Consider the following 57,552-nt stretch of genomic DNA (forward strand, 5'->3'; position numbering starts at 1 on the left):
GACGTCGGGGGCGACGCCTACGCCCGGCTGTGGGCGGCCGACCCGGGCCGGTGGGCGGCGGCCGGCGCGGCCTGGCGGGGGCTGACCGGGCTGGTCAACCGGCGGGCGGCCGAGCTGGACGGGGCGGCCCGGGCGCTGCGGGGCGGCTGGGCGGGCGCTGCGGCCGGGGCGGCGGGCGGGCGGATCGGCGCGCTCCGGTCCGAGCTGGCGGCCCTCGCGCCGGCGGTGATCGAGACCGACCAGGTGCTCGCCGAGCTGGCCGTGCGGTTGCAGCGGGCCAAGGCCCGGCTGACCGAGGCGGTCGCCCTCGCCGACGCCGGCGGGGTGCGGCTGGACCGGCGGGGCCGGGCGAGCGCCGACCCGGCGCGGGCGCAGCCCGGCGGGCCCGCCCCCGTGGCGCGGGTCGCCGCCGCCGTGGCAGCGGCCCTGGAACTGGCCCACGCGGCCGACCGGGAGGCCGCCGGCCGGCTCGACGAGCTGACCCGGGCGGCCGGCGCGGGCTGGGTGGCCCCGCCCCCACCCTGGCGTCCGCCGCCGGGTGCCAGTCCGGCGACCGTCCGGTCCTGGTGGGCCGGGCTCACGCCCGCGCAGCGCCGCTGGCTGGTGGCCCGGGAGCCCGAGCTGGTCGGCCGCCTCGACGGGGTGCCCGCGGCGGCCCGGGACCAGGCGAACCGGCTGCTGGTCGACCGGCGGCGGGCGGTGCTGCTGGCCGAGCGCCGCCGGCTGCTCGACCGGCTGCCGCGCGGGCCGGTGGAGCTGGCCGGGCTGGCCCGGGTGGAGGGGGCCCTGACGGGGCTGGACGCGTTGGCGGCCCGGCTGAACGGCGGCGGGCAGCCCCGGGCGTACCTGCTGGGGCTGGACACGGGCGGCGAGGGGCGGACGGTCGTGGCGCTGGGCGACCCGGACCGGGCCGACCGGGTGCTGACCTACGTGCCGGGGATGACCGCCGGCCTCGCCGACGCCACGGGTGAGCTGGGCCGGGCCGCCCGGGTGCAGGCCCGCTGCGCGGCGCTGGACCCGACGGCGTCCACCGCGGCGGTGCTCTGGCTGGACTACGACGCGCCGGACTTCCTGCACGAGGCCGTGCTGCCCCATCAGGCCCGGGACGCCGGCCCGGCGCTGCACCGGTTCCAGGAGGGGCTGCGGGCGACGCACGAGGGCCCGCCGGCCCGGCAGACGGTGCTGGGGCACAGCTACGGCTCGCTGGTCGTGGGCACCGCCGCCCGCGACCACGGGCTCGCCGCCGACGCGCTGGTCTTCGTCGGCTCGCCGGGCGTCGGCGTGGACCGGGCCGACGGGCTGCGGCTGCCCAGCGGCGAGGTCTGGGCGAGCACGGCGCCCGACGACGGGATCCGGCTGGCCCCCGCCCCCGACGAGCTGCCCCGCCGCGTCCTGCGCGGGCTCAGTCCGCTGGCGGCCGTGCTGACCGGCCGGGACGACCACGCGCTGTGGTTCGGCCACGATCCGGCCGACCCGGGCTTCGGCGGGCGCACCTTCCCCAGCGGCCGATACGGCCACACCGGCTACTGGGACCCGGCCAACCCGGCCCTGGACGGCATGGCCCGCGTCGTCCTGGGCCGGTGACCGGCCCCTCCCGCAGGCGGCGAGCCGCCGGCCCGTCGCCCTGGCGGGCAGGCCGGTGGCGCGCGACGCTCCGGGAGGGCCGGCCCCGGGCCGCTACTCGACGGTGACGGACTTGGCGAGGTTGCGGGGCTGGTCGACGTCGTGGCCCCGGGCCGCCGCGATCTCCGCCGCGAGCACCTGCAACGGCACGGTGGTCACCAGGGGCGCGAGCAGCGTCGGCGTACGCGGCACCCGGATCAGGTGGTCGGCGTAGCGGACGACCGCCTCGTCGCCCTCCTCGGCGATCACGATGGTGCGGGCCCCCCGGGCGCGTACCTCCTGGATGTTGGAGACGACCTTGTCGTGCAGCATGCCCCGGCCGACGGGCGACGGCACGATGCAGATCACCGGGGTGCCCTGGTCGATGAGCGCGATCGGGCCGTGCTTGAGCTCGCCGGCGGCGAAGCCCTCGGCGTGCATGTACGCCAGCTCCTTGAGCTTGAGCGCGCCCTCCAGGGCGACGGGGTAGCCGACGTGCCGGCCGATGAACAGCACGGTCGGCTCGGACCTGATCTCCCGGGCCAGCTCCCGCACGGGCTCGATCCGGCCCAGCAGCTCGCGCAGCTTGCCGGGCATCTGGTGGAGCTGGTCCACGACGGCGGCCACCTCGTCGGCGAACTTGATCCCGCGCACCTGGGCGAGGTGCAGGCCGATGAGATAGCAGGCGACGAGCTGGGTGAGGAACGCCTTGGTGGAGGCGACGGCGATCTCGGGCCCGCCGTGGGTGTAGAGGACGGCGTCGGACTCGCGCGGGATGGTCGAGCCGTTGGTGTTGCAGATGGCGAGCACCCGGGCCTTCTGCTCCTTGGCGTGCCGCAGCGCCATGAGCGTGTCCATGGTCTCGCCCGACTGGGAGATCACGATGATCAGCGTGGACCGGTCGAGGACGGGGTCGCGGTAGCGGAACTCGCTGGCCAGCTCCACCTCGCACGGGATCCGGGTCCAGTGCTCGATGGCATACTTCGCGACCAGACCCGAGTGGTAGGCGGTGCCGCACGCGACGATGAAGATCTTGTCGACGTCGCGCAGGTCCTGGTCGCTGAGGCGGACCTCGTCGAGCATGATCTCGCCGCTGTCGGTGAGCCGGCCGAGCAGGGTGTCGGCGACGGCCTGCGGCTGCTCCTCGATCTCCTTGAGCATGAACCAGTCGTAGCCGCCCTTCTCGGCGGCCGAGGAGTCCCAGTCGATGTGGAAGTCCTTGCCGGTGGCCGGCAGGCCGGCGAAGTCGGTGATCTCGATCGAGTCGGCGGTGATCAGGACGATCTGGTCCTGGCCCAGCTCGACCGCGTCGCGGGTGTGCTCGATGAACGCCGCGACGTCGCTGGCGAGGTAGTTCTCCCCGTCGCCCCGGCCGACCACCAGTGGCGAGTTGCGGCGGGCCCCGACCACCGCGCCGGGCACCGCCGCGTCGACGGCGAGCAGCGTGAACGCGCCTTCGAGGCGCTGGCAGACCACCCGCATCGCGGCGGCGAGCAGCTGCGGGCCGTCGGGCTCGCCGGCGGCGCGCAGGTCGGCCAGCGCGGCGGAGAGCAGGTGGGCGGCGCACTCGGTGTCGGTGTCGCTGCTGAACTGGACGCCGTCGTCCTCCAGCTCGGCGCGGAGCTTCGCGAAGTTCTCGATGATGCCGTTGTGGATCACGGCGACCCGCCCGTCCGGGGCGAGGTGCGGGTGGGCGTTGCGGTCGGTGGGGCCGCCGTGGGTGGCCCACCGGGTGTGCCCGATGCCGGTGGTGCCGTCCCCGATGCCGATCGGGCTGGCGGCGCAGGCCTCCGGGTCGGTGGCGGCCCGCTCGGCGAGCACCTTCTCGAGGTTGGCCAGCTTGCCCGCCTTCTTCTCCATCAGCAGCTCGTCGGCGCACACGACGGCCACCCCGGCCGAGTCGTAGCCCCGGTACTCCAGGCGGCGCAAGCCGTCGAGCACGATGCCGAGCGCCGGGCGCGCGCCGGCGTAACCCACGATTCCACACATGGTCCGCAGCCTAACCCAGTTTCGCTCACCACGCGTGCGCAGAAGCCGGGTAAACAAGCATCGAGCTTGAGCGAATTGGTGGGGCGGGCCGCTCCGGGGACGAATCTCCCGGCCCGCCCGGGCACCGTGCCGACGCGTGCCCGCTGGCGGCCACCCGGCCGTACCCCCTCGGCGGGCCCACCGGGCACCCTCCGCCGGCCGGCCGAGGGTGGGCGCGGTCCGGGCGAGCCCGTAGGCTGACGCGGGTGACGACGACGCCCGCCGATGTCGATCCGCTGGTGGCCCGGATGCGGCCGTTCGGGACGACCATTTTCGCCGAGATGTCCGCCCTGGCCGTCCGCACCGGCGCGGTCAACCTGGGGCAGGGCTTCCCCGACACCGACGGGCCGCCCGAGATGCTCGCCGCCGCCGCCGAGGCGCTGCGCGGCGGCCAGAACCAGTACCCGCCCGGTCCGGGCATTCCCGCGCTGCGGGCCGCCGTCGCCGCCCACCAGCGCCGGTTCTGGGGCCTGGAGTACGACCCGGACGGCGAGGTCGTGATCACCGCCGGGGCCACCGAGGCGATCGCCGCGAGCATCCTCGCCCTCTGCGAGCCGGGCGACGAGGTGGTCTGCTTCGAGCCGTACTACGACTCGTACGCGGCCTCGATCGCCCTCGCCGGCGCGGTGCGGCGGCCGGTGACGCTGCGGCCCGAGGCAGACGGCCGGTACGCCTTCGACCCGGCGGCGCTGCGCGCCGCGTTCGGGCCGCGTACGCGGCTGGTCCTGCTGAACTCCCCGCACAACCCGACGGGCAAGGTCTTCACCCGCGAGGAGCTGACCCTGGTCGCCGAGCTGTGCCGCGAGCACGGCGCGTACGCGGTGACCGACGAGGTGTACGAGCACCTGGTCTTCGCCGACGCCGCCACGCCGCACGTGCCGCTGGCCACCCTGCCCGGCATGCGCGAGCGCACCCTGCGGATCTCGTCGGCCGGCAAGACGTTCTCCTGCACGGGGTGGAAGGTGGGCTGGATCAGCGGGCCGGCGCCGCTGGTCTCGGCGGCGCTGCGGGTCAAGCAGTTCCTCACCTACGTCAACGGCGCGCCGCTGCAGCCGGCGGTGGCGGTGGCGCTGGCCCTGCCGGACGCCTACTTCGCGGAGCTCGCGGCCGGGATGCAGGCCCGCCGGGACCAGCTGGTCGCCGGGCTGACCGACGCGGGCTTCGGCGTTCTCACGCCCGAGGGGACGTACTTCGTCACGGCCGACATCGGCCCACTCGGCGGGCGGGACGGGGTCGAGTTCTGCCGGTCGCTGCCGGCGCGGTGCGGGGTGGTGGCCGTGCCGACGCAGGTGTTCTACGACGACGCCGAGGCGGGCCGGCGGCTGGTCCGGTTCGCGTTCTGCAAGCGACCGGAGGTGCTCGCGGAGGCCGTAACCCGGCTGCGCGACCTGACCTGACCCGGGCTCCCCGACCCGCCCGCACCCGAACCCGCCACCACAACGCCGGCGTTCCCGCCGGGCGGGTGTGAGAAGGGGCCCCTTCTATGCAGAAAGCGTTAACAAGGGGCCCTTCCTTACCCCTACTGGGCGGGGCTGGCGGCGCGGACCTGCTCGGCGATGCGCTCGGCGACCTCGCGGGCGGCCTGCTCGGTGGCCGCCTCGACCATCACCCGGACGAGGGGCTCGGTGCCCGAGGGGCGCAGCAGCACCCGGCCGGTCTCGCCCAGTTCCGCCTCGGCCCGCTCGACCTCGGCCCGGACGGCCGGCGCGGCGGCGCCCACCGAGCGGTCCCCGACCGGCACGTTGATCAGCACCTGGGGCAGCTTGGTCACCACGGCGGCCAGGTCGGCGAGGGTGCGGCCGGTGGCGGCCATCCGGGCCATCAGGTGCAGCCCGGTGAGCACCCCGTCGCCGGTGGTCGCGTAGGCCGGCATGACGATGTGCCCGCTCTGCTCGCCGCCGAGGGCGAGGCCGGAGCCGCGCAGCTCCTCCAGGACGTACCGGTCGCCGACCTTCGTCTCGATCAGCCGGATGCCCTGCGCGGACATGGCCAGCCGCAGACCGAGGTTGCTCATCACGGTGGCGACGAGCGTGTCGTCGGTGAGCGCGCCGGCCTCCCGCATGGCCACGGCGAGGATCGCCATCACCTGGTCGCCGTCGACCTCGACCCCGTCGGCGGTGACCGCCACGCACCGGTCGGCGTCGCCGTCGTGGGCGATGCCCAGGTGCGCCCCGTGCTCGACCACGGCCTCGCGCAGCGCGTCGATGTGGTTGGAGCCGCAGTCGTCGTTGATGTTGAGGCCGTCCGGCTCGGCGTGGATGGCGACGACCTCGGCCCCCGCCTCCCGGTACGCCACCGGCGCGACCTCGGCCGCCGCGCCGTTGGCGCAGTCGACCACGACCTTGATGCCGTCGAGGCGGTGCGGCACCGTGCCGACGAGGTGCTGCACGTAGTGGTCCGCGCCGTCGAGCAGGTCGTGCACGCGCCCCACCCCGGCGCCGGTCGGCCGGTCCCACGCGGTGACGGCGTTCGCCTCGACGGCCGCCTCGATCCGGGTCTCGATCTCGTCGGGCAGCTTGTGGCCGCCGGCCGCGAAGAGCTTGATCCCGTTGTCGGGCATGGGGTTGTGCGAGGCGGAGAGCATCACGCCCAGGTCGGCCTTGGCCTCGGCGGTGAGGAACGCCACGGCGGGGGTGGGCAGCACGCCGACGCGCACGACGTTGGCGCCCGCGCTGGTGAGGCCGGCGACCACGGCGGCCTCCAGCATCTCGCCGCTGGCCCGGGTGTCCCGGCCGACCACGGCCAGCGGCGGATGGCTGCGGTCCGTCTCGGCCAGTGTGTGGGCGGCGGCCACCGCCACCGCGAGCGCGAGCTCCGGGGTGAGATCCGCGTTCGCGCGTCCGCGTACGCCGTCCGTGCCGAACAACCGGCCCATACCCGCCAACCTCCGATGAAATGGTGCAAGAGAGAAAGCGAAACGGCCGGGCCACCTCCCGGCGAGGAGAGGTGGACCCGGCCGTTTCGTCAGAAGTACAACGTGCCGCTGTTGGTCAGCGCTTCGAGTACTGGGGAGCCTTACGGGCCTTCTTGAGGCCGTACTTCTTGCTCTCCTTGACCCGGGCGTCACGGGTCAGGAAGCCGGCCTTCTTCAGGGCCGGGCGGTCGTCGGGCTCGCTGACGATCAGCGCCCGCGCGATCGCGAGCCGCAGCGCACCGGCCTGGCCGGTGGTGCCGCCGCCCCGCAGGTTGGCGATGACGTCGAAGGCCTCGGGCTTCTCGGCGGTCACCAGCGGGTCCTTGATGAGCTGCTGGTGCACCTTGCTCGGGAAGTAGGCCTCGAGGTCGCGGCCGTTGCAGGTGATCTTGCCGCTGCCGGGGACGATGCGCACCCGGACGATGGCCTCCTTGCGGCGGCCAACGGTCTGGATCGGGCGGTCGCCGCGGGGCGCGCGGACGACGGGCGCCGGCGCCTCGGTGGCCTCGGGGGCAACCTCGGTCTCGGTGATGTCGGTCATGCTGTTTCCTTCGCCCGCGCTCACTGCGCGATCTGCTTGATCTCGAACGGCGTCGGCTGCTGCGCGCCGTGCGGGTGCTCGGCACCGGCGTAGACCTTCAGCTTCTTGATGAGCTGACGGCCGAGCTTGTTGTGCGGGAGCATCCCCTTCACGGCCAGCTCGATGGCCCGCTCGGGGCGCTTGCTGAGCAGCTCCTCGTAGCCGACCTGCTTGAGGCCGCCCGGGTAACCGGAGTGGCGGTAGGCGACCTTCTGCTGGCGCTTGTTGCCGGTCAGCGCGACCTTGCCCGCGTTCACGACGACGACGAAGTCGCCCGTGTCGACGTGCGGCGCGAAAGTCGGCTTGTGCTTGCCACGCAGCAGCGTGGCGGCGTGGGTCGCGAGGCGGCCCAGCACGACATCAGAGGCGTCGATGACGTGCCACTGACGCTCGATCTCACCCGGCTTCGGGCTGTACGTACGCACAGGTCTACCTTGTCTCGTCGTCGGTCTGGGGTCGCGCGCCGAGGTGACCAGGACAACCCGGCCGGACCAGCGCGCACGAACGACCAAGCGTACCTGATGCGGCACGCCTCTAGATGTCGTACAACAGCAGGCAACGATACCCGGGGCCGGGTCGGCAGGTCAAAACGGGGGGCCGCCCGGCGCGGCCCCCCGTTTCGATCATGACCAGGGTCACACTCCGGCGCGGGCCATCCGGGAGCCGGGCCGCACGTACGCGACCCAGGTGACCACCAGCAGCACCAGGAAGAAGCCGACGTAGAAGCGCAGCGCCGGCTGGATGCCGCCATAGGTGGACTTGGCCCAGGCGTAGCAGATCGGGACGAGGAAGCCGCCGAACGCGCCGACGGAGGAGATGATGCCCAGCGCCCCGGCCGCCTGCCGGCGCATGGACAGCATGGTCTCCGGGGAGCCGCCCAGGTCTTCCCCCTTGACCCGGAAGATCTTGGAGATCATCCGGTACGTCGACCCGTTGCCGATCCCGGTCGCCACGAACAGCAGCATGAACGCGGCGAAGAACACGCCCAGGCTGCGCTCCTGCACCGACCAGAGCGCGCCGTACGCCCCGACGGCCATCAGCACGAAGCTGCCGATGGTGACCCGGGCCCCGCCCATGCGGTCGGCCAGCCGCCCGCCCAGCGGACGGAAGAACGAGCCGATCCCGGCGCCGATGAACGCCCAGCTCAGCGCGATGTCGGGCCGGCCGAACACCGAGTTGAGCAGGGTGGGGAAGGCGGCCGAGTAGCCGATGAACGAGCCGAAGGTGCCGATGTACAGCAGCGACATGATCCAGGTGTCGGCGTGCCGCAGCGAGGACAGGACCGGCTTCACGTCCGCCTTCGCCTCGGCCAGGTTGTCCATGAACAGGTACGCGCAGACGGCCGCGGCGACGGCGAGCGGGACGTACATCAGGCCGGCCCGGGAGAGCGCGAGCCCGCCGCCCAGCACGACCACCTGGGGCACCAGGAACTGCACGACCGCGACGCCGATGTTGCCGCCGGCGGCGTTGAGGCCCAGCGCCCAGCCCTTCTCCCGCTCCGGGTAGAAGAAGGAGATGTTGGCCATGCTGGAGGCGAAGTTGCCGCCGCCGAGGCCGGCGGTGGCGGCGATCAGCAGCAGCGGGACGTACCCGATCTCCGGGTTCTCGACCGCCCACGCCAGGCCGAGGCAGGGCAGGATCAGCAGCAGCGCGGAGACGATGGTCCAGTTACGGCCGCCGAAGATCGGCACCGCGAAGGTGTACGGCAGCCGCAGCAGCGCGCCGACCCCGCTGGGCACGGCGGTCAGCCACAGCGCCTGGCTGGTGCTGAGCTGCCAGCCGACGTCGTCGAGCCGGACGACGACGATGCTCCAGAGCAGCCAGACCGAGAAGCCGATGTGCTCGGCGAAGATCGAGTAGACGAGGTTCCGGCGGGCGATCGACCGGCCGACGGTCCGCCAGAAGCCCTGGTCCTCGGGGTCCCAGTGCCCGATCCACCGGCCCGGCCGGCGTTGCAGGTCGATCTCACCTGTGGGTTCGGTCTCGACCACCGTGCTGGTCATCCGCTGTCTCCTCCCGGCCGGGCGCTGCGTCCACGTCACCCGACGCCGAGGGGACGGGCGACGGGCGGTTCCGCCAGCAAGTTAGGAGGCCGGGATTACCGGAAGATTCGTCGCGGGAGTCGCCGACGCAACAGCCGCCGCACAGGGCGGGTCGGGACAATGGTGAGATCCCGGTCAGGGCGGGGCCAGCGGCGCGGGGTGCGGTCAGAGCTGTTGCAGGATACGCAACGCGCGGGCGACCCGCTGCATGGTGTCCGCGTCGGCCACGTCCACGCACTCGGTGAACCACTGCTTCATGGGCGAGGAGAGCCGGTCGGGCATCACCACGTGCCCGCCCATCGGCACGGCCAGCGGCGAGTCGCGCAGCAGCGCCGCTTCGACCACCTCGGCGACCATCACGATGGGCACGTCGGTGGAGTTGTAGACGTCGGAGCTGATCACCAGCCCGAGCCGCTCCCGGGCGCCGGAGATGCGCCAGACCTCTCCCCTACGCAGCACGCGGCCGCCCGCCGAAGAGCACGTCGTCGACCATCGCCACCTCGCGTGCGTCGGCGACGGCGGCGGTCTCCAGGTCGAGCCCGGCCCGGTTGACGGCGTCGGCGTGCGCCGTGAAGACCTCGCGCAGCGCCTTCTCCCGGGCGGCCTGGTCCATCCAGGCGGAGAGCGACAGCCCCTCGCGCTTGGCGAACCGGCGCGCCTCCTCGATCGTGTCGTCGGAGAACGAGAGTGTCACCTTCGCAGTCATGCCACCCACCCTACTCCCGGTATGACCACAGGTCATCCCCTTGCCCCGGGCCATCAGCACCGGCGAAAAGCTCGCGCCGTCGAGAGGTGGGTCTGGCCGGAAGGGCTTCCTGTCGCCACTAGGCAGCTGAGTCGAATACGACATCAGGGCCCACCCCGATCCACACTGCCGACGAGCCGCGACCCTCGACCCTCGACCCGATGCCCACCACCGACCGACGACCGACCGATGGACCGATGGACCGACGGCCGACGAGGATCATCCGTCGGCCGTGATGGCGTAGGTGACTCAGCTCCCTATGTGGCACGAGAAGGGGCGCCCGCTCCCCTTGATCCGGCAGCCCTGGATGATCGAACAGGAGGTCCGGCGGGTTTCTCCTGTGCGGTGTGAGGTGCTCTTGACAGGACCGAAACAAACGGGACGCTGACCCGAAACCGCCCGGCGGCACGCTTTGCCGACATGACAGACGGTGCGCGACCGGCGACTGCCCCGGGGGGCTCCCCCCGGGAGGCGGCGACGCACTGCCCGTACTGCGCCCTCCAGTGCGGCATGACGCTGCGCGAGACCGGCGGGCGGGTCGAGGTCCTTCCCCGGGACTTCCCCACCAACCGTGGCGGCCTCTGCCAGAAGGGCTGGACGGCCGCCGAGCTGCTCGACCACCCCGACCGCCTGACCACCCCGCTGGTGCGCGACGCCGGCACCGGGCAGCTGCGCCCGGCGTCCTGGGCCGAGGCGATGGAGCGGGTCGCCGGGGGCGTGCGCGCCGTCCAGGACCGGCACGGCCGCGACGCGGTCGCCGTCTTCGGCGGCGGCGGGCTGACCAACGAGAAGGCGTACGCGCTGGGCAAGTTCGCGCGGGTGGCGCTGCGGACCCGGCACGTCGACTACAACGGGCGCTGGTGCATGTCGTCGGCGGCGGCGGCCGGCAACCGCGCGTTCGGCGTCGACCGGGGGCTGCCGTTCCCGCTGGCCGACCTGGGCCGGGCGCGGACCCTGCTGATGGTGGGCGCGAACCCGGCCGAGACGATGCCGCCGCTGATGCGCCACGTCGCCGACCAGCAGGCCGCCGGCGGGACGCTGATCGTGGTGGACCCCCGGGCCACCGCCACCGCCCGGCAGGCCGACCTGCACCTGCAACCGGTGCCCGGCACCGACCTCGCGCTGGCCAACGCGCTGCTGCACATCGCGCTCACCGAGGGCTACGTCGACCGGGCGTACGTCGCCGAACGCACCACCGGCTTCGACGAGGTGCGGCGGACGGTGGCCGGCTACTGGCCGGCCGAGGTGGAGCGGCTGACCGGCGTGCCGGTGGCCGACCTGGAGGCCACCGCGCGGGCCCTGGCGACGGCGGGCGGCGCGATCATCCTCACCGCCCGGGGGGCCGAGCAGCACGCCAAGGGCGTCGACACGGTCACGGCGTTCATCAACCTGGCCCTGGCGCTGGGCCTGCCCGGCCGGCCCGGCTCCGGCTACGGCTGCCTCACCGGCCAGGGCAACGGCCAGGGCGGGCGGGAGCACGGCCAGAAGGCCGACCAGCTTCCCGGCTACCGCAGCATCACCGACCCGGCGGCCCGCGCGCACGTCGCCGGGGTGTGGGGGGTGAACGCCGACGAGCTGCCCGGGCCGGGCGTACCCGCGTACCAGCTCCTGGATTCCCTCGGCACCCCGGCGGGCCCGAAGGCGCTGCTGGTGTTCGGCTCCAACCCGGTGGTGTCCGCGCCCCGCGCGGCCCGGGTCGAGGGCCGGCTGCGCGACCTGGACCTGCTGGTCGTCGCCGACCTGGTGCGCTCCGAGACCGCCGAACTGGCCGACGTGGTGCTGCCCACCGCCCAGTGGGCCGAGGAGGACGGCACGATGACCAACCTGGAGGGCCGGGTGCTGCGCCGCCGCGCGGTGCGTACGCCCCCGCCGGGGGTGCGGACCGACCTGGCGATCATCGCCGACCTGGCCGACCGGCTCGGCGCGAAGGCGGGCTTCGGCGACGACCCGGCGGAGGTCTTCGGCGAGCTGCGCCGGGCCTCGGCCGGCGGGGTCGCCGACTACGCCGGGGTCAGCTACGACCGGATCGACGCCACCGGCGGGGTGTTCTGGCCCTGCCCGGATGCGGACGCGCCGGACACCCCGCGGCTGTTCGCCGACGCGTTCCCCACCCCCGACGGGCGGGCCCGGTTCCGCGCCGTCGACCACCGGCCGGCCGCCGAGGAGGTGTGCGCCGAGTATCCGCTGCGGCTGACCACCGGCCGGGTGCTCGCCCAGTACCAGTCCGGCGCGCAGACCCGCCGGGTTGCGGCGCTGCGCCGGGCCGCGCCGGGTGCGTTCGTCGAGCTGCACCCGGACCTGGCCGCCCGGCTCGGCGTCGGCGACGGCGAGGACGTACGCGTCACCTCGCGGCGCGGCGAGCTGCGCGCCCCGGCCCGGCTCACCCCGACGATCCGCCCCGACACGGTCTTCGCGCCGTTCCACTGGGGCGGGGCCGCGCGGGCCAATTCGGTCACCAACGACGCCGTCGACCCGGTCTCCGGGATGCCGGAGTTCAAGATCTGCGCCGTCCGGGTGGAGAGGGCTCAGCCATGACCGCCGTCGTGATCGTGGGCTACGGGATGGCCGGCGCGCGGCTCGCCGCCGAGCTGCACGCCCACCCCGGGGACCGCAAGGTCACCGTGCTCGGCGCGGAGCCGCACCGGGCGTACAACCGGATCATGCTCTCCACCCTGCTGGCCGGGAAGGTCGACGAGCCGGACGTGGAGCTGACCGAGGCCGCCGGGCACGGCGTTGACGTGCGCACCGGGGTCGCGGTGACCGCGATCGACCGGGCCGCCCGCGAGGTGCGCACCGGCGACGGCGAGCGCATCGGGTACGACCACCTCGTGCTCGCCACCGGCAGCCGGGCCGTGGTGCCGCCGCTGCCGGGGCTGGACCCCGCGCGCCTGCCGGACCGGGTGGCCGTGTTCCGCACCCTGGACGACTGCCGGCGCATCCTGGCCCTGTCCCGGGGCGCGCGCCGCGCGCTGGTGCTCGGCGGCGGCCTGCTCGGGCTGGAGGCGGCCCGGGGGCTCGCCGCCCGGGGGCTGGACGTGACGGTGGTCCACCCGAACGGGCACCTGATGGAGCGGCAGCTCGACCCGACGGCCGGCGCGGTGCTCGCCGGCACGCTCGCCGACCTCGGCGTACGCGCCCACCTCGGCGCGTCCGCGACGGGGCTCGCCGCCGACGCCGACGGCGTCCGGCTCGACCTGTCCGACGGCTCGTCGCTCGCCGCCGACCTGCTGGTGCTCTCCTGCGGGGTGCGCCCCGACACCGCCCTCGCCGCCGCGGCGGGGCTGGCGGTGCAGCGGGGCGTCGTGGTCGACGACCGGCTGCGCACCAGCGACCCGCACGTCTCGGCGATCGGCGACTGCGCCCAGCACGACGGCACGCCCAGCGGGCTGGTCGCGCCGGCCTGGGCGCAGGCCCGGGTGGTGGCGCAGCTGCTCAGCGGCGCGGACGCGCACGCGGCGTACCGGCCCCGGCCGGCGGTGACCCGGCTCAAGGCGGCCGGGATCGACCTCGCCGCGATGGGCGACACCGCCGCCGGGGGCGACCGGGCCGGTGACGGACCGGTGGAGGAGCTGACCTTCGCCGACCCGGCCCGGGGCACGTACGCCCGGCTGCGCATCCGCGACGAGCGGCTGACCGGGGCGATCCTGCTCGGCGACAACCCGGCCGTCGGCACGGTGGTGCAGCTGTTCGACCGGGGCGCGCCGGTGCCGTCCGACCGGCGGGCGCTGCTGCTGGGCCGGGCGCTCGGCGGCGCGCCGACCGCCCCGGCCGCGTCACCGGCGCTGATGCCGGACGCGGCCACCGTGTGCCAGTGCAACGACGTCAGCAAGGGCGCGCTGGTGGCCTGCTGGCGGGCCGGGGCCCGGACGGTCGCGGCGATGTCGGCGGCGACCCGGGCCGGCACCGGCTGCGGCGGGTGCCGCGACGCCCTCGCCGGCATCGTCGGCTGGCTCGCCGAGGTCGACCCGGCGGCCGACGAACCGGCGGACCCGACCGACGACGACAGCCCGAGGGCGCGACACGACCGCGTGGAGGTGGCGTGATGAACGGCGACACGACAGGGCCGGGCACCGCCGGAGGCGACGCCGCCACCGGCGGCAGGGTGGTCGTCATCGGCAACGGCATGGTGGGGCAGCGGTTCACCGAGGCGCTGCGCGCCCGGGACACCGACCGCCGCTGGCAGGTCACGGTGCTCGCCGAGGAGCGCCGGCCCGCGTACGACCGGGTGCGGCTGTCGGCGTTCTTCGACGGGGTGTCCGCCGAGGAGCTGAACCTGCACACCCCCGACGACGGGGTGGAGCTGCGCCTCGGCGAGCCGGCCACCGCCATCGACCGCGAGCGGCGGGTGGTGGTCACGGCGACCGGCGAGCATCCGTACGACGCGGTGGTGCTGGCCACCGGCTCGTACCCGTTCGTGCCGCCGGTGGCGGGCCGGGACCTGCCCGGGGTGTTCGTCTACCGCACGCTCGACGACCTGGAGGCGATCCGGGAGCACGCCCGGGGCCGGCGCGTCGGCGCGGTGATCGGCGGCGGCCTGCTCGGCCTGGAGGCGGCGAACGCGCTGCGCCTGCTCGGCCTGGCCACCCACGTGATCGAGTTCGCGCCCCGGCTGATGCCGGTGCAGGTCGACGAGGCCGGCGGGGCGATGCTGCGCCGCTACGTCGAGGAGCTGGGGGTCACCACCCACCTCGGGGTGGCGACCACCGCGCTGCGGCCCGGCGCGGACGGCGCGGTGACCGCGCTGGAGCTGTCCGACGGCCGCACGGTCGACGCCGAACTGGTGGTGGTGGCGGCCGGCATCCGGCCCCGCGACGACCTGGCCCGCGCGGCCGGCCTGGAGCTGGGCCCGCGCGGCGGGGTGCTGGTCGACGCGACGTGCCGCACCGGCGACGAGCGGATCTGGGCGGTCGGCGAGTGCGCCGCCGTCGACGGGGTCTGCCACGGCCTGGTCGCCCCCGGGTACGCCACGGCGGAGGTGGTGGCCGACCGGCTGCTGGGCGGCGCGGCGACGTTCCCCGGCGCGGACACCGCGACGAAGCTGAAGCTGCTCGGGGTGGACGTGGCGTCGTTCGGCGACGCCCACGGCACCACCGAGGGCAGCCTGGACGTGACGTTCACCGACCCGGCGACCCGGTCGTACGCGAAGCTGGTCCTCTCCGACGACGCGAAGACGCTGCTCGGCGGCGTGCTGGTCGGGGACGCGAGCGCCTACCCGACGCTGCGGGCCAGCGTCGGCGGGCCGCTGCCGGCCGCGCCGCTGGCGCTGCTGGCCCCGGCCGGCGGGGCGGCGGCCGGGGCCGGGGCGCTGCCCGGCAGCGCGCAGGTCTGCTCGTGCAACGCGGTGACCCGCGACGACATCGACGCGGCGATCGCCGGCGGCTGCGCGGACGTGCCGGCGCTGAAGGCGTGCACCCGGGCCGGCACGAGCTGCGGGTCGTGCGTGCCGATGCTCAAGCAGCTGCTCGACGCGGCGGGGGTGAAGCAGTCCACCGCGCTGTGCGAGCACTTCGACCTGAGCCGGCAGGAGCTGTTCGACGTGGTGCGGGTGCGCGGCATCCGCACCTTCTCACGACTCATCGCCGAGCACGGGCGGGGCCGGGGCTGCGACATCTGCAAGCCGGTGGTCGCCTCGATCCTCGCGTCGCTGGGCACCGGGCACGTGCTCGACGGCGAGCGGGCGTCGTTGCAGGACACCAACGACGCGTACCTGGCGAACCTGCAACGCGACGGCAGCTACTCGGTGGTGCCCCGGATCCCCGGCGGCGAGATCACCCCGGAGAAGCTGATCGTGATCGGTCAGGTGGCGCAGGAGTTCAAGCTCTACACGAAGATCACCGGAGGGCAGCGCATCGACCTGTTCGGGGCGCGGGTCGACCAGCTCCCGCAGATCTGGCGGCGGCTGGTGGACGCGGGCTTCGAGTCGGGCCACGCGTACGGCAAGGCGCTGCGCACGGTGAAGTCGTGCGTCGGCGAGACCTGGTGCCGGTACGGGGTGCAGGACTCCGTCGGCCTGGCCGTGGCCCTGGAGCTGCGCTACCGGGGGCTGCGCGCCCCGCACAAGCTCAAGTCGGCGGTGTCGGGCTGCGCCCGGGAGTGCGCCGAGGCCCGCAGCAAGGACTTCGGCATCATCGCCACCGACACCGGCTGGAACCTCTACGTCGGCGGCAACGGCGGCTTCCGGCCCCGGCACGCCGACCTGTTCGCCACCGACCTGTCCACGGCGGAGCTGATCCCGCTGATCGACCGGTTCCTCATGTACTACATCCGCACGGCGGACCGGTTGCAGCGCACCGCCGCCTGGATCGAGGCGATGGAGGGCGGGCTCGACCACCTGCGCGCCGTCATCGTGGACGACTCGCTGGGCCTCTGCGCCGAGCTGGAGGCGGAGATGGCCCGGCACGTGGCGGGGTACTCGGACGAGTGGCGCGACGTGCTCGACGACCCGGAGCGGCTGCGCCGCTTCTCGTCGTTCGTCAACGCGCCCGACGTGCCGGACCCGTCGATCACCTTCGCCGTCGAACGCGGCCAGCCCGTGCCCGCCGGCCGGGCCCGGCCGGTCGCGGCGGCAGCGGCACCCGACGGCGAGGCGCCCGCCCGCCGCCGGCAACCGGTCACCCTCGGCCTCCCGGAGGTACGGCGATGAGCATCGCGACGGACACGTACACGCGCCGCCCGGCGGCGGACACGCAGGGCTGGAGCCCGGTCTGCCCGCTGGAGAAGCTGGAGCCGGAGCGGGGTGTGGCGGCCCTGGTCGACGGGGCGCAGGTCGCCCTGTTCCGCGCCGGCGACGAGCTGTTCGCCCTGGACAACCTCGACCCGGTCGGCGGCGCGTACGTGCTGTCGCGGGGCATCGTGGGCAGCCGGGGCGGCACGCCGACGGTCGCCTCCCCGCTGCACAAGCAGGTGTACGACCTGCGCACCGGCGCCTGCCTGGACCTGCCCGGCGTGGCGGTGCCCCGGCACGACGTGCGCTGCCGGGACGGCCTGGTCGAGGTGCGGTTGAGACGGGAGGGGTGAATGGCCGACGAGCTGGCCGGCTTCACCATCGGGGTCACCGCTGACCGCCGGCGCGACGAGCTGGCCGCCCTGCTGCAACGGCGCGGCGCGCGGGTGGTCATCGCGCCGGCCCTGCGGATCGTGCCGCTGACCGACGACACGGACCTGCGCGAGGCGACCCGGGAGTGCCTGGCCCGCCCGCCGGACGTGCTCATGGCCAACACCGGCATCGGGATGCGCGGCTGGCTGGAGGCGGCCGAGGGCTGGGGGCTGGCGGAGCCGCTGCGCGGCGTGCTGTCGCAGGCGTACGTGGTGGCCCGGGGTCCCAAGGCGCGGGGGGCGATCCGCGCCGCCGGCCTGCACGACCAGTGGTCGCCGGACTCGGAGAGCTGCGAGGAGGTCGTCGAGCACCTGGTGCGGCGCGGGGTGGCCGGGCAGGTGATCGCCATGCAGTTGCACGGCGACCGGCAGCCCGAGTGCACGAGCGCGCTGGAGGACGCCGGGGCGACCGTGATCGAGGTCCCGGTGTACCGGTGGGCCCCGCCGACCGATCCCGCGCCGCTGCACCGGCTCATCGACCTGGTCGCGGGCCGGCTGGTGGACGCGGTCACGTTCACCTCCGCCCCGGCGGCCGAGGCGCTGCTGCGCGCCGCCGGGGACCGCACCGAAACGGTGCTGGAGGCGCTGCGCGGCGACGTGCTGGCCAGTTGCGTGGGCGCGGTCACCGCCGAGCCGCTGGTGCGGCGGGGGGTGCCGGTGAGCGCGCCGAGCCGGGCCCGGCTGGGCGCGCTGGTCCGGACCATCGTGGACGAGCTGCCCCGGCGTACGGTCAGCATCAAGGCCGCCGGGCACCTGCTGACCCTGCGCGGGCACGCGGCCGTGGTCGACGGGGAGCTGCGCCCCCTGGCCCCGGCGCCGATGGCGGTGCTGCGGGCGCTGGCCACCTCACCGGGTCGGGTGCTGTCCCGCACCGCCCTGCTGCGGACGCTGCCGCGCGGCGCGGACGAGCACGCGGTGGAGATGGCGGTGGCCCGGCTGCGGGCCGGGCTGAAGGCCCCCCGGGTGGTGCAGACGGTGGTGAAGCGCGGCTACCGCCTCCGGGTCGACTGACCGGCCTGCGCTGGGGCCGGCTGGCCGGTGGGGCTGCCGGCGGCGAGGTGCGCCGACCGGGCCGGGAACGGTGGCTGCCTCCGGGACACGACACGCCGACGCGAGTGCACCGCAGCCGGCCATCGATCGTGTCTCCCGCAGCACCCCCGGCGGCCCGCACCGCCTTCGGGGGCGCCGCGCCCGGCCCGGTCAAACCTTGGGGCTCGTCGGCTGCCGGCCGCCCTTCTTCGCCTCTTCGCCGCCCGACCCGCCGAGCGAGAGGTCGACCAGCGCCCGCAGGAACGCCGACGCGTGGTCGGCCTCGTCGTGGGCGATCTCGGCGAACAGCGCCGCCGCCCGGTCGTCGCCGGCCGCCGCCGCCTGCCGGGAGAAGGTCGGGTACATGGTGGTCGCCTCGTGCTCCTCCCCCGCGATCGAGGTGCGCAGGTTGTCGGCGTCGCCGCCGACCAGCCCGGCCAGGATGGCGGTCTGGGCGAAGTGCTCGCCGAGCTCCTGCCCGGCGGTGTTGTCCCAGAGTCGGGCCAGCCGCCGCTGCCCGGTGGCGCGCGCGTTCTCGGCGTAGAGGGTGTACTTCGCGTTGGCGAACGCCTCGCCGCGCAGCGTGGTCTTCAGGTTGTCCTCGGTCCGCCCCGAGCAGGCCGGCGTGCTGCGGACGATGGGCACCGGCGGCACCACCTCGCCGACGGGGACGACGACGCCCGCGCCGGGGTTCAGCAGGGCCTCCAGCGCGACCCGGAACCGCGCGGCGTGCGTGGCCTCGTCGCCGGCCAGCTCGGTGAACAGGTCGGCCGCCTCGGGGCAGTCGTCCAGGCGGGCCTGCTCGGCGTACGACGGGTAGACGACGGTCGCCTCGTGCTCCTCACCGGAGATCGAGTCGCGCAGGTTGGCCTGGTTGCCGTGCACGAAGTTGATCAGCTCGGCCTCGGCCGCGAAGTGGTCGTAGCGTTCGGTCTCCGCCGTGGCGCGGAACAGGCTGGCGATGCCCTCCTGGTCGGTCCGCTCCGCCTCCTGCGCGTACGCGAGGTAACTGGCGTGGGCGTACGCCTCGCCCTCCATCGCGGTCAGGGCGTTGCGGCGGGTCTGCGGGTCCAGGCCGGCGGCCTGGGCCGGGCCGGCGAGGCCGATCACCGCGCCCGCCACGACGGCGGACACCACTGTGGCTCTGCGCATGTGCTCCTCCTGTGTCGAGCGTGCCGTGGCGCACTGGTCACGCTGCGTCAATATCTTGGAGAAGCGTATGTTGCCGCAGGTCAAAGGCGGTGTGGGGCGCGGGCCCACGCGTGGGCCCGCGAACGTGAACGCGGAGGGTCGCGCCCGTAACGACAAACCGGACCCGCGCGGCAGCGCCACGCCCGGCCGGCCCTGCGAGGCAGGGGGCCGCCAGACGGCGCTGGCGGCGGTCCGGACGACCCGGACCGCCGCCAGCCTTTCCGACGTCAGCCGACCGGGGTCGGGAAGCCCCGGCCGTGCTCGGCCTGCAGGCGCATCATCGCGTGCTCGACGACCGTCACCAGCACCTGCTTGACGGGCTCGCGGTGCCGGGCGTCGGTCATGATCAGGGGCACCTGGGGCGAGATGGCGAGGGCCTCGCGGACCTCCTCCAGCTCGTACTGCGGGGCCCCGTCGAACCGGTTGAGCGCCACCACGTACGGCAGGCGGCGGTTCTCGAAGTAGTCCAGCGGAGCGAACGCGTCGGTGATCCGGCGGGTGTCGACCAGCACCGCCGCGCCCACCGCCCCCTTGATGATCTCGTCCCACATGAACCAGAACCGGGTCTGGCCGGGCGTGCCGAAGAGGTACAGGATCAGATCCTCGGCCATGGTGATCCGGCCGAAGTCCATGGCGACCGTCGTCGTCTGCTTCCCCGGCACCTTCGACGGGTCGTCGATGCCGACGCCGGCCGAGGTCATCACCGCCTCGGTGGTCAGCGGAGTGATCTCCGAGACCGCGCCGACCAGGGTCGTCTTGCCCACGCCGAAGCCGCCCGCAACCACGATCTTCGCGGAGGTGATCCCGCGGTTGCGGCGCGCCCCGGCGGGGTCATAGCCTGCGAAGTCCACTTAGCACCCTTCCAAGAATTTCCATCCGCTCCTCGTATCCCTCGGCGGGAGCGGCAGTATGCAGGGTCAGCAGGCCCTCGGCCACCATGTCGGCGACGATGACCCGGGCGACACCCAGGGGCATCCGGGTGTACGCGGCAACCTCGGCCAGCGACTGGGGCCGACCCTCGCAGATCGTGGCGATCCGGTGCTTGTCGTGACCGGCGAACCTGGACTCGGCGACGGCTGTCGGGCTGGCCGTCAGCACCGCCTCCAGCGCGATGTCCTGGCGTGGCTCGGTACGGCCCCGGGTGACCGCGTACGGACGCACCAGCGCGCCGCGCGGGTCCTCCCGTCGTTGGTCCATCCGCGATCACCTCCTCCCGGTCGACGTCGTCGCTCGACGTCTGGTCATCTGTCCGTGCAGCCCGGCCGCGCTACGCGCGCACCGCGTCGCGGGGCAGCGGCACCAGCGCAGCGCCCACCCGCTCGACCAGCAGCGCCATCTCGTAGCCGACCTGCCCCACGTCGCAGCTGCGGGCGGCGAGCACCGCCATCGACGAGCCGTCGCTGATCGACATGAGGAACAGGTATCCGCTGTCCATCTCGATGACCGTCTGGAGCACCCCGCCGGCGCTGAACATGCGGGCCGCGCCCTCGGTCAGGCTCACCACGCCGGAGGTGATGGCGGCGAGCTGGTCGGCCCGGTCCGCGGGGAGGTCCCGGGACGAGGCGAGCAGCAGCCCGTCCGCGGACACCGCCACCACGTGGGCGATGCCCGCCACGCTGTCGGCGAAGTTGGTGAGCAGCCAACCCATGTCCTGCATGGCCGCTGGCCTGTTCATCGGCTCGTCTCCTTGGTCGAATTGCTGGTCTGGTCCGCCCCGCCGGCCGTCCGCCCCCGCTGCACACCGCGGTGATAGGCCGACAGCAGGCCGCGTACCTCGTCGGGGGTGCGCCGGCTGCGGTCCCGGCCGCTCTTCTGTTCGATCCCCCCGGGGACGAGCTGGGCCTGGGGCACCCGCTTGGGCAGACCGGAGCGGGTGGTGCCGGCGGCCGGCGGTTCGGCTGCCCGGCTGGCCCGGGACCAGCCCTCGTCGGCGGCGGTCCGCCACGCCTCCGGGTCCACCGCCGGCGGCGGGGTGGGTGCCGCCGGCCCGCCGGTCGCGGAGGCGACCGGCTGCGGGGGCGGTGCCACCGGCATGGTGCTGGCCGGCGGCGCGGTCGTCGCGCTCGGGCCGTCCGTGGCGGTGGCCCCCGGGGTACGGGTGGGCAGCGGAGCCCGCGGCGGGGCGGTGGCCTGCGCCGGCGCGGTGGCCTGCGGCAGGGCGGTGGCCTGTGCCGGGGCGGGCGCGTCGTCGAAGTTGGGGCGCTGGAAGATCGCGGTCACGTCATCACCGTGCGAGCGGAACCATACCGCCTCCATCTCGCGGAAGATCGGCGCCTCCGCCTGCTGGGCCGGGCGAGCGACCACCGGGGTGGCCGGGGCTGCCGACACGGGCGGGGCGGAAGGGGCGGAGGGTGCCATCCCGGCGACCGGCCCACCCGGCAGCGCCGGGGCCGCCGGCGCGAACGACGCCGGGGTCGCCGGCGCGAGCGGAGCGGCCGGCGCGAACGACGCCGTCGGGGTGGCCGGGGCGAGCGGGGTGGCCGGCTGGGCGGACTCCCCGTTCGGCGACCGTCGGGGCAGCGGGTCGATCGCCGGGAACGCCACGGTCGGGCTACCGATCGCGCCACCGCCGGGCGCGTACGCCGGCTGGGCCGGCCCGGCCGGCTGCGAGGCGGGCGGCTGCGACACGGGTGTCACGGTCGGGATCGTCGGCTGGGACACGGTCGGGTTGCCGAACGGCGCGGCCGGCGCCGCGTCCCGGGCGTCGCCGGGCACCTGCCACCGGGCCGGCGTCGGCGCCGCGGTGCGCCACTGGTCGGTCAGGGTGGCGGTGCGGCCGGCGGTCGCCGGCTCACCGAAGCTGGCCGGGCTCGGCGGGGCCTGCTCCACCGCGGCCGGCTGGCGTGCCGGGGTGAGCGGGGCCGGAGCCGGCTCGCGTCCCCGCAGCGACGGCAGCACGACGGTCGAGGCGGGCAGGGTCACCTGGGCGACGGTGCCGCCCTCCACGTTGCGCCGCAGCTCCACCCGGATGCTGTACCGGGAGGCGAGGCGGCTCACCACGGCCAGACCCATCAGCCGGAACGCGGCCACGTCCACCGTCGACGGCGCGGAGAGCCGGCGGTTGAGCGAGTCGAGCTGCTCGTCGGTGAGGCCGAGGCCCCGGTCCTCGACCTGGATGAGCACGTAGTCGCGGATCCGCCGGCCGTCGGCGACCACCACCGTGTTCGGCGGCGAGAAGCGGGTGGCGTTGTCGAGCAGCTCGGCGACCAGGCGGACGACGTCGTTCACCGCGTGCGCGGCGACCGAGATGTCGGTGTCGACGGTGCCGAACTCGATGCGGTTGTACTGCTCGACCTCGGACTGGGACGCCCGCAGCACGTCGATCAGGAGGGCGTCGTCGCGGCGCGGCACGGCGGAGTCGGCACCGGCGAGGACCAGCAGGTTCTCGTCGTTGCGGCGCATCCGGGTGGCCAGGTGGTCCAGCTCGAAGAGCTGGGCGAGCCGCTTCGGGTCCTCCTCGCCGCGCTCGATCGCGTCCAGCTCGCCGATCATCCGGTCGACCAGCGTCTGACTGCGCCGGGCCAGGTTGAGGAACATCGCGGAGACGCTGGTGCGCAGCGCGGCCTGCTCGGCGGCGACCCGGACCGCCTCCCGGTGGACGACGTTGAACGCCAGGGCCACCTGGCCGACCTCGTCGCGGTTGGTGAGCTTGATCGGGTCCCGGACCTGCCGGACGATCTCCTCCACGCCGCCGTCACCGACGTTGCCGATGGACTGCAGCCGCTGCACCGCGTCGGGCAGGTCGTGGTTGGCCACCGACAGCGCGCCCTCGCGCAGCCGGCGCAGCGAGTGGTTGAGCGAGCGGGCCAGCACCACGGCCAGCGTGACGGCGATGATCAGGGTCAGCAGCACCAGCACCGACTCGATGACGGCCTGCTGGATGACGTCCGCGCGGGCCTGCTCGGTCTGGTCGAGCAGCCGCCGCTGGAGCTGGATCTCCGCCCACCGCATCAGGTCGTTGACCGAGCCGACGGAGGCGGACACGTCGGCGGCGGTGACCAGCGGGGTCTGCCCGACCGACCGGGTCAGGTCGGCGGCCACCCGGTCGGCGAGCACGACGGCGTCGCCGGAGACGGTGCCGTCGACCAGGGCCCGCTGGGCCGGGTCGGCCGACAGCGAGAAGGAGACCAGGGCCTCCTGCTGGCTGGTGAGGGTGGCCACGAAGGAGGAGAACTGCTCCTCGTCGAGCCGGCCGGAGGACAGCGCCGTGTAGGCGACGGCCTGCTCCTCGGCGACCGCGGCCTTGGCGTGGGCGAACGCGGCCACCGCCCGGCGGTTGTCGGCCAGGGCCTCCTGGCCGGGCAGCTGGGCGAGCGTGTCGTTGTAGGAGACCAGGTCGGTGACGATGACGCCGTAGCGCAGCGACGCCTCGGCCACCGGCATCTGCTTGCGGTCCAGCACCTCCTGGCGGGTGCTGTTCAGCGTCTTCAGGTGGTCGTCGATGACCTTGAGCCGGTCCCGCACGTCGGCCGGGACCTCGCCGATGCCGGCCCGCTCGGCGTTGTACGCCTCGATGCGCGCGTCGGTGCTGCGGACCCGCAGGTTGAACTCGTCGACCCGGCCCTTCTCCCCGGGACGGGCCAGCAGGGTGGCCGCGGCCATCCGCTCCTTGTGCAGGTCCTGGGTCAGCGCCGAGACGTCGATCGACAGGGCGGTCAGCGACCGCAGCTGGGTCGCCTCCAGCGCGCCCTCACCGGTGGAGATGAGTCGGATGGTGGCGAGCAGGATCACCGCCGCGACGGGCACCACCAGAATCAGCGCCAGCTTCGAGCGGATCCGGGCATCCCGGAGGCGGGGCAGCCGTCGCCGGCCCCGCTCGTTCGACTCGCCGCTCTCGGGCAGGGTCGTAGGTCCGGTGCTCACGACATCGCCTCCGTCGTTTCTTCCACGCCTGAACCGCCGACCCGTGCCCGGTGCAGCGGACAGCGCCGCGCGCGGCACGGCCGCGATTTCATCAGAGAAGATCGTGTTTGGGAAGCCGCGGTGAGGTAGGAAACGGTCGCACGGCACTCATCGCGTGATCCGGTCAACTAATACCTTCATTTCCCCAAGCCCCTGATCAGGGGATGTGACTCCAGAGTGGTCGCGCGCTTATGCAAAGTAAGCGTTTGCAAACATCGGGTTACCCCAACATGTGGGACGCCCGTCCCGAAAAGCTTCGGAGCATCCGCGCTTGACCACAGGGCCCGGCATTGGCAAGGTTTTGCAGGCTTCGCGCACACCGTACGGCAGACCAATCCCGTTTCTCCACTGAGGACGGAACAAGCGGCGGTGACCGGGCATCTGCCCGCGCCGCACCTGGAGGACAGAGTTGACTCCCATCCGCTCCGCGACCATCGCGGCGCTCGCCTCGGCCGTCCTGGCCACCACGCTCACCGGCTGCCAGTTCGGCGCGGCGGAGCAGGATACGAGCCCGATCGTGATCGCCGTGGACCTGGAGCTGTCCGGCTCCGCGGCCCCGGTGGGCAAGGCTTACCAGCGCGCGCTGGAACTGAAGGTCGACCAGATGAACGCCTCGGGCGCGCTCGGCGCCCGCAGGATCGAGCTCAAGGTGAAGGACAACCGGTCGGACGCGAGCGAATCGCTGCGCAACATCGGTGACTTCAGCAACGACTCCCAGGTGAGCGCGATCATCATGGGCGGCTGCAACGAGTGCGCCGTCGGCGCGGCACGTACGATCAACGAGAAGAAGATCCCGACGATCGCGCTCGCCTCGTCCAGCGCCGTGGCCACCCCGGTCGCCGACCGGCGATACCTGTTCAAGCTGGCCCCGAACGCGGCCGACAGCGCCGCCGCCCTCACCACCGAGCTGCGCCGCCGTGGGATCCGCAAGGTGACCGTGCTCAACAGCGACGACAGCTACGGCCGGGAAGGGCTGGACGTGCTGCGCCGCGAGTTCGACAAGACCAACATCAAGCTGCTCAGCGACCAGTCGGTGAAGACCACCGACACCGACGTCAGCCAGCAGGTCGCCACGCTGGCCGCGCGGGACCCGGAGGCGATGGTGGTCTGGACCCCGCCGGAGCAGGCGATGCTCGCCGCGGGCGCGGCCCAGACGGCCGGGTTCACCGGCTCGCTGTTCTTCGACGCCTCGGCCGCCGGGGAGCTGTTCCTGGGCGCGGCGTCCCGGTCGGCGGAGCGGGCCACCCTGATCTTCACCCAGACGATGGTCATCGACGACGTCATCGCCACCACCCCGGCCAAGGCGGCCCGCCGCCAGTGGTTCCAGGACTACACGGCGCGCTTCGGCGGCTACAACGGCTTCTCCTCGTTCGCCGCGGACGCCGTGCAGCTCATCGCCGACGCCGAACTGCGGGCCGGCGGCGCGCCCGGCAAGGCCGGCCGCGACGGGCTGCGCAACGTGTTGGAGACGTCCCAGATGGACGGCCTCTCCGGCCCGATCCGGATGACGCCGGACAACCACTCGGGGCTGATGCCGCAGGCCCTCACGACGCTGGTCGCCCGTGGCGGCCGCTGGCGGCTCGCCGGCTGACGGCACGCACGACGACGATGGGCCCGCCGGTCGACCGGCGGGCCCATCGTCGTCTCACCTCGACGAGGTGGTCGCCCGCACCCAGGGCAGGGCCAGGCGCTCCACGAACACCAGCGCCGAGTAGAGCAGGATGCTGACCAGCGCCACCAGCATGATCGCCGCCCAGGCGGTCGCGGTGTCGCCGATGCCGGCGTACTGGGTGATGACGTACCCGAGACCGCTCTCGCCGGCCTGGAACTCCCCGATCACCGCGCCGATGGCGGCCAGCGGCATCGCCACCTTCAGGCCGACGAAGATCTGCGGCAGCGCGGCCGGGAAGCGCACCTTGCGGAACGCCTGCCACCAGGAGGCGTTCAGGGAGCGGACCAGCTCGGCCAGGTCGGACGGCGTGGTGGTCAGCCCGGTCGCGGTGGAGAGCACGATCGGGAAGAAGCAGAGCAGGAAGACCATGGTCAGAATCGGCTTCTGACCCCAGCCGAGCGCCACCACCAGCAGCGGCCCCAGGGTGATCTTCGGGACCGCGTTGACCGCGACGAGCAGCGGGGTGAACATCCGCTCGACGGTGCGCGAGGCGGCCAGCGACAGCCCGAGCAGGACGCCGGCCACGGCGGAGAGCGCGAAGCCGATCAGGATCTCCAGCATGGTGTCGAGCGTGTGCTCCAGCATCCGGTCGGGCTTGTCGGTGAACGCCGACAGCACCGAGCCGGGGGTGGGCAGCGCGGCGGGGTGCACCAGTTCCAGCCGGGCGGTGAGCCACCACACCGCGAACGCGACCAGCAGGCCCGCGCCGGGCAGCAGCAGGCCGTTCGCGCCGGCCCGCGCGCCGGTGCCGAGGGCGCCGCGCCCCACGGCGGTGCGGCGCTGGACGGCGGGCGGGCCCGCGAGCGCCGGTTCCGGTGACCGGAGGTCGGTCATCTTCTTCTCCTCATCCATCCGGCGCGGCGGCCGGGAACGGAACGGGGGTACGTCCCGCCGGAGGCCGGCGGGACGTACCCCTGCTGACTTGTCGGGCCGGTCAGGACTGCGGCACGAGGTTGAAGTCGATGATCTGGTCGGGGGTGATGTTCTGCTTGAGCGAGCCCGCGCCCTGGAGGATCGCGATGCTCTTGGCGACCCGGCCGCTGTCCAGCGTGCCGATCTTGGTGCCGGAGTTGTTGGAGCGGACGTACCCGGCCATCAGCTGGAGCTCGGCGGCGGCCGCCGCCGGGTTGGTGGCGTCGACGTTCTTCTTCAGCAGCTCGGCGGCCTCCTGGGGGTTTGCCAGGGAGTACTCCAGGCCCTTGATCAGCGCGGCGCTGAACCGCTTGACCATCTCCGGCTTCTCCTTGGCGATCTTGCTGGAGGTGATCAGCACGTTGCCGTAGAGGTCCTGCATCACGTTGCTGTAGGGCAGCAGGACGGCCTTCTTCTTGGTGACCGCCTCGACCGTCGGCTGGCCCACGACGAACTGGCCGATGCCGTCGACGGAGCCGGAGGCGAGGGTGCCCATCAGGGTCTGCGGCTCGCCGTTGACCCAGGTCACCTTGTTGACGTCCACGCCGGCGAGCCGGGCGTACGTCGGGAAGAGGTTGCGGACCACGGACGCCGGGGCGTCGGCGAGCTTCTTGCCCTCCAGGTCCTTCGGCGAGGCGATGTTCTTGCCCTCGACCGTCACGATGGCCGCCATGGTGCGCTGCTGGATCGCCGCGACGGCGACGAAGTCCTTGGCCTGGCCGTTGCCGAGCTGGAGCAGACCACCGGTGAGGTCGATGGGGCCGAAGTCGGCCTGACCACCGACGATGGTCTGGATCACCGCGCCCGTACCCTGACCGGGCTTGATCTCGACGTCGAAGCCGGCTTCCTTGAAGAAGCCCTTCTCCTTCGCCACCCAGGCGTAGGAGTCCCGGCCGAAGTTGCCAAAGGAAGTGAGGTACGTCACTTTCTCCAGTGACTTGCCGTCGCCGCCCTTGGCGTCGGACGCGTCCGAGTCGCTGCTGCACGCGGACACCAGGGTGAGGGCGGAGGCCAGGAGGGCCGCGGCGACCGTGCGGGTCAGCCTGTTCATCTGTGCACCATGTCCTTTCCGACCAGGGGCGATGCGCCTCCGGGCGGGTCGTCGAGAGCAACGGCGTCGACAGAGGGGGGAGCCGACGCCATCGTCGTGAGGGGACTCTTCGCCGGCACAGACTACGCAAGAGACCTGCCGGTGTAGCGAGGAGTGTGTGTTTCGGAACGGAAACGAACTGATCTCCACCCCGGACCGTCGCCTCCGGACGGCGGCGGGCTACTCTAGCTGCGATCCTGATGGTCCACTCAGGGAGGACACCGGCGATGATCCGACTGTCCGGCGTGTCCCGCACCTTCGACGGCCGGGCCGGCCGGGTCGAGGCGCTGCGGGGCATCGACCTCGACGTCGCCGAGGGCGAGTTCGTCGCCGTGCTCGGGCGCTCGGGCTGCGGCAAGTCCACCCTGCTGCGGATGATCGCCGGCCTGCTGCCGGCCACCGCCGGGGAGATCACCGTCGCCGGCACGCCCATCACCCGCCCCCGCCGCGACATCGCCATGCTGTTCCAGCGCCCCGCCCTGTTGCCCTGGCGGTCGGTGCTGGACAACGTGCTGCTGCCCGTGGAGATCTTCGGGTGGAAGCGGGCCGGGCACCGCGAGCGCGCCCGGGAGCTGCTCGACCTGGCCGGGCTCGCCGGGTTCGAGAAGCGGCTGCCGCACGAGCTGTCCGGCGGCATGCAGCAGCGCGTCTCGCTGTGCCGGTCGCTGATCGGCGACCCCCGGGTGATGCTCATGGACGAGCCGTTCTCCGCCCTGGACGCGCTCACCCGCGAGGAGCTCTCCGGTGAGCTCCAGCGGGTGCACATGACCAGCGGGGCCACCGTCGTCTTCGTCACCCACTCCATCGACGAGGCGGTGCTGCTCGCCGACCGGGTGGTCGTGCTCAGCCCCCGGCCGGGCCGGATCCGCGCGATCGTCGAGGTCGACATCCCCCGGCCCCGGACCCTCGGCCGCAACGCCCACCTCGCCGACGTCGCCCGGGTCAGCGCCGAGCTGCACGAGCTGCTGATGGAGCGCGACGCCCCCGCCGCGCCCGCCGCCTCCGCGCCCGCCGCCACCGGGGCCGGCGCGGAGGGGCGGTGACCATGCGGGTCAGCGTCTTCACCGAGCCGCACCGGGGCGCCACCTACGACGACCAGTTGCGCTTCGCCCGGGCCGTCGAGGCGGGCGGCTTCGAGGGGTTCCTGCGGGCCGACCACTACCAGTTCCTGGGCGACGATCCCGGCCTGCCCGGCCCCACCGACGCCTGGCTCACCCTCGCCGCGCTGGCCCGGGAGACCACCCGGATCCGCCTCGGCACCCTCGTCACCTCGGCCACCTTCCGGCTCCCCGGGCCGCTCGCCGTCATGGTCGCCCAGGTCGACCAGATGAGCGGTGGCCGGGTCGAGCTGGGCATCGGCGCCGGCTGGTACGAGCGGGAGCACACCTCGTACGGCATCCCGTTCCCCGCCGTCGGCGAGCGCTTCGACCGGCTCGCCGAGCAGCTCGAAGTGGTCACCGGCCTGTGGCGCACCCCCGTCGGCGAGACGTACAGCTTCACCGGCGAGCACTACCGCCTGGTCGACGCGCCCGCCCTGCCCAAGCCGGTCCAGCGGCCCGGCCCACCGGTGATCGTCGGCGGGAGCGGCCCCAGGCGCACCCCCGAGCTGGCCGCCCGGTACGCCGACGAGTTCAACGTGCCGTTCAAGAGCGTCGCCGAGACCGCCGCCGCGTACGAGCGGGTGGTCGAGGCGTGCGACCGGCACGGCCGCCCGACGTCGGGGCGGGGGCCGCTCGTCCTCTCCGCCGCCATCGCGGTGGCGATCGGGCGCACCGACGCCGAGGCGCGGCTGCGGGCCGCGCCGCTGCACGCCAGGAGCGCCCTGCCGCCGGAGGATGCGGTGGTCGGCTCGCCCGCCCGGCTCGTCGACCGGATCGGCGAGTTCGCCGCCGTCGGGGCGACCCGGGTGCACCTGCGGCTGACCGACCTCGCCGACCTCGACCACCTGGAGCTCGTCGCCGCCGAGGTGCTCCCGTACCTGGGGCACGCCGACGCTCCCGCCACTGGAGGCTGACCGCATGACCGACGTGATCGACGGGACCGAGCTGGGCCCGGTGGGCCAGGAGATCGTCTACGAGAACGACCGGGTGCGGGTGTGGCACATCCGGCTGGAGCCGGGCGAGCGGCAGCCGCTGCACCGGCACGACCACCCGTACCTGGTGATCGCCGTCCAGGGCGCGAAGAACGTGGTGCAGACGATCGACGGCACCACCATCGACGCGGACGAGCCGACCGGCGGGGTCGTCTACCGCGACCCGGGTGCCGTCCACATGCTCACCAATGTCGGGGATACGACGTACCTGGCGCGGCTGGTCGAGCTCAAGTAGTCCCAGGCCGGGCGCGTCGGGCGCGCCGCGCGGTGCCAAGGTGGCGATCGGACGCACCGGGCCGTAACGTGCCCGACATGGCCTTTCGGACGTGGGGCAAGCCGCTGTCCACCGCGCTCGGGGTGAGCATGCTGGCCGGGGCCGGCCAGCTCGGCGTCGCGTACGGCTTCGGCATCGTGCGGATCGCCGGCGACTTCACCGACGCCACCGTCAACCGGTGGCCCGCCCAGCTCGTCTGGGTGGGCTGGTGCGCGGCGCTCGCCGCCGTGGTCGGCGCGGTGGTCACCGAGCGGCTCGTCAGCGCCGACCCGGTCACCGGCACCACGACCGGGCGGCTCGCCCTGGCCGGCGCGGCGGCCCTGGGCGCGACCGTCGTCGCGCCGCTGTGCATGCAGCCGGCCCGGGCCACCCAGCTCAACAGCGTGGACCCGGTCTGGGCGATGGGCATCTGCGCGACCCTCGGCGCGGTGGTCGGTGCCGGCGCGGCGCTCGCCGTGCTGCTGCGCCCACCGCTGGGCTGGAACGTCGCGGCGGTCGCCGGCACGGTCTGGTTCGTCGCCCTGGTCTCGGCCCTGCCGGCCCTCGCCGGCACCGGCCCGCTGCCGACCGTACGCCTGGGGGTGTTCGAGCCGGGCTGGCTCGCCGCCGACGCGGCGCAGGGGCTGGCCACCATCGTCCTGCCGTTGGTGGCCCTGCTCGCGGGCGCGGCCTCCGGCGCGTTGGCCCGCCGACGTGGGCACCCGCCGCTGATCGCCGGCGCGACCGGGGCGGCGGGCCCCGTGCTGGTCGCCTTCGCCTACCTGACCGCCGGCCCCGGCGACTCGGCCGACCGGTACCAGCTCGCGCCCTACTACGGTGCCCTGCTCGCGGTCGCCACCGGCCTGCTCGGCGCCACGGCCGCCGCCCTGGCCCGCTGGCCCCTCTTCGCCCGCCCCGCCAGCGCCGACCCGCTGGCCGACGGGCCGGCCGGCGTCGATCCCGCGGCCGGTGTGCCGGCGGCCGACCTGGCCCGGGCCGGGGGTGCGCCCCTGCCCGGAGCGCTCGGCGCCCGCCCGCCCGGGACGCTCCGCGCGGCCCTGTCCGGGATGCGCGCCGCCGGCCTGACCAGGGGACGCGGCGTCGGCCTGCCCGGCTCGCCCCGCGCGGGCGGGCAGCAGGGCGCAATCGAGCCGACGGACATCCTCCGGCCGCTGCCGACCGGGCCCACCCCGCCGGTGGCCGGCGACGCTGACGGGCCCGACGGCCCGGCCGACCTGGCCGCCCCGCCGGGCGTGACCACGGCCCGCCGGGTCCCGGCGACCATCGGCGACCCGCTGCCGGACGACCGCACCGGCGACGCCGCCCGCAGCGGAGGCCCCCGCAGTCGGGGCGACGAGGGCCGGGTCGGGGTCGACGGTCCGGCGGGCGCTCCCCCCGCCCACTGGGAGTGGCCGATGGCCTCCGGCACGACCGCCGCCCGACCCACCGACGCGGCCAGGCCCACCGACGCCGCCAGGACCGGCGAGGCGACCGGGACCGGCGGGGCGACCGATCCGGCCCCGAGCGGCGGGGTCGTCGACACCACCCCGGCTGGCGAGCCCGCCGCCGCCCAAGCCGGCGAGCCCGTCACCTTCGCCGAAGCCGGCGAGGCCGCCGGCCCCGCCCAGGCCGGTGAGGTCGCCGCCGCAGGTCAGGTCCCCGCCGCGTCGGCGGGCGAGGCCACCAGCGTGAACAGGACCGGCGAGGCCGCCGACCCGGCCCTGACCGGCGGACTGAGCGACCCGGTCCCGACCGGCGGACTGAGCGACCCCGTCCCGACCGGCGGACTGATCGACCCGGCCCTGACCGGCGGACTGAGCGACCCCGTCCCGACCGGCGAGCTGATCGACCCGGCCCTGACCGGCCAGGCCACCGAGCCGGCCCTGCGGCCCCGCCCCCGGCTGCCCCTGCCCGACCTCGACCAGGCGGCGAGCTGGGACGCGTTCGGCAACGCCGCCCGGCGGTTCGCCAGGCCGGCGTCCGAGCGCCACGTGGTCGGCGAGACGCAGCTTCCACGCGGTGAACCGGTCGAACCGGGCGAACCGGGCGGCCTCTGGCAGGCCGCAGCGAGGACGACCGGCGCGGCCCCCGCCGACGGGGCGGGACCGGCCCCGGCCGGCGAGCCCGATGCCGCCCTCCCCGCAGATGCCGGTACGTCTCCGGAGGACGCGCCCGCCGGCCGGTCCCGGCTCCTGCGGCCCCTCTTCCGGCGCGGCCGGACGCGGGCGGGAGACGACGTGGGCCCGGCGGCCGAGCGGGACGACCGCCACGACCCGGAACCGCTGCCGGCGCAGGACGAGGAGTACGTCGACTGGGTCACCGGCCTCGCCCGCCCCGTGTCGGGCGAGGACGGTGGGTCGACGGACGCCGACCGGCGCTCGCTGCGCCCCTCCGGCCGGCACCACCGGGACTGACCCCGCCGCCATGTCGGCGACGTGGCGGGGTCAGCCCCGACGGGACACCCCCACGTCGCCGACATGGCGCCGGGCTCCGGGCGCCACGGGCGCCGGGCGCCGGGCGCCGGGCGCCGGCAAAGCCAGCCCGGCGGGGCGCGGGCGGGCCGGGGTCAGGCCAGCGGCAGGTACACCCGGCCGCCGGAGGAGACGAACTCCGCCGACTTGTCCTGCATGCCGCGCGCCGCGTACTCCTTCAGCTCCTGGGTGATCTTCATGGAGCAGAACTTCGGGCCGCACATCGAGCAGAAGTGCGCGGTCTTTGCCGGCTCGGCCGGCAGGGTCGCGTCGTGGTACGACCGCGCCGTCTCCGGGTCCAGCGAGAGGTTGAACTGGTCGGACCAGCGGAACTCGAACCGCGCCTTCGACAGCGCGTCGTCCCACGCTTGCGCGCCGGGGTGGCCCTTGGCCAGGTCCGCCGCGTGCGCCGCGATCTTGTACGCGATCACGCCGGCCTTCACGTCGTCCCGGTCGGGCAGGCCGAGGTGCTCCTTGGGCGTGACGTAGCAGAGCATCGCGGTGCCGAACATGCCGATCATCGCCGCGCCGATCGCCGACGTGATGTGGTCGTACGCGGGGGCGATGTCGGTGGTCAGCGGGCCGAGGGTGTAGAACGGGGCCTCGTGGCACCACTCCTGCTGGAGGTCCACGTTCTCCTTGATCTTGTGCATCGGCACGTGGCCGGGGCCCTCGATCATCACCTGCACGTCGTACTCCCAGGCGATCCTCGTCAGCTCGCCGAGGGTGCGCAGCTCGGCGAACTGGGCCTCGTCGTTGGCGTCGGCGATGGAGCCGGGGCGCAGCCCGTCGCCGAGGGAGAACGTCACGTCGTAGCGGGCGAGGATCGCGCACAGCTCGCGGAAGTTGGTGTAGAGGAAGTTCTCCTCGTGGTGCGCCAGGCACCAGGCCGCCATGATCGACCCGCCCCGGGAGACGATCCCGGTCACCCGGTCCACGGCCAGCGGCACGTACGGCAGCAGCACCCCGGCGTGCACCGTCATGTAGTCGACGCCCTGCTCGGCCTGCTCGATCACCGTCTCGCGGAACACCTCCCAGCTCAGCTTCACCGGGTCGCCGCCGACCTTCTCCAGGGCCTGGTAGATCGGCACCGTCCCGATCGGCACCGGCGAGTTGCGCACGATCGCCTCGCGGGTCTCGTGGATCCGCTTGCCCGTGGACAGGTCCATCACGGTGTCCGCGCCCCACCGGGTGGCCCAGGTCAGCTTCTCCACCTCCTCGGCCACCGAGGAGGTGACCGCCGAGGTGCCGATGTTGGCGTTGACCTTCACCAGGAACGCCTTGCCGATGATCGCCGGCTCGCACTCCGGGTGGTTGACGTTGAGCGGCAGGACCGCCCGGCCGGCGGCGATCTCGTCGCGGACGAACTCCGGGGCCATCCCCTCCCGGATCGCCACGAACTCCATCTCCGGGGTGACGACCCCGGCCCGCGCGTACGCGAGCTGCGTCGGGCGCTTCCCGTCCGCCCCCGCGAGCGGGGTGCCCGCCCCCCGCACCGGCGCGACGTCGCCGCGCCCGGCGATCCACGGCCCGCGCAGCGGCGGCAGCCCCACCTCGGGGTCGGAGCCGGGGCCGGAGGTGTCGTAGAGCCGGACCGGCGGGTTGTCGCCGGTCAGGTCGACCTCGGCGAACGGCACCCGGACGTCCGGCCGGGCCCCCTCGACGTAGACCTTGCGTCGTGCCTGCATGACTGCCTCCCAGGTGGTGGTCAGGACCAGCCGAAGTGGTCCAGCGGGCCGCGTCCCGCGCCCAGTTCCCAGTCCCGTGCGCCGGTCAGCGCGCGGGTGACGTACTCCTTGGCGGCCGCGACCGCCGCCGGCACCGGGTCCCCGGCCGCCAGCCGCACGGCGATCGCCGCCGAGAACGAGCAGCCGGTGCCGTGGCTGTGCCGGGTGCGCACCCGCCGGGCGCGCAGCAGCGTGGTCGCCCCGCCGCCGACCAGCACGTCCACCGACTCGCCGGCCGCGTCCACATCGCCGCCGGTGACCACCACGTGCGCCGGGCCGCCGGCGGCGAGGGCCTCGGCGGCGGCCACCATCTCCTCGACCGTGGTCACCGGGCGTCCGGTGAGGGCGGCGGCCTCCGCGCAGTTCGGCGTCGCCACCTCGGCGTACGGCAGCAGCCGCTCGACCGCCTCGGCCACGCCGAGCCGGTGCCCGCTGGTGGCGACGAGCACCGGGTCGACGACGAGGTGCGGCAGGCGTCCCGCCCGCGCGGCGTCGGCGACCGCGTCGGCGACGGCCGGGTTGCCGAGCATCCCGGTCTTCACCGCCCGCACCCGGAAGTCGCCGAGCACGCTGTCGAGCTGCTCGGTGACCGTGCGCGGCGGCAGCGGCAGGACGGCGTCCACGCCCCGGGTGTTCTGTGCGGTGACGGCCGTGAGGACGCTGGTGCCGTACGCGCCGAGCGCCGCGAAGACCTTGAGGTCGGCCTGGATGCCGGCGCCCCCGCCGGAGTCTGAGCCGGCGATGGTGAGCACGGTCGTCGGGGTCACCTGGTCGCCTCGCTCGCTCGGCGGTCGGTGGTCGCGTCGGTGGTCGGGGTCGCGGTCGGGACTGTGGCGGTGGTTGCGATGGAGGGCTCCGCGCACGATTGGCCGGCTCGCGCCTCGGCCCAGGCGGTCGTCAGCGTGGCGGCTGCCTCGGCCGGCTCCGGGGCGCGCATGATCGCGCCCTGCACCGCCACCCCCGCCGCGCCTGCCGCCAGGCAGGCGCGCACCTGCTCCGGGGTCTCGATGCCACCGAGGGCGAGGACCGGCACGGGGCTGAACCGGATCAGCTCGCCGAGCCGCCGCGGCCCGAGGGGTGGGCCGTAGCCGGGCTTCGACCTGCTCGGATACACCGGGGAGAGGGTCGCGTAGTCCTCGGTGGTCAGTCGCGCCAGCTCGGCCGCGTCGTGGCAGGAGCGGCCGACGAGCCACGGGCGGGGACGACCGGCGGGGCCGGGGCGATCAGCGGGGCCGGGGTAGCCGGGGCGACCGGCGGGGCCGGGGCGGTCGGCACGGTCGGCGCGATGGACCGGTTCGGCGAGGGCGTGGTCGGGGCGCGGCGGCGGGTACGGGCCGGCGGCCGGGAGGTGCACGGCGTCGCCGCCGAGCGGGTCGGGGCCCGCCACGAGCAGGGTGCCGCCGGCCTCGGTGAGGATCGGCCGCAGGTCGGCGGCGAGCGCGGCCCGCTCGGCGCGGGGCAGGTCCTTCTCCCGCAGCACCACCCAGCGCACTCCCCCGGCCACGGCACCCGCCACCACCCGCACGAGCGCCCCCGGCGCGCTCCCTCCCATGACGTCCCCTCCCCGATCGGCGAGCAGGACGACGCCGCAGGGCGTCGGTGGCAAGATCTTGGAAGATTCCGGCCCCTGGAGGGGCCATTTCCTTCCAAGATCCGCAAGGGGCGGGGTGGGGGGTGAGGCGGGAGGCGGGGCAGAGGGCGGGGTGGGGGGTGGGGTCACAGGGCGGGCCTTCCCTCGTCGGGGGTGGAGGCCAGCGCGTGGAAGCGGCGCGGGATGCGGCCCGCCCCGGCCGCCAGGCGGCCCGCCTCGACCGCGTACCGCATGGCGCTCGCCATGGCGACCGGGTCGGCGGCGCGGGTGACGGCGCTGGCCAGCAGCACGGCGTCGCAGCCCAGCTCCATGGCCAGCGCCGCGTCGGACGCCGTGCCGATCCCCGCGTCGAGGATCACCGGCACGTCGACGCTCTGCCGGATCAGGCGGATGTGGTGCGGGTTGTTCACGCCCAGGCCGGAGCCGATCGGCGCGCCCGCCGGCATCACCGCCGCGCAGCCGACGTCGGCGAGCCGCCGCGCCAGGATCGGGTCGTCCGACGTGTACGGCAGCACGGTGAACCCGTCCGCGACCAGGGTCTCGGCGGCGCGCAGCAGCTCCACCCCGTCGGGCAGCAGCGTGCGCTCGTCGCCGATCACCTCCAGCTTCACCCAGTCCGTGCCGAACGCCTCGCGGGCCAGGTGGGCCACCTTCACCGCCTCGCCGGCCGTGTAGCAGCCGGCCGTGTTCGGCAGCAGCCGCACCCCGCACCGGTCCAGCAGGTCGAGCAGCCCGCCGCCCATGCCGGGGGCGGTGTCGACGCGGCGCAGCGCGAGCGTCACCAGCTCGGTGCCGGACGCCCGGATCGCCTGCTCCAGCGCGTGCAGGCTGGCCGCGCCGCCGGTGCCGAGGATGAGCCGGGACCCGAACGTCACGCCGCCCAGCTCGAACGAGGAGCCCTCGTGGGACATGTCGTCACCCGCCCTGGGCGGCGCTGAGCACCTCGACGTGGTCGCCGTCGCGCAGCGGGGTCGCCGGCCAGCCGCCGCGCGGCACGACCTCGCCGTTGACCGCGACGGCGAGGCCGCGCCGCTGGTCGGTGACCAGGCCGACCGCGTCGGCCACGGTCGCGCCGGCGGGCAGCGTACGCCCGGTGCCGTTCACCGTCAGTTCCATGTGGGTGTTCCTCCTCGGATGCGTCCTCGGCCCGCCACCGGGACGGGATGCGCCGGCCCGGGCCGGACGCGATCGGCCGGGTCGGCGGCGGCGCGGTCGGACCGGTGACGCGGATCGGTGACGCGGATCGATCGGGTCGGTCGGGGCGGCGACGGTCAGCCGGGCAGTCGCTGGCCGGCGAACCGTTCGGGGGTGCAGGGGGCGAGCAGCGGGTCCGCCGTCGTGGGGGCCGTCGGCCCGGTGACGATCAGGTCGGTGACGAGGTCCGCGGTGACCGGGGTGAGCACGATGCCGTGCCGGTGGTGGCCGGTGGCGACGAGCACGCCGGGCCGGCCGGGCAGCGGCCCGATGATCGGGGCGTTGTCGGGGGTGCCGGGGCGCAGCCCGGCGGTCGCCTCGACCAGCTCGTACTCGGCCAGCTCGGGGACGAGATCCACGGCGGCGCGGAGCAGCCGCAGCACCGCCCCGGCGGTGACGTCGGTGTCGGCGCGTTCCTCGACGGTCGCGCCGACCACCACCTCCCCGTCCTCGCGGGGCACCAGGTAGACGGGTTCGCCGTCGGCGTACCCCCGGACGACGTGCCGGAAGCCCGGCGGGCCGCCATCGGGCGCGCGCAGCCGCAGGATCTGGCCCTTGACGGGCCGGACCGGCAGCCCGGTGAGGGCGGCGGCCCCGCAGCCGGCGGCAACGACGGTGACCCTGGCGTCCAGGTCGGACAGCGCCCGCACCGCGCCCGTGACGAGGGTCGCGCCGGCCCGCTCAGCGGCGGTGCGCAGCGCCGTGACCAGCCGCCGGGGGTCGACCTGGTGGTCGCCGGGGGCGACCGCGCCGCCGCGCACCCGGGTGGCGAGCGCCGGTTCGCGGTCGCGCAGCTCCGACGGGCGCAGTGGGCTGATGGGCAGCCCGAGGTCCCGCTGGTACGACCAGAGCCGCTGTGCCTCGGCCAGGTCGTCGCCGGTGAGCCCGACGACGAGGGTGCCCTCGGTGCGGTATCCGAGGTCGACGCCGCTGGCGGCGGTCAGCTCGGCGGCGAACGCGGGCCAGCGGGCGGCCGAGGCGACCAGCAGCCCGGTCAGCTCCCGCTCGCCGAAGTAGGCCTCGGCGACCGGCGACAGCATCCCGGCGGCGACGTGGGACGCGCCCGACCCGGGGGCCGGGTCGTGCACGGTGACGCGCAGCCCGCGCGCCGCGCACCGCCACGCGACCGCCAGCCCGACGGCCCCGCCCCCCACCACCGCCACGTCGGCAAGGAAGGGCCCCCTGTTAACGCTTTCTGCATAGGAAGGGTCCCTTCCTAACCCGTCGGCGCGGGCTGGCACCTCGGCGCGGGCTAGCACGTCAACGCCCCGAGCAGCTCGGCGGTGGCCCGCGCGGGATCGGCGGCGGCGGAGAGCGCCCCGACCACCGCCACCCCGTACGCCCCGGCGGCGCGCAGCGCCGGCACCGCCGCGGCGGTCACCCCGCCGATGGCGATCACCGGCACCGCCACGGCCCCGGTCACGGCGCGTACCCCCTCGGGGCCGATCGGGTCCGGCAGGCCCGCCTTGGTGTCGGTGGCGTGGCAGGGGCCGACGCCGAGGTAGCTGGCACCGCCGGCCACCGCCTCGGCGGCCGGCCCCGGTGCGCGGGCGGTCGCGCCGAGCACGGCGGTGGGGCCGAGGACCCGGCGGGCCGCCGCGACCGGCAGGTCGTCCGCGCCGACGTGGCCGCCGGCCGCGCCGACCGCGAGCGCCACGTGCAGCCGGTCGTTGACCAGGCACATCGCCTCGTACGGGGCGCACAGGGCGACCGCCCGCCGGGCCAGGTCGTACGCCTCGCGGTCGGTGGCGTCGTCGGTGACGCGGACCTGGACGACCAGCTCGGCGCGGGCCACCGGCAGGGCGGCGCGCAGCACGGCGAGCGGGTCCCGCCCCGGCCGGGTGTCGGTGATCAGATGCAGTCGCCCAAGGGACGGCACGGCAACTCTCCTCCCTGCGCCGGCATTACCCGGATCAGGTTCGACGGTCGGGGGCTCCAGCCCCCCTCTCAGCCCGGTACACCGGGCTCCCGTGGGTTACGTCCGTGTCACCGTACGACGAATCGGCTGATCCGCCAAGGGATCCGACCGGTGGTCCAGACCACGGTCAGCCGGCCGGCGAGCCGCTTCTCCCCATTCCTCCGCATGCGCCGGATAGGTCGATCGCCGATACCGAATCGTTACACGCCGACGCCTTGCCGGAAACGAGTCCAGCGGCGCTAATTTGTTCAACCGATCGACATATTTCGGCGCGTGGCCTCGGCGTGGCCCGCACCGACCTACCGGTACGCGGCTCCTGGCGTGGTCGCGCACCCGATCCGACCGGTGAGCGGCCCTGGCGTGGCCGCGCACCGACCAGCGGTACGCGACCCCCTCGCGTACCGGTCCGACAGGTGCGGGCCCGGCCCGCACCGACGTTACAGGTGCCTGGGCCCTGGTCTGACCCAGGCACCGCACCGACCGGGGACGGTCTGCGGCGAAGTCCTCCCCGAGCCCACCACTGTCCAGCTCGGACAAAAGGAGCATGGAGTGTCTCCATCCCGCCGCCGCCGCATACCTCGCGGCATCCTGAGTTCCTCACTTCTCAGCCTGTCCCTCGTCGCCACCGGCCTGGTCGCCGGCACCCCCGCGCAGGCCGCACCGGCCGCCGCGCAGGCGGCGCCCCTGGCGGCCCCCGTAGCGGCCGCCGCCACCGACCCGTTCTCGGTGCTCGTCTTCTCCAAGACCGCCGCCTTCCGGCACGACGCGATCCCGGCCGGCATCGCCGCGATCCAGAAGCTCGGCGTCGACAACGGCTTCACCGTCGACACGACCGAGGACGGCGCCGCGTTCAACGACGCCAACCTCGCGAAGTACCAGGCCGTGATCTGGCTGTCGACCACCGGTGACGTCCTCAACGCCGACCAGCAGGCCGCGTTCGAGCGCTACATCAAGGCCGGCGGCGGCTACGCCGGCGTCCACGCGGCCTCGGACACCGAGTACGACTGGCCCTGGTACGGCAAGCTGGTCGGGGCGTACTTCAACAACCACCCCGCCAACCAGCAGGCCACCGTCAAGGTCGAGGACCACGCCCACCCGTCCACGGCCACGCTGCCGGACAAGTGGTCCCGGTTCGACGAGTGGTACAACTTCCGGACCAACCCGCGCGCCAACGTGCACGTCCTGGCGAGCCTGGACGAGAAGTCCTACACGCCGGGCAGCGGCGCGATGGGCGCCGACCACCCCACCGCCTGGTGCCAGGACTACGACGGCGGCCGGGCCTGGTACACCGGTGGCGGCCACACCCAGCAGTCGTACGTCGAGCCCGAGTTCCTCACCCACCTGCTCGGCGGCATCCGCACCGCCGCGGGCGTGGAGAAGGCCGACTGCGGCGCCTCGAAGACCTCGAACTTCGACAAGGTGACGCTGGACAGCAACACCAACAACCCGATGGAGCTGGACATCGCTCCGGACGGTCGGGTGTTCTACGCCGAGCGTGACGGCCGGGTGCAGATCATCAAGCCGGACACCAGCAACACGGTCACCGCGACCAAGCTGGACGTCTTCACCGGCAACGAGGACGGCCTGCTCGGCCTCCGCCTCGACCCGGACTTCGCCACCAACAAGTGGATCTACCTCTACTACGCGCCGGCCGGTGGCGGCCCCCGCAACTACCTGTCCCGGTTCACCGTCAACGGTGACGCCATCGACAAGGCCACCGAGAAGGTCGTCCTCCAGGTCGACACGCAGCGCAACACCTGCTGCCACGCGGGCGGCAGCATGACCTTCGACTCGAAGGGCAACCTGTACCTGGCCACCGGCGACAACACCAACCCGTTCGAGTCGAACGCGTTCACGCCGATCGACGAGCGGGCCGGCCGGCAGGACTACGACGCGCAGCGCAGCGCCGGCAACACCAACGACCTGCGCGGCAAGGTGATCCGGATCCACCCGGAGGACGACGGCACGTACACGATCCCCACGGGGAACCTGTTCGCGCCGGGCACCGCGAAGACCCGTCCCGAGATCTTCGGCATGGGCTTCCGTAACCCGTTCCGGATCGGCGTCGACCAGAAGACCGACACCCTCTACGTCGCCGACTACGGACCGGACGCCAACTCGGCCAACCCGGACCGCGGCCCCGAGGGCCTGGTGGAGTGGAACATCGTCGCCACCGCCGGCAACTACGGCTGGCCGTACTGCACCGGCAACAACAAGGCGTACAACGACTACACCTTCCCGAACGGGCCGAGCGGGGCGAAGTTCAACTGCGCCGCGCCGGTGAACGACTCGCCGAACAACACCGGCCTGACCAACCTGCCGCCGGCCATCCCGGCGACCGTGGACTACGGCTACGCGGGTGACCCGCGCTTCCCCGAGATCGGCGGCGGCGGCGCCCCGATGGGCGGCCCGGTCTACCGGTACGACGCCGACAGCACGTCGGACCGCAAGTGGCCGGCGTACTACGACGGCAAGGCGCTCCTCGGTGAGTGGAACCAGTCGAAGATGTACACGATGCAGGTCAGCCAGGACGGCAAGTCGCTGATCGACATCAACCAGCTGCTCACCGGCATGACCATGGTCCGCCCGATGGACTTCGAGTTCGGGCCGGACGGCGCGCTCTACCTGATCGAGTGGGGCAGCGGCTTCGGCGGCAACAACGACAACTCCGGGGTCTACCGGATCGACTACACCGCCGGTTCCCGGGCCCCGATCGCCCAGGCCAGCGCCGACCCCACCTCCGGGCCCGCGCCGCTGACCGTGAACTTCTCCAGCGCCGGTTCCCGCGACCCCGACGGCGGCACGCTGACCTACGCCTGGAAGTTCGGCGACGGGCAGACCTCCACCGAGGCGAACCCGACGCACACCTACGCCACCGCCGGCGACTACACCGCCCAGCTCACCGTCACCAACCCGTCGGGTCGTACCGCCGTGGCGAACGTGCCGGTGACGGTCGGCAACACCGCCCCGACGGTGACCATCGAGTTCCCGCCGAACGGCGGGTTCTTCGAGTGGGGCGACCAGGTCAAGTACACGATCAAGGTGACCGACCCGGAGGACGGCACCATCGACTGTGACCGGGTCCAGCTCCAGGTGCTGCTCGGCCACGACGAGCACGCCCACCCGCTGGAGCAGCACACCGGCTGCACCGGCACCGTGCAGACCTCGCTGGCCTCCGGCCACGGCGCGGAGGCGAACGTCTTCGGCGTCTTCGAGGCGACGTACACCGACAAGGGCGGCGCCGGCGGCGCCGGCGAGCTGACCGGCCGGGCGATCGAGCAGCTCCAGCCCAAGCGCAAGCAGGCCGAGTACTTCACCGCCACCGGCCGGGCCCCCGGCAGCACCGGCGGCGGCGACCCGGGCGTGCAGAAGGAGACCACCACCGACACCGCCGGCGGCAACCAGAACATCGGCTTCATCGAGGACGGTGACTGGTGGTCGCTCGCCCCGGCGAGCCTGACCGGGATCGACTCGATCCGCTTCCGGGCGGCCTCGTCGGTCCAGGGCGGGCGGATCGAGGTCCGCTCGGGCACGGTCGACGGCCCGCTGGTCGCGTCCGCGGACGTGCCCGGCACCGGCGGCTGGCAGCAGTTCGTCGACGTGACCGCGCCGGTCACCGGTCCGGCTGAGGGCACGCTGTACTTCCTCGCCAAGGACCCGGCCGGCGGCACCGGTTCGCTGTTCAACGTCAACTGGATGGACTTCATCGGCCGCGGCGTCACCGAGAACGCGCCGCCGCAGGTCAGCGCCACGGCGACGCCGACCACCGGCATCGCGCCGGTCACCGTCGCCTTCGACGGCACGGCCACCGACGCCGAGGGCGACACCCCGCTGACGTACGCCTGGGACTTCGGCGACGGCAAGACGGCGTCGACCCTCGACGCCACCCACACGTACACCGTGCCGGGCACCTTCACCGCCACCCTGACGGTGACCGACGCCCGGGGCGCGAAGGCGTACGTGACCGTCCCGGTGAAGGTGGAGGCGGCCAACACGTCCTGCTTCGGGGCGCGTTCGGACGACTTCGTCGGCACCAGCCTGGACAAGGACCGCTGGACCGTGGTCCGGGAGAACCAGCTCTACTCGGTCTCCGGCGGGTCGCTGCGGCTGCCCACCGCCTCCGGTGACCTGTACGGCACGACCAACGGCGCCACCAACCTGGTCCTCCAGCCCGCGCCCAGCGGGTCCTGGCAGGCCACCACGAAGGTCACGCTGCCCGTCACCGCCAACTACCAGCAGGCCGGCCTGCTGATCTACGGCGACGACGACAACTACGCCAAGCTGGACCTGCTCTACTCCGGCTCCCGCCGGGTGGAGTTCATCCGGGAGACGGCCGGGTCGCCCCGCAACGAGGGGGCGGACGCCACCGCCGCGCCGGCCGGTGACACCATCTGGCTGCGGATGACCAGCGACGGCACCAACCTGACGGCGGAGATGTCCGGCGACGGGACCACGTTCACCCCGGTCGGCCGGTCCGCCGCGCTCGCCGGGATCAGCAACCCCCGGATCGGCCTGTTCGCCCTCAACGGCGGCACCACCGCCCCGGTGGTGGACGCACAGTTCGACTTCTTCCAGGTCACGCCCGACGAGCCGGCCGGCCCGGTCGACCCGTCGGACGAGTTCGGCGGCACCGCGCTCGACAAGTGCCGCTGGAACGCGATCCTGCGGGAGGACGCGGCCACCTACCGGGTGACCGGTGGCACGCTGCAGATCGACGTGCCGAAGGGTGACATCTACGGCACCGGCAACACCGGCCCGACGAACTTCATCCTCCAGACCGCGCCCTCGGGCGACTGGACCCTGGAGACGAAGGTCGACGGCAGCCTGCTGGCCGAGCAGTACCAGCAGGCGGGTCTGATCGTCCACGCCGACGACGACAACTACGTCAAGTTCGACTTCATCGTGGACAACCAGGCCGGTCAGACGGTCTCCCGGCGGCTCGAGTTCCGCAGCGAGGTCGGCGGTACCGTGCAGAACCCGCAGCCGCAGGTCTCCAACCTGACCTCGGGCGTGTGGTACCTGCGGGTGGCGCGCACCGGGAACGACTTCACCGGGTCGTACTCGGCTGACGGGCAGGAGTGGACGACGCTCGGCACGGTGAGCAACACCGCCGTCGGGGCCACCCCGAAGATCGGTCTGTTCACCCTCGGGGCCAACGCGGCCACGTCGAAGACCGCGTCGTTCGACTACTTCCGGCTCTCCACCAAGGTGGCCGACACGGCCGCGCCGGTGACCACCGCCACGGTCTCCGGCACCCCGACCGAGGGCTGGCACACCGCGCCGGTCACGGTCACCCTCGCGGCGGCCGACGAGGCCGGCGGCAGCGGGGTGGCCGCCACCGAGTACCAGCTCGACGGTGCCACCACGTGGACCGCGTACACCGAGCCGGTGCAGGTCACCGGTGACGGCGCGCACGAGGTGCGGTTCCGGTCGACCGACAAGGCCGGCAACGTGGAGGAGGCCAAGAAGGTCGCCGTGAAGATCGACGCCACGGCGCCGGTCAGCTCGGCGGCGTTCGCCCCGGCGAACGACGACGGCTGGCACGCCGGCACGGTTCCGGTGGTGCTCACCTCCACCGACGCCGGTTCCGGGGTCAAGAAGCTGGAGTGGTCGCTCGACGGCGGGGCCTGGACGGCGTACACCGCGCCGGTCGAGGTGACCGGGAACGGCTCGCACGAGCTGCTCTACCGGGCCACCGACACCGCCGGCAACGCCGAGTCGCTGAAGTCGGCCGTCGTGAAGATCGACGGTGACAAGCCGACGCTGCTGGTCTCCGGCATCGCCGACGGCCAGCTCTACGGCGACAGCCAGGACGTGCGGATCTCGTGGCAGGCGGTCGACCCGACCTCCGGCGTCAAGACGATGTCCGGCAAGTTGGACGGCAAGACGTACGCCAGCGGCACCCTGCAGCCCATGTACGAGCTGCCGCTCGGCCTGCACGAGCTGGTCGTGACCGCGACCGACAAGGCGGGTAACTCCACCTCCTCGACGGTCCGGTTCTACGTCACCACCTCGTTCCGGGACATGCAGAACCTGCTGGACCGGTTCAAGGCGACCGGACGACTCTCCAACGTGGCGCACCGCAAGCTGTCCAACAAGCTGGACGCGGTGCGGGCCTCCGAGGCGGAGGGCAACGACAAGCGGGCGGTGCAGCAGTTGACCGCCTTCAAGGCGTTGGCCACCGATGCCGCCCTGGTGACCGACACGGACGTCCGGGACGTGCTGGTCCGGGACGCCGACGCCATGATCGTCCGGCTCGGTGGCGCGGCCACCAAGGCCGGCGTCAAGGCGAACGACAACAAGTCGGTCGACGGGGCGGGCCGGCTCGGCGCCGACCCCACCCGGATCGCCGAGGGCGGTTCGCTGTAACGGAAGACGGGGCCGCTCCCGCCGTGCACCACGACGGCGGGGGCGGCCCCACCCGAACCGAGCGAGTGGAGCACGTGTGATGCGTACCCTCAGGATCCTCGCCGCCGCGCTCGTCGCGGCGTGCCTGGTGGCGCTGCCGGCGGGCCCGGCGGCGGCGCACGGCGGAAAGCTCAAGCTGTCGGTGGGCGGCGACGGGGCCGGCGGGGTCACCGTGCTGGCCGTCTACTCCGACGGCCACCGACTGGATCAGCCGGTGCGGTTGACCCTCACCGCCAAGGGCGAGGGCGACCGGACGGCCGGTCCGGTGCAGCTCGAAATGTCCGGGGAGGGGCAGGGCTTCTACTCCAGCGGCCCGCTGCTCTCCCCCGGTCGCTGGCGGGTGACGGTCACCGCGCCGGCCCCGTACAAGACGTCGGCGACCGCGACGGTGCAGGCCCGCCCCGCCCAGACGGCGCCCGCGCCACGGCCCGTCGCCGTGCAGGCCGGGCCCGACGAGCGGGACCGGTCGGGGGGCGGCTGGTGGACGTACGCGGCCGGCGGGCTCGTCGCCGTCGCGCTGCTGGGGGCGGTGCCGCTGCTGCTCGTGCGGCGGCGTCGGCCGGCCGGGCCCGGGGGGCCGGCTGCCTGACCGGGCCGGAAGCCGGACGAGGGACGCCGGGGGCGAGTCGCCCCGGCGTCCCTCTTTCGTTTCGGCCCTGCCGGTCGGCCCGGTCCCTCGTCGACCGGCCCCGTCCCGTCGACCGGCTCAGAGGATGGCGTCGAGCGCGGCCAGGTCGTCGTCGTCGGGCTGCCACGCGCCGGCACCGGCGTTGGCGCGCACCTGCTCCGGGGTGGTGGCCCCGGCGATGACCGAGGTCACCGCGGGCCGGGCGGCCAGCCCGCCGATGGCCACCTGCAGCATGGTGAGCCCCCGCTCGGCGGCGTACGCCCCGATCGCCTCGATGGTGTCCCAGCGGGCCGCGGCGAGGCGCTCGGCGTACCGGCCGCCGCCGGAGAGCCGGCTGCCGGCCGGGGCGGCCTCCCCGCGCTGGTACTTGCCGGTGAGCAGGCCGTTCGCCAGCGGGAAGAACGGCAGCATGCCGAGGCCGAAGCGCTCGCAGGCGGGGATGACCTCGGCCTCGACGCCCCGCTCCAGCAGCGAGTAGTGGTTCTGCGCGCTGACGAACCGGGTGTGCCCGTTGGACGAGGCGACCCAGTCGGCGTCGGCGATCTGCCAGCCGGCGAAGTTGGAGTTGCCCAGGTAGCGCACCTTGCCGGCGCGCACCAGGTCGTCGAGGGCGGCGAGCGTCTCGTCGATCGGGGTGCCCGGGTCAAGCTCGTGCATCTGGTACAGGTCGATGTGGTCGGTGCCGAGCCGCCGCAGCGACGCCTCGACCGCGCGGGCGATGTAGCGCCGGGAGCCCCGGGCGCCGAAGTCCGCCCCGTTGGCCCCGTGCATGTCCATGCCGAACTTGGTGGCCAGCACCACCTCGTCGCGGCGGCCCTTGAGCGCCTGACCGAGCAGCTCCTCGGAGGCGCCCTGCGGCTCGCCGTAGATGTCGGCGGTGTCGAACAGGGTGATGCCGGCGTCGAGCGCCGCGTCGACCACCGCCCGGGTGCCGTCGAGGTCGAGTTTGCGGCCGAAGTTGTTGCAGCCGATGCCGACCACGGACACCACGAGCCCGGAGTCGCCCAGCCGGCGGTACGTCATCTCAGTCACGCGCCAACCCTATGCCAGGTGCAAGGAAGGGCCCCTTCTACACCGTTATGCGTTAACAGGGGGCCCTTCCTTACCCCTCACACGTCCCAGACCGGGTCGGGGGTCTCAGTCACCTCGCCGTCCTTGCCGAACAGCACGAAGCGGTCGAAGGAGCGGGTGAACCAGCGGTCGTGGGTCACCGCGATCACCGTGCCCGCGAACGCCGCCAGGCCGGCCTCCAGCGCCTCCGCGCTGGCCAGGTCCAGGTTGTCGGTCGGCTCGTCGAGCAGCAGCAGCGTCGCCCCGGACAGCTCCAGCAGCAACACCAGGAACCGGGCCTGCTGGCCGCCGGAGAGGGTGCCGAAGCGCTGGTCGCCCTGCCCGGCCAGCTCGTACCGGCTCAGCGCGGCCATCGCCGCGTGCCGGTCCATCCCGGCCCGGTGGTCGTCGCCGCGCCACAGCACCTCGACCAGGGTCTTCTGCATCAGCTCGGGCCGGTCGTGGGTCTGCGAGAAGTGGCCGGGCCGGACCCGCGCGCCGAGCCGGACCACCCCGTCGTGCGCCACCGGGGCCAGCGCGGCGGCCCCGTCGACCGGGCCGTTGGCCGGGTCCGGGTCGGTGCCGCCCCGGGCCAGCAGCCGCAGGAAGTGCGACTTGCCGGTGCCGTTGGCCCCGAGCACCGCGACCCGGTCGCCGAACCAGATCTCCAGGTCGAACGGGTAGGTCAGGCCGTCCAGCTCCAGCTGCTCGGCGATCACCGCGCGTTTGCCGGTCCGCCCGCCGGTCAGGCGCATCCGGATGTCCTGGTCCTTCGGCGGTACGGGCGGCGGCCCGGCCTCCTCGAACTTGCGCAGCCGGGTCTGCGCGGCCTGGTACCGCGACGCCAACCCGTCGTTGTACGCGGCCTTCTGCTTGTACATCAGCATCAGCTCGCGCAGCTTCTGATGCTCCTCGTCCCAGCGGCGGCGCAGCTCGTCGAGGCGGGCGTGCCGGGCCACCCGCGCCTCGTGCCAGCTCGCGAAGCCGCCCGGGTGGACCCAGGCGCTGCCGCCCTCGACGGCGACGACCCGGTCTGCGGTGCGGGCCAGCAGCTCCCGGTCGTGCGAGACGTAGAGCACCGACTTGGCCGACTCGCGCAGCCGGTCTTCCAGCCACCGCTTGCCGGGCACGTCGAGGAAGTTGTCCGGCTCGTCGAGCAGCAGCACCTCGTCGGGGCCGCGCAGCAGCAGTTCGAGGGCGAACCGCTTCTGCTGGCCGCCGGAGAGGGTACGCACCGGACGCTCCCGGGCCACCTCCCAGGGCGTGTCGAGGACGATCGTCGCGACGGTGTCGAAGACGACCTCGGCGTCGTACCCGCCGGCCTCGCCCCAGGCGGCGAGCGCGTCCGCGTACGCGAGCTGGGCCTTGGCGGCGGCGTTGCCGAACTTGCCGCGCAGCTCGGCCGCCCGCATGGCCGCCTCGGTCTCGGTGAGCCGGCGGCCGGCGTCGCGCAGCGCCGGCGGGGCGAGCGACAGGGCCAGGTCGGCGAGGGTGGAGTCGTCGCCGATCATGCCGATGAACTGGCGCATCACGCCGAGCCCGCCGGAGCGGGCGATCCCGCCGCTGCGCACCGGCAGGTCGCCGGCGACCATCCGCAGCAGCGTCGTCTTGCCCGCGCCGTTCGGCCCGACCAGGGCCACCTTGGCGCCCTCGCCGACCCGGAACGACACGTCGGTGAAGAGCTCCCGGCCGTCGGGGAGGATGTGCCCCACGGCTGCCACGTCCACGTATCCCACCCGGGCATCCTGCCTGAGCGGGCCGGCCCGGCGACAGCCGATTACCGGTGCGCAGGTCAGCGGGTGACCCGCAGCACCCGGTAGCCCTTCTGGCTGGCGTGCCGGCCCACCTGCCAGCCCTGCTCGGTCAGCCAGCGGTGCAGCGAGTCGCCGCCGAGGTGGCGGGCGACCACCAGCCAGGCCACGCCGTCGGGGGTGAGCCGGGGCAGCCAGCGCAGCAGCAGCTCGTGCAGGCCCTCCTTGCCGATCCGGATGGGCGGGTTGGACCAGAGCTGGGCGAACGTCACGTCGTCCGGCACGTCGTCGGGGGCGGCGACCCGGACCCGGTCGGCCGCGCCGACCCGCTCGGCGTTGGCGGCGGTGAGCGCCCGGGCCCGCTCGTTGACGTCGACGGCCCAGACGGTGGCGGCCGGGGCGCTGCCGGCCAGCACGCAGGCGATCGGGCCGAAGCCGCAGCCCAGGTCCAGCAGGTTCCCGGCGGCGTCGGGGGCCGGCAGGTCGGCCTTGCGCAGCAGCACGGCGGTGCCGGAGTCGAGGCGGTCGGCGGAGAAGACGCCGCCGGCCGAGGTCAGCGTGTAGTCGCGCCCGGCGACGGTGAACTCGACCTCCCGGGGGCGGGCGGCGGTTCCGGGTTCAGCGGAGAAGTAGTGGTCGCCGGTCACGCCCGGCATTCTCGCACTGGCGTCGCCGCCCGCCGGGCGGGGTCCGGGGTGGCGGCCCGGCCGCGTGCCCGCCGGGGCGGCCCGACGGACCCGCCGCAGTTTCCGGGTATTACCCCCTAAAGGGACAATAGCCCCTACTCTGGGTCGCATGGTGTATCGGTACGAGTCCGATGAGGACGCTTTCGAGGGGCACCCCGGGCCGGGGTCGGACCTGTCGGTGGCCTGGAACCGCCCGCCCGCCCGTACCGGGCCCGCGCCGTCCCGCTTCCCGACGCCGTCACTGCCCCGGACCAGCCGGATCGCGCTGCCCGCGGCCGCCCCGCCCCCGCCCCCGGCGTCGGCCTTCGCACCGCCGCCGGCCGCGCCCCGCCCCGCCCCGCCGGCCGGCGGGTACGCCACCACGCAACCGCTGCACCTGCCCCGGTCCCGGCGCGCCCGGGACACCGGCCGCCACGGCGCCCGGCTCTGGCAGGTGGTGTTCGGCGGGGCGGCGGTTCTGGCGCTGTTCGCCCTCTGCGGCCTCGGCGGTGCCGCGCTGCTGGCCAACCGGGCCACCGACCCCCAGGTCGCGCCGAGCCCGCCGGCCGCCGCCGCCCCGTCGCCGTCCCAGACCGAACGGCAGGACATCGACTCGCGGGACACCGACTCCGCTCCCCTGACGGTCAAGGAGGTCTTCCCCGGCCGGCAGGTCACGGTCGGCGACGGCGCGGACCCGTACGAGGTGCTCAAGACCCAGTCCAGCGGCAGCTGCGCGGTCGCCGCCAGCGGCGAGGTGGCGGACCTGCTCGCCACGCTCGGCTGCAACCAGGTGGTCCGGGCGAGCCTGCGCTCCCCCGACGGGGACCACCTGCTCACCGCCGGGCTGTTCAACCTGACCGACAAGGCCACCGCCCAGCGCGTCCGGGACCGGCTGCGGCAACTGCTCGACGAGCGGGAGGGCCGGTTCCGCGGCCTGCCGGCCGGGGACGACACCGAGGCGCTGACCGAGGCCCCCGCCCGGGTCGGCTGGCAGGTACGCGGCCACTACCTCGCGTACTGCCTCGTGGTCCGCGCCGACGGTGAACCGGTCAAGTCCGCCGACCCGAAGGTACGCGAGATCCTCTTCGATCTGATCGAGACGCACCTCACCAAGGGGGTGCTGGAGCGCCGGGCCACCGGCGGCAGCGCCGGCCAGCCGACGACCACCCCGAGCGGCAGCGACGAGGACGACAGCGACAGCGAGGACGACTGAGGCGACGGCGGGAACGGCCGGGGCGGCTCTCAGCCCTCGACGGCGAGCCCGCCCGTGGGCACGCGGAGCCGGCGGGTCGCCTCGGCGCGGCGGGCGTACTCGGCGGGGTCGTCGGGATAGCCGACGGCGACCAGCGTGAGCCCGTGCGCCGGGGCCACCGTCACCTCGCTGGACCGCTCCCGCCGGGTCAACAGGCTGCCCGGCCACTGCACCGGACGCCGCCCGTCCCCCGCCACCAGCATCGCCCCGACCAGGCTGCGCACCATCGCCTGGCAGAACGCGTCGGCCTGGACGGTGGCGACCAGCAGGCCGTCGGGGTCGCGCCGCCAGTCCAGCCGGGTCACCTCGCGCAGGGTGGTGGCGTGCTCCTTACGCCGGCAGTACGCGGCGAAGTCGTGCTCCCCCACCAGCCCCGCCGCCGCGGCGTTGAGCAGGTCGAGGTCGAGCGGCCTCGGCCAGGCCAGCACCTCGTGCCGGCGCAGCGGCTCGGCGCCGAAGGGCGCGTCGGTCACCCGGTACTCGTAGCGCCGGAAGGTCGCCGAGAACCGGGCGTCGAAGTCCGCTGGCACCTCGGTCATCGCCCGCACCCGCACGTCGGTGGGGAGCAGCCGGGCCAGCCGGCGCAGCAGCCGCCCCTCGTGCTCGGCCCACACGGCGGCCGGCAGGTCGAGGTGGCAGACCTGGCCGGTCGCGTGCACCCCGGCGTCGGTCCGCCCGGCCACGGTCAGCCCCGTCGCCACGCCCGCGCCGAGGACCAGGTCCAGGGTCTCGGCGAGCACGCCGGCCACCGTCCGCCGGGTCGGCTGGGCCGCCCAACCGGAGAAACCGGTCCCGTCGTACGCGACCGCCAGCCGCAGCCGGACCCGATCGTCCACCTCGTACCTCCTCACGGGTCGGGCCCGGCACCCCAGGAAGGGATGCCGGGCCCGACGGTGCTGCCGTTGCTCAGGCCTTGTTCTCGGTGCCCTCGGCGGCCTCGTCGCTGTCCTCGCGGGCGGCGGCGGTGTCACCGGACGCCGACACCGGCGCCTCGGAGTCCTGGTCGGCCTCGGCCGACGCGGGGGTCTCCTCGGCCGGGGCGAGCGCCTCGACCTTGTCCTGCTGCGCGGCCTTGCGGGTCGCGGTCTTCTTGTTCGCCTTCGGCTCGGCGACCTGAAGCTCCTCGACCAGCTCGATGATCGCCATCGGAGCGTTGTCGCCCTTGCGCGGACCGGTCTTCACGATCCGGGTGTAGCCACCCGGACGGTTCGCGTACCGGGGCGCGATCTGGTCGAACAGGGAGTAGACCACGTCCTTGTCCTTGACGACGCCCAGCACCCGCCGACGGGAGGCGAGGTCGCCCCGCTTGGCCTTGGTGATGAGCTGCTCGGCCAGCGGACGCAGCCGCCGGGCCTTCGTCTCGGTGGTCTTGATCTTGCCGTGCTGGAACAGCGCGGTGGCCAGGTTGGCCAGCATCAGCCGCTCGTGCGCGGGGCTGCCGCCGAGGCGGGGGCCCTTGGTGGGCGTGGGCATGCTTGGTGCTCCTCAGGTGTGGCGGCAGCGGGGACTAGAGCTGCTCGGTCTCGCGGTAGTCGTCGGTGTCGTAGTCGGCCTCACCGAAGGCGTCCACGACGTGCGCCGGGTCGAAGTTCGGGGCCGAGTCCTTCAGCCCCAGACCCATCCCGGCCAGCTTCATCTTGACCTCGTCGATCGACTTCTGGCCGAAGTTGCGGATGTCGAGGAGGTCGGCCTCGGTGCGCCCGATCAGCTCACCGACGGAGTTGATGCCCTCGCGCTTGAGGCAGTTGTAGGAGCGGACGGTCAGGTCCAGCTCCTCGATCGGCAGGGCCAGGTCCGCCGCCAGCTGGGCGTCCTGCGGGGACGGCCCGATGTCGATGCCCTCGGCGGTCTCGTCCAGCTCCCGGGCCAGCCCGAAGAGCTCCACCAGCGTCGAACCGGCGGAGGCCAGCGCGGTGCGCGGGCCCATCGACGGCTTGGTCTCGACGTCGATGATCAGCCGGTCGAAGTCGGTCCGCTGCTCGACCCGGGTCGCCTCGACGCGGTACGTCACCTTCAGCACCGGCGAGTAGATCGAGTCGACCGGGATCCGGCCGATCTCGGCGCCAGCCTGCTTGTTCTGCGCCGCCGTCACGTAGCCACGACCCCGCTCGACGGTCAGCTCCATGTCGAGCCGGCCCTTGCCGTTGAGGGTGGCGAGCTTCAGGTCCGGGTTGTGCACCGAGACGCCGGCCGGGGGCTGGATGTCGCCCGCCGTCACGTCGCCCGGGCCCTGCTTGCGCAGGTACATGCTGACCGGCTCGTCGTGCTCGGAGCTGACGCACAGCTCCTTGATGTTCATGACGAGCTCGACCACGTCCTCCTTGACACCGGGGATCGTGGTGAACTCGTGCAGCACGCCGTCGATCTTGATGGAGGTGACCGCCGCACCCGGGATCGACGACAGCAGCGTGCGCCGCAGCGAGTTGCCCAGGGTGTACCCGAAGCCCGGCTCCAGCGGCTCGATGGTGAACCGGGAGCGGGTCTCGTTGATCGACTCTTCGGACAGAGACGGTCGCTGGCTGATGAGCATGTCTTCTCTTCTCTTCCGGGACGCCCGCTATTTGACGTCCGCGACACAAACCGTTCCGGTGGCCCGCCCCGCAGGGCGGACCACCGCAACGAGCCCGACTACTTGGAGTAGAGCTCGACGATCAGCTGCTCCTGGACCTGGGTGTCGATCACCTGGCGGGCCGGGAGCGAGTGCACGAGCACCTTCATCTGGCTCGGGATGGCCTCCAGCCACGCCGGAACCGTCTTGGAGCCGGCCTCGGCCTGCGCCACGATGAACGGGGTGAGCTCCTTGCTCTTGCCCCGGACCTCGATGATGTCGTGCTCCTTGACGCGGTACGACGGGATGTCGACCTTCTTGCCGTTCACCGTGAAGTGACCGTGCTTGACCAGCTGGCGGGCCATGTCCCGGGACTTGGCGTAGCCGGCCCGGTAGACCACGTTGTCCAGCCGCGACTCGAGGATCTGCAGGAGGACCTCACCGGTCTTGGCCTGCTTGGCCACGGCCTCCTCGTAGTAACCGCGGAACTGCTTCTCCAGCACGCCGTACACGCGGCGGGCCTTCTGCTTCTCACGGAGCTGGAGCAGGTACTCCGTCTCCTTCGTGCGGCCGCGGCCGTGCTGCCCGGGCGGGAACGGCCGGGACTCGAACGGGCACTTCGGGCCATCGCACTTGCTGCCCTTGAGGAACAGCTTCATCTTCTCCCGCCGGCAACGGCGGCAGTCAGCACCGGTGTAACGAGCCATCTCTCTCTAACCTCTCAGACCCGGCGACGCTTCGGCGGACGGCACCCGTTGTGCGGCTGCGGGGTCACGTCGGAGATCTGACCGACCTCCAGCCCGACGGCCTGCAGCGAACGGATGGCGGTCTCCCGGCCGGAGCCGGGGCCCTTGACGAACACGTCGACCTTGCGCATGCCGTGCTCCATCGCCCGACGCGCGGCGGCCTCGGCGGCCAGCTGCGCGGCGAACGGGGTCGACTTGCGGGAGCCCTTGAAGCCCACCTGGCCGGCCGAGGCCCAGGAGATGACCGCACCGGTCGGGTCCGTGATGGACACGATGGTGTTGTTGAAGGTGCTCTTGATGTGCGCCTGCCCGTGGGCGACGTTCTTGCGTTCCTTGCGCCGGACCTTCTTGACGGCGGCTCCGGCACGAGCCTTCGGTGGCATAAGTCTGTGCGCTCCTAATTACTTCTTGCCGGGCTTCTTCTTGCCGGCGACGGTCCGCTTCGGGCCCTTGCGGGTGCGGGCGTTGGTCCGCGTCCGCTGGCCACGCACCGGCAGACCACGGCGGTGGCGGATACCGGCGTAGCAGCCGATCTCGACCTTGCGGCGGATGTCAGCGGCGACCTCGCGGCGCAGGTCGCCTTCAACCTTGTAGTTGCCCTCGATGTGGTCGCGGAGCTGGACCAGCTCCTCGTCCGTGAGGTCCCGAGCGCGCTTGTCCGGAGAGATACCGGTCGCGGCGAGCGTCTCCAGGGCACGGGTGCGGCCGACCCCGAAGATGTAGGTGAGCGCGATCTCCATCCGCTTCTCGCGGGGGAGGTCCACGCCGACTAGACGAGCCATGTGCGGGCGTACTCCTTGTGGTTTCCTGGCGGAGGTCTGCACCCGCCCCACCCCGCTCCGGTCGTCCGACCGGCGCCGTGGCGCCGGGAGGAACGACCGCTGCCCGAGCGGGCCCCGGCCTCCGACCGGGGGTCAACCACGCAGGGGTACGCGATGCGCACCGCTCGCGGCTGGGACGAGCTGATGATGTGTTGGCTGGATCTGCGACGCCGGGACCGGACCGACCGGCCGTGGATTCACGGTCGGTCGGGCTGGATCAGCCCTGGCGCTGCTTGTGGCGCGGGTCGCTGCAGATGACCATGACCCGGCCGTGCCGGCGGATGACCCGGCACTTGTTGCAGATCCTCTTGACGCTCGGCTTGACCTTCACGGTTGCCTTACTTCCCATCTGGCCCGGAGGCGCGACGACGCGCGACGCCGGACGTCGAGGACGGACACGGGGACTACCCGGCCGTCGTCAGGTCGCTTACTTGTAGCGGTAGACGATGCGCCCGCGGGTCAGGTCGTACGGCGAGAGTTCGACGACGACGCGGTCCTCCGGCAGGATGCGGATGTAGTGCTGCCGCATCTTGCCACTGATGTGAGCCAGCACCTTGTGACCGTTCGCGAGCTCCACCCGGAACATGGCGTTCGGCAGGGGCTCGATGACCCGACCCTCGATCTCGATGGCTCCGTCTTTTTTCGGCATGTCCTCCGCTGTCCTGACGTCGGTTACTCCGGACGGCCCACAACGTCTTACACGGGCCCCGACGCTTGTCGGGTGCCCGCGCCAGCCGCGGCTCCGGCCCCACCGAAGCGCAGGGTGGGCATGCCGGAGTGGACGCTGTGCGCCGATCAGAAAGTGTACGCCCGCCTGCACGCCGCCGCCAAACCGGCCACCCGTCAGGTCACCCGGCCGGATTACTTCCCGCCCCGACCGAGGCCGGGAGTGACCGGGGTCACCCCGACCAGCTGGTCTCCGGGGCCCGGCGGTCAGATCGCCGGCGAGTCGGCGGGCTGGCGGGCGGTGACCAGATCGCCCAGGCGCCCCCGGCCGCCGTCGAACGCGGTCAGCACCCAGACCCCGTCCGGGAGCAGCGCCATCGAGTGCTCGACGTGTACCGCCATCGACCCGTCCCGGGTGACGACGGTCCAGCCGTCGGCCAGCTCGACCGTGCGGGGCGAGCCCATCGTGATCATCGGCTCGATGGCCAGCGCCATGCCGTGCACCAGCCGGGGGCCCTTGCCGGGCCGGCCGTGGTTGAGCACGTGCGGGTCCTGGTGCATCTCGGTGCCGATGCCGTGCCCGCCGTATCCGTCGACGATGCCGTACCGGCCGCCCCGGCGGACCGCGTTCTCCACCGCGTGCGAGATGTCGGTGAGCCGGCCGCGACCGTTGGCCGCCCCGCGCGCCGCCGCCGCGATCCCGGCCCACATCGCGTCCTCGGCCACCGCGGCCATCTTCAGCAGCGCCGGGTCGACCTCCCCCACGCCGACCGTGATCGCCGCGTCGCCGTGCCAGCCGTCGAGCACCGCGCCGCAGTCGATCGAGATCAGGTCGCCCTCGCGGAGCACCTGGGCGGGCGACGGGATCGCGTGCACCACCTGCTCGTTGACCGACGAGCAGATCGAGGCCGGGAAGCCGTGGTAGCCCTTGAACGACGGGACCGCCCCCGCCGCCCGGATGGTCGACTCGGCGATCGCGTCCAGGTCGGCGGTGCTGACCCCGGGGGCCACCGCCTCCCGCATCCGACGCAGCGCCTCGGCCACCACGAGGCCGGCGGCGCGCATCTTCTCGATCTGGTCGGGGGTCTTCAGCTGGATGACCAGCTGGGGACGACGCATGGGGCCGTTACCTTTCGTCGCGCGGAGCAGCGGGGCACGTCGCACGTACCCCGCTGTTCGCACTCTATCCGCCGGGACCCCGGCGTCCGCCAGTCGCCGGACGACCTTCCGTCAGCCGCGGTGCGACCGTCCGTCAGCCGCCGTACGAGCGCAGGGCGTCGATGGCGCGGACGGTGACGTCCTCCACCGGGCCGGTGGCGTCGATGCCCACCAGCTTGCCCTGGGCGCCGTAGTAGTCGACCAGCGGCGCGGTCTTGTCCGCGTACTCGCGCAGCCGGGCGGCGATGGTCTCGGGCTTGTCGTCGTCGCGCTGGAACAGCTCGGCGCCGCAGCGGTCGCAGATGCCGTCCCGGGTGGTCGCGTCGAACTCGACGTGCCAGATCTTGCCGCAGCCCCGGCAGGTGCGCCGGCCCGACAGCCGCCGGATCACCTCGTCGTCGTCGACGACCAGCTCCAGCACCAGGTCCAGCGCGGTGCCCAGGTCGGCGAGGAGCTTGTCCAGCGCGGCGGCCTGCGGCGTGGTGCGCGGGAAGCCGTCGAGCAGGAAGCCCTCCGAGGCGTCCGGCTCGGCGAGCCGGTCCCGGACCATGTTGATGGTCACCTCGTCCGGGACCAGCTTGCCCGCGTCCATGTAGCGCTTCGCCTCGACACCCAACGGCGTGCCCTGCGAGACGTTCGCCCGGAAGATGTCACCGGTCGAGATCTTCGGCACCGAGAGGTGAGCGGCGATGAACTCCGCCTGTGTGCCCTTGCCCGCACCCGGCGGGCCAACCAGAACGAGTCGCATCTACCGCAGGAACCCTTCGTAGTTCCGCTGCATGAGTTGGCTCTCGATCTGCTTCACGGTCTC

General features: G+C 73.9%; 50 protein-coding genes and 1 riboswitch (1 of these 51 only partly in view). Of the genes, 15 read left to right on the forward strand and 35 right to left on the reverse strand.

The window, feature by feature from the left end; all coding sequences use genetic code 11:
- Positions 1-27: 27 nt before the first annotated feature.
- A complete protein-coding gene (locus LPA42_RS24210) occupies positions 28-1,584 on the forward strand; it encodes an alpha/beta hydrolase (RefSeq protein ID WP_228986895.1) in 1,557 nt (518 codons plus the stop codon).
- Positions 1,585-1,677: 93 nt separating this feature from the next.
- Here the strand turns inward: LPA42_RS24210 and glmS are convergent, their stop codons facing one another.
- Positions 1,678-3,591: a glutamine--fructose-6-phosphate transaminase (isomerizing) gene (gene glmS / locus LPA42_RS24215; RefSeq protein WP_077938331.1), complete on the reverse strand. Its 1,914-nt coding sequence runs from the start codon at positions 3,589-3,591 to the stop codon at positions 1,678-1,680.
- A gap of 245 nt (positions 3,592-3,836) precedes the next feature.
- Between glmS and LPA42_RS24220 the strand changes: the two genes are divergently transcribed.
- Positions 3,837-5,027, forward strand: coding sequence for a pyridoxal phosphate-dependent aminotransferase (locus LPA42_RS24220; RefSeq protein WP_077938330.1), 1,191 nt, complete (start codon positions 3,837-3,839; stop codon positions 5,025-5,027).
- Positions 5,028-5,149: 122 nt separating this feature from the next.
- Here LPA42_RS24220 and glmM read toward each other — a convergent pair whose 3' ends face one another.
- From glmM to LPA42_RS24250, 6 genes are all read right to left on the reverse strand, one after another.
- Positions 5,150-6,505, reverse strand: a complete 1,356-nt coding sequence (gene glmM / locus LPA42_RS24225; RefSeq protein ID WP_077938329.1) for a phosphoglucosamine mutase — start codon at positions 6,503-6,505, stop codon at positions 5,150-5,152.
- Positions 6,506-6,620: 115 nt separating this feature from the next.
- A complete protein-coding gene (rpsI, locus tag LPA42_RS24230; protein WP_043965609.1) occupies positions 6,621-7,085 on the reverse strand; it encodes a 30S ribosomal protein S9 in 465 nt (154 codons plus the stop codon).
- A 20-nt stretch (positions 7,086-7,105) separates the two neighbouring features.
- Positions 7,106-7,549 carry a 50S ribosomal protein L13 gene (gene rplM / locus LPA42_RS24235; RefSeq protein ID WP_043965607.1) on the reverse strand — a complete coding sequence of 148 codons (444 nt, stop codon included), beginning with the start codon at positions 7,547-7,549 and terminating at the stop codon, positions 7,106-7,108.
- Between the two features lie 210 nt (positions 7,550-7,759).
- A complete protein-coding gene (locus LPA42_RS24240) occupies positions 7,760-9,127 on the reverse strand; it encodes a NarK family nitrate/nitrite MFS transporter (RefSeq protein ID WP_077938328.1) in 1,368 nt (455 codons plus the stop codon).
- A gap of 204 nt (positions 9,128-9,331) precedes the next feature.
- The gene (locus tag LPA42_RS24245; protein WP_043966519.1) at positions 9,332-9,625 is read right to left on the reverse strand and encodes a type II toxin-antitoxin system PemK/MazF family toxin; all 294 of its coding nucleotides are present in this window, start codon (positions 9,623-9,625) and stop codon (positions 9,332-9,334) included.
- Entirely contained in the window at positions 9,615-9,872 is a 258-nt protein-coding gene (locus LPA42_RS24250; protein ID WP_043965603.1) for a DUF6364 family protein, read from the reverse strand. Before LPA42_RS24250 ends, LPA42_RS24245 begins: the two co-directional genes overlap by 11 nt.
- Positions 9,873-10,331: 459 nt before the next feature.
- Between LPA42_RS24250 and LPA42_RS24255 the strand changes: the two genes are divergently transcribed.
- The 5 genes from LPA42_RS24255 to LPA42_RS24275 are packed head-to-tail and all read left to right on the forward strand — an operon-like array spanning position 10,332 to position 18,017.
- Complete coding sequence (locus LPA42_RS24255; protein ID WP_077938327.1) at positions 10,332-12,446, forward strand: molybdopterin oxidoreductase family protein; 2,115 nt, start codon at positions 10,332-10,334, stop codon at positions 12,444-12,446.
- Positions 12,443-13,954 carry an FAD-dependent oxidoreductase gene (locus LPA42_RS24260; RefSeq protein WP_077938326.1) on the forward strand — a complete coding sequence of 504 codons (1,512 nt, stop codon included), beginning with the start codon at positions 12,443-12,445 and terminating at the stop codon, positions 13,952-13,954. Before LPA42_RS24255 ends, LPA42_RS24260 begins: the two co-directional genes overlap by 4 nt.
- Positions 13,954-16,554, forward strand: coding sequence for a nitrite reductase large subunit NirB (gene nirB, locus LPA42_RS24265; protein WP_077938325.1), 2,601 nt, complete (start codon positions 13,954-13,956; stop codon positions 16,552-16,554). Before LPA42_RS24260 ends, nirB begins: the two co-directional genes overlap by 1 nt.
- The gene (gene nirD, locus LPA42_RS24270; protein WP_077938324.1) at positions 16,551-16,928 is read left to right on the forward strand and encodes a nitrite reductase small subunit NirD; all 378 of its coding nucleotides are present in this window, start codon (positions 16,551-16,553) and stop codon (positions 16,926-16,928) included. The genes nirB and nirD overlap by 4 nt, the downstream gene beginning before the upstream one ends.
- Positions 16,929-18,017, forward strand: a complete 1,089-nt coding sequence (locus LPA42_RS24275) for a uroporphyrinogen-III synthase (RefSeq protein ID WP_077938323.1) — start codon at positions 16,929-16,931, stop codon at positions 18,015-18,017. It abuts the gene before it with no gap.
- A 189-nt stretch (positions 18,018-18,206) separates the two neighbouring features.
- Here the strand turns inward: LPA42_RS24275 and LPA42_RS24280 are convergent, their stop codons facing one another.
- The 5 genes from LPA42_RS24280 to LPA42_RS24300 form a co-directional block, all read right to left on the reverse strand.
- Positions 18,207-19,187 carry a ferritin family protein gene (locus LPA42_RS24280; protein WP_077938322.1) on the reverse strand — a complete coding sequence of 327 codons (981 nt, stop codon included), beginning with the start codon at positions 19,185-19,187 and terminating at the stop codon, positions 18,207-18,209.
- Positions 19,188-19,453: 266 nt separating this feature from the next.
- On the reverse strand, positions 19,454-20,077 hold the full coding sequence (locus tag LPA42_RS24285) for an ATP/GTP-binding protein (protein WP_043965589.1): 624 nt from the start codon (positions 20,075-20,077) through the stop codon (positions 19,454-19,456).
- On the reverse strand, positions 20,058-20,423 hold the full coding sequence (locus LPA42_RS24290) for a DUF742 domain-containing protein (protein WP_007072983.1): 366 nt from the start codon (positions 20,421-20,423) through the stop codon (positions 20,058-20,060). The genes LPA42_RS24285 and LPA42_RS24290 overlap by 20 nt, the downstream gene beginning before the upstream one ends.
- Before the next feature lie 70 nt (positions 20,424-20,493).
- The gene (locus tag LPA42_RS24295) at positions 20,494-20,901 is read right to left on the reverse strand and encodes a roadblock/LC7 domain-containing protein (protein WP_007072984.1); all 408 of its coding nucleotides are present in this window, start codon (positions 20,899-20,901) and stop codon (positions 20,494-20,496) included.
- The gene (locus LPA42_RS24300; protein ID WP_228986888.1) at positions 20,898-24,089 is read right to left on the reverse strand and encodes a nitrate- and nitrite sensing domain-containing protein; all 3,192 of its coding nucleotides are present in this window, start codon (positions 24,087-24,089) and stop codon (positions 20,898-20,900) included. Before LPA42_RS24300 ends, LPA42_RS24295 begins: the two co-directional genes overlap by 4 nt.
- Before the next feature lie 448 nt (positions 24,090-24,537).
- On the opposite strand from LPA42_RS24300, the gene LPA42_RS24305 reads away from it, so the two are divergent.
- Positions 24,538-25,719, forward strand: a complete 1,182-nt coding sequence (locus LPA42_RS24305) for an ABC transporter substrate-binding protein (protein WP_077938318.1) — start codon at positions 24,538-24,540, stop codon at positions 25,717-25,719.
- Between the two features lie 54 nt (positions 25,720-25,773).
- Here LPA42_RS24305 and LPA42_RS24310 read toward each other — a convergent pair whose 3' ends face one another.
- Positions 25,774-26,634, reverse strand: a complete 861-nt coding sequence (locus tag LPA42_RS24310; RefSeq protein WP_077938321.1) for an ABC transporter permease — start codon at positions 26,632-26,634, stop codon at positions 25,774-25,776.
- A 100-nt stretch (positions 26,635-26,734) separates the two neighbouring features.
- Positions 26,735-27,763, reverse strand: a complete 1,029-nt coding sequence (locus LPA42_RS24315) for an ABC transporter substrate-binding protein (RefSeq protein WP_077938317.1) — start codon at positions 27,761-27,763, stop codon at positions 26,735-26,737.
- Positions 27,764-28,029: 266 nt separating this feature from the next.
- On the opposite strand from LPA42_RS24315, the gene LPA42_RS24320 reads away from it, so the two are divergent.
- From LPA42_RS24320 to LPA42_RS34235, 4 genes are all read left to right on the forward strand, one after another.
- Positions 28,030-28,845 carry an ABC transporter ATP-binding protein gene (locus tag LPA42_RS24320; protein WP_077938316.1) on the forward strand — a complete coding sequence of 272 codons (816 nt, stop codon included), beginning with the start codon at positions 28,030-28,032 and terminating at the stop codon, positions 28,843-28,845.
- Positions 28,846-28,847: 2 nt separating this feature from the next.
- Complete coding sequence (locus LPA42_RS24325) at positions 28,848-29,816, forward strand: LLM class F420-dependent oxidoreductase (protein ID WP_077938320.1); 969 nt, start codon at positions 28,848-28,850, stop codon at positions 29,814-29,816.
- A 4-nt stretch (positions 29,817-29,820) separates the two neighbouring features.
- Positions 29,821-30,129: a cupin gene (locus tag LPA42_RS24330; protein ID WP_043965575.1), complete on the forward strand. Its 309-nt coding sequence runs from the start codon at positions 29,821-29,823 to the stop codon at positions 30,127-30,129.
- 77 nt (positions 30,130-30,206) lie between these two features.
- Positions 30,207-32,561: a hypothetical protein gene (locus LPA42_RS34235; RefSeq protein WP_077938315.1), complete on the forward strand. Its 2,355-nt coding sequence runs from the start codon at positions 30,207-30,209 to the stop codon at positions 32,559-32,561.
- Positions 32,562-32,713: 152 nt separating this feature from the next.
- On the opposite strand, the gene thiC is transcribed toward LPA42_RS34235, so the two are convergent.
- The 7 genes from thiC to LPA42_RS24370 form a co-directional block, all read right to left on the reverse strand.
- Positions 32,714-34,306 (reverse strand): phosphomethylpyrimidine synthase ThiC, encoded by a 1,593-nt coding sequence (thiC, locus tag LPA42_RS24340; protein WP_228986889.1) that lies wholly within the window; start codon positions 34,304-34,306, stop codon positions 32,714-32,716.
- A 20-nt stretch (positions 34,307-34,326) separates the two neighbouring features.
- Positions 34,327-35,112, reverse strand: a complete 786-nt coding sequence (thiD, locus tag LPA42_RS24345) for a bifunctional hydroxymethylpyrimidine kinase/phosphomethylpyrimidine kinase (RefSeq protein WP_077938314.1) — start codon at positions 35,110-35,112, stop codon at positions 34,327-34,329.
- Positions 35,109-35,897 carry a thiamine phosphate synthase gene (locus LPA42_RS24350; protein WP_228986890.1) on the reverse strand — a complete coding sequence of 263 codons (789 nt, stop codon included), beginning with the start codon at positions 35,895-35,897 and terminating at the stop codon, positions 35,109-35,111. Before LPA42_RS24350 ends, thiD begins: the two co-directional genes overlap by 4 nt.
- 164 nt (positions 35,898-36,061) lie before the next feature.
- Positions 36,062-36,847, reverse strand: a complete 786-nt coding sequence (locus LPA42_RS24355; protein WP_077938311.1) for a thiazole synthase — start codon at positions 36,845-36,847, stop codon at positions 36,062-36,064.
- Between the two features lie 4 nt (positions 36,848-36,851).
- Positions 36,852-37,052: a sulfur carrier protein ThiS gene (gene thiS / locus LPA42_RS24360; RefSeq protein ID WP_077938310.1), complete on the reverse strand. Its 201-nt coding sequence runs from the start codon at positions 37,050-37,052 to the stop codon at positions 36,852-36,854.
- Between the two features lie 155 nt (positions 37,053-37,207).
- Positions 37,208-38,293: a glycine oxidase ThiO gene (gene thiO, locus LPA42_RS24365; protein ID WP_077938309.1), complete on the reverse strand. Its 1,086-nt coding sequence runs from the start codon at positions 38,291-38,293 to the stop codon at positions 37,208-37,210.
- Between the two features lie 89 nt (positions 38,294-38,382).
- Positions 38,383-39,009 (reverse strand): thiamine phosphate synthase, encoded by a 627-nt coding sequence (locus tag LPA42_RS24370; RefSeq protein WP_077938308.1) that lies wholly within the window; start codon positions 39,007-39,009, stop codon positions 38,383-38,385.
- Positions 39,004-39,111: riboswitch (TPP riboswitch) on the reverse strand. Its footprint overlaps the gene before it by 6 nt.
- A gap of 486 nt (positions 39,112-39,597) precedes the next feature.
- Between LPA42_RS24370 and LPA42_RS24375 the strand changes: the two genes are divergently transcribed.
- Both LPA42_RS24375 and LPA42_RS24380 read left to right on the forward strand, forming a co-directional pair.
- Positions 39,598-45,417, forward strand: coding sequence for a ThuA domain-containing protein (locus LPA42_RS24375; RefSeq protein ID WP_077938307.1), 5,820 nt, complete (start codon positions 39,598-39,600; stop codon positions 45,415-45,417).
- A gap of 79 nt (positions 45,418-45,496) precedes the next feature.
- Positions 45,497-46,045, forward strand: a complete 549-nt coding sequence (locus tag LPA42_RS24380) for a hypothetical protein (RefSeq protein WP_077938313.1) — start codon at positions 45,497-45,499, stop codon at positions 46,043-46,045.
- 117 nt (positions 46,046-46,162) lie between these two features.
- Here LPA42_RS24380 and LPA42_RS24385 read toward each other — a convergent pair whose 3' ends face one another.
- From LPA42_RS24385 to LPA42_RS24395, 3 genes are all read right to left on the reverse strand, one after another.
- Positions 46,163-47,107: an aldo/keto reductase gene (locus tag LPA42_RS24385; RefSeq protein ID WP_077938306.1), complete on the reverse strand. Its 945-nt coding sequence runs from the start codon at positions 47,105-47,107 to the stop codon at positions 46,163-46,165.
- Positions 47,108-47,193: 86 nt separating this feature from the next.
- Entirely contained in the window at positions 47,194-48,870 is a 1,677-nt protein-coding gene (locus tag LPA42_RS24390) for an ABC-F family ATP-binding cassette domain-containing protein (RefSeq protein WP_077938305.1), read from the reverse strand.
- Between the two features lie 56 nt (positions 48,871-48,926).
- Positions 48,927-49,532, reverse strand: coding sequence for a class I SAM-dependent methyltransferase (locus LPA42_RS24395; protein ID WP_077938312.1), 606 nt, complete (start codon positions 49,530-49,532; stop codon positions 48,927-48,929).
- 148 nt (positions 49,533-49,680) lie between these two features.
- Between LPA42_RS24395 and LPA42_RS24400 the strand changes: the two genes are divergently transcribed.
- The gene (locus LPA42_RS24400; RefSeq protein ID WP_228986891.1) at positions 49,681-50,763 is read left to right on the forward strand and encodes a hypothetical protein; all 1,083 of its coding nucleotides are present in this window, start codon (positions 49,681-49,683) and stop codon (positions 50,761-50,763) included.
- 29 nt (positions 50,764-50,792) lie between these two features.
- Here the strand turns inward: LPA42_RS24400 and truA are convergent, their stop codons facing one another.
- The 11 genes from truA to secY all read right to left on the reverse strand — a co-directional run.
- Complete coding sequence (truA, locus tag LPA42_RS24405; RefSeq protein ID WP_077938303.1) at positions 50,793-51,638, reverse strand: tRNA pseudouridine(38-40) synthase TruA; 846 nt, start codon at positions 51,636-51,638, stop codon at positions 50,793-50,795.
- Positions 51,639-51,708: 70 nt separating this feature from the next.
- Entirely contained in the window at positions 51,709-52,275 is a 567-nt protein-coding gene (rplQ, locus tag LPA42_RS24410; protein WP_077938302.1) for a 50S ribosomal protein L17, read from the reverse strand.
- A gap of 34 nt (positions 52,276-52,309) precedes the next feature.
- Entirely contained in the window at positions 52,310-53,332 is a 1,023-nt protein-coding gene (locus LPA42_RS24415; RefSeq protein ID WP_007073009.1) for a DNA-directed RNA polymerase subunit alpha, read from the reverse strand.
- A gap of 98 nt (positions 53,333-53,430) precedes the next feature.
- Positions 53,431-54,057: a 30S ribosomal protein S4 gene (gene rpsD, locus LPA42_RS24420; protein ID WP_043965544.1), complete on the reverse strand. Its 627-nt coding sequence runs from the start codon at positions 54,055-54,057 to the stop codon at positions 53,431-53,433.
- A gap of 14 nt (positions 54,058-54,071) precedes the next feature.
- Complete coding sequence (gene rpsK, locus LPA42_RS24425) at positions 54,072-54,479, reverse strand: 30S ribosomal protein S11 (protein WP_007073011.1); 408 nt, start codon at positions 54,477-54,479, stop codon at positions 54,072-54,074.
- Between the two features lie 18 nt (positions 54,480-54,497).
- Positions 54,498-54,878, reverse strand: a complete 381-nt coding sequence (gene rpsM / locus LPA42_RS24430; RefSeq protein WP_043965541.1) for a 30S ribosomal protein S13 — start codon at positions 54,876-54,878, stop codon at positions 54,498-54,500.
- Positions 54,879-55,134: 256 nt separating this feature from the next.
- Positions 55,135-55,248: a 50S ribosomal protein L36 gene (rpmJ, locus tag LPA42_RS24435; RefSeq protein ID WP_043965539.1), complete on the reverse strand. Its 114-nt coding sequence runs from the start codon at positions 55,246-55,248 to the stop codon at positions 55,135-55,137.
- A gap of 96 nt (positions 55,249-55,344) precedes the next feature.
- The gene (gene infA, locus LPA42_RS24440; RefSeq protein ID WP_007073013.1) at positions 55,345-55,566 is read right to left on the reverse strand and encodes a translation initiation factor IF-1; all 222 of its coding nucleotides are present in this window, start codon (positions 55,564-55,566) and stop codon (positions 55,345-55,347) included.
- 284 nt (positions 55,567-55,850) lie between these two features.
- On the reverse strand, positions 55,851-56,702 hold the full coding sequence (map, locus tag LPA42_RS24445) for a type I methionyl aminopeptidase (protein WP_077938301.1): 852 nt from the start codon (positions 56,700-56,702) through the stop codon (positions 55,851-55,853).
- A 133-nt stretch (positions 56,703-56,835) separates the two neighbouring features.
- The gene (locus tag LPA42_RS24450; RefSeq protein WP_043965534.1) at positions 56,836-57,489 is read right to left on the reverse strand and encodes an adenylate kinase; all 654 of its coding nucleotides are present in this window, start codon (positions 57,487-57,489) and stop codon (positions 56,836-56,838) included.
- Positions 57,490-57,552 carry the final stretch of a preprotein translocase subunit SecY gene (secY, locus tag LPA42_RS24455; RefSeq protein WP_043965532.1) on the reverse strand. 1,266 nt of this gene lie beyond the right edge of the window, so 63 of the gene's 1,329 nt are visible here — the last part of the coding sequence; its start codon lies beyond the right edge, outside the window; it ends in the stop codon at positions 57,490-57,492. It abuts the gene before it with no gap.

This window comes from Micromonospora sp. DH13 (assembly GCF_020873825.1).
In the GTDB taxonomy this organism is placed as follows: domain Bacteria; phylum Actinomycetota; class Actinomycetes; order Mycobacteriales; family Micromonosporaceae; genus Micromonospora; species Micromonospora haikouensis.

Bases quoted from the DNA above. Each gene is read 5' to 3' on its own strand.
- LPA42_RS24415 (WP_007073009.1), bottom strand. From the start codon at position 53,332: ATGCTCATCAGCCAGCGACCGTCTCTGTCCGAAGAGTCGATCAACGAG.
- rplQ (WP_077938302.1), bottom strand. From the start codon at position 52,275: ATGCCCACGCCCACCAAGGGCCCCCGCCTCGGCGGCAGCCCCGCGCAC.
- LPA42_RS24295 (WP_007072984.1), bottom strand. From the start codon at position 20,901: ATGAACAGGCCAGCGGCCATGCAGGACATGGGTTGGCTGCTCACCAAC.
- LPA42_RS24250 (WP_043965603.1), bottom strand. From the start codon at position 9,872: ATGACTGCGAAGGTGACACTCTCGTTCTCCGACGACACGATCGAGGAG.
- LPA42_RS24310 (WP_077938321.1), bottom strand. From the start codon at position 26,634: ATGACCGACCTCCGGTCACCGGAACCGGCGCTCGCGGGCCCGCCCGCC.
- LPA42_RS24385 (WP_077938306.1), bottom strand. From the start codon at position 47,107: ATGACGTACCGCCGGCTGGGCGACTCCGGGCTCGTGGTGTCCGTGGTC.
- LPA42_RS24275 (WP_077938323.1), top strand. From the start codon at position 16,929: ATGGCCGACGAGCTGGCCGGCTTCACCATCGGGGTCACCGCTGACCGC.
- thiC (WP_228986889.1), bottom strand. From the start codon at position 34,306: ATGCAGGCACGACGCAAGGTCTACGTCGAGGGGGCCCGGCCGGACGTC.
- rpsI (WP_043965609.1), bottom strand. From the start codon at position 7,085: ATGACCGACATCACCGAGACCGAGGTTGCCCCCGAGGCCACCGAGGCG.
- LPA42_RS24280 (WP_077938322.1), bottom strand. From the start codon at position 19,187: ATGCGCAGAGCCACAGTGGTGTCCGCCGTCGTGGCGGGCGCGGTGATC.
- LPA42_RS24355 (WP_077938311.1), bottom strand. From the start codon at position 36,847: ATGTCCCACGAGGGCTCCTCGTTCGAGCTGGGCGGCGTGACGTTCGGG.
- map (WP_077938301.1), bottom strand. From the start codon at position 56,702: ATGCGTCGTCCCCAGCTGGTCATCCAGCTGAAGACCCCCGACCAGATC.
- LPA42_RS24400 (WP_228986891.1), top strand. From the start codon at position 49,681: ATGGTGTATCGGTACGAGTCCGATGAGGACGCTTTCGAGGGGCACCCC.
- LPA42_RS24450 (WP_043965534.1), bottom strand. From the start codon at position 57,489: ATGCGACTCGTTCTGGTTGGCCCGCCGGGTGCGGGCAAGGGCACACAG.
- thiS (WP_077938310.1), bottom strand. From the start codon at position 37,052: ATGGAACTGACGGTGAACGGCACCGGGCGTACGCTGCCCGCCGGCGCG.
- LPA42_RS24325 (WP_077938320.1), top strand. From the start codon at position 28,848: ATGCGGGTCAGCGTCTTCACCGAGCCGCACCGGGGCGCCACCTACGAC.
- glmM (WP_077938329.1), bottom strand. From the start codon at position 6,505: ATGGGCCGGTTGTTCGGCACGGACGGCGTACGCGGACGCGCGAACGCG.
- rpsD (WP_043965544.1), bottom strand. From the start codon at position 54,057: ATGGCTCGTTACACCGGTGCTGACTGCCGCCGTTGCCGGCGGGAGAAG.
- infA (WP_007073013.1), bottom strand. From the start codon at position 55,566: ATGCCGAAAAAAGACGGAGCCATCGAGATCGAGGGTCGGGTCATCGAG.
- LPA42_RS24240 (WP_077938328.1), bottom strand. From the start codon at position 9,127: ATGACCAGCACGGTGGTCGAGACCGAACCCACAGGTGAGATCGACCTG.
- LPA42_RS24350 (WP_228986890.1), bottom strand. From the start codon at position 35,897: ATGGGAGGGAGCGCGCCGGGGGCGCTCGTGCGGGTGGTGGCGGGTGCC.
- LPA42_RS24330 (WP_043965575.1), top strand. From the start codon at position 29,821: ATGACCGACGTGATCGACGGGACCGAGCTGGGCCCGGTGGGCCAGGAG.
- nirB (WP_077938325.1), top strand. From the start codon at position 13,954: ATGAACGGCGACACGACAGGGCCGGGCACCGCCGGAGGCGACGCCGCC.
- rpsK (WP_007073011.1), bottom strand. From the start codon at position 54,479: ATGCCACCGAAGGCTCGTGCCGGAGCCGCCGTCAAGAAGGTCCGGCGC.
- LPA42_RS24315 (WP_077938317.1), bottom strand. From the start codon at position 27,763: ATGAACAGGCTGACCCGCACGGTCGCCGCGGCCCTCCTGGCCTCCGCC.
- LPA42_RS24380 (WP_077938313.1), top strand. From the start codon at position 45,497: ATGCGTACCCTCAGGATCCTCGCCGCCGCGCTCGTCGCGGCGTGCCTG.
- rpsM (WP_043965541.1), bottom strand. From the start codon at position 54,878: ATGGCTCGTCTAGTCGGCGTGGACCTCCCCCGCGAGAAGCGGATGGAG.
- LPA42_RS24290 (WP_007072983.1), bottom strand. From the start codon at position 20,423: ATGGACCAACGACGGGAGGACCCGCGCGGCGCGCTGGTGCGTCCGTAC.
- LPA42_RS24255 (WP_077938327.1), top strand. From the start codon at position 10,332: ATGACAGACGGTGCGCGACCGGCGACTGCCCCGGGGGGCTCCCCCCGG.
- LPA42_RS34235 (WP_077938315.1), top strand. From the start codon at position 30,207: ATGGCCTTTCGGACGTGGGGCAAGCCGCTGTCCACCGCGCTCGGGGTG.
- LPA42_RS24260 (WP_077938326.1), top strand. From the start codon at position 12,443: ATGACCGCCGTCGTGATCGTGGGCTACGGGATGGCCGGCGCGCGGCTC.
- nirD (WP_077938324.1), top strand. From the start codon at position 16,551: ATGAGCATCGCGACGGACACGTACACGCGCCGCCCGGCGGCGGACACG.
- LPA42_RS24320 (WP_077938316.1), top strand. From the start codon at position 28,030: ATGATCCGACTGTCCGGCGTGTCCCGCACCTTCGACGGCCGGGCCGGC.
- glmS (WP_077938331.1), bottom strand. From the start codon at position 3,591: ATGTGTGGAATCGTGGGTTACGCCGGCGCGCGCCCGGCGCTCGGCATC.